The sequence below is a fragment of the Streptomyces sp. SLBN-31 genome (assembly GCF_006715395.1).
Classification (GTDB): domain Bacteria; phylum Actinomycetota; class Actinomycetes; order Streptomycetales; family Streptomycetaceae; genus Streptomyces.
Map to the genome: position 1 here is coordinate 283,591 of NZ_VFNC01000002.1, position 56,096 is coordinate 339,686.

Annotated in this window: 53 protein-coding genes and 2 pseudogenes (2 of these 55 only partly in view); 26 read left to right on the forward strand and 29 right to left on the reverse strand. The window is 70.1% G+C overall.

Annotated elements, in window-relative coordinates:
• Window positions 1-63 carry the 3' end of a dihydrofolate reductase family protein gene (locus FBY22_RS21140; RefSeq protein WP_142148237.1) on the forward strand. Its footprint begins 549 nt before the window's first position, so 63 of the gene's 612 nt are visible here — the last part of the coding sequence; its start codon lies beyond the left edge, outside the window; the stop codon is at window positions 61-63.
• Here the strand turns inward: FBY22_RS21140 and FBY22_RS21145 are convergent.
• Window positions 60-677: a TetR/AcrR family transcriptional regulator gene (locus tag FBY22_RS21145; protein WP_142148239.1), complete on the reverse strand. Its 618-nt coding sequence runs from the start codon at window positions 675-677 to the stop codon at window positions 60-62. The genes FBY22_RS21140 and FBY22_RS21145 overlap by 4 nt on opposite strands.
• A gap of 22 nt (window positions 678-699) precedes the next feature.
• Here FBY22_RS21145 and FBY22_RS21150 point away from each other — a divergent pair, with 22 nt between their 5' ends.
• Window positions 700-1,059: a cytoplasmic protein gene (locus FBY22_RS21150; RefSeq protein ID WP_142148241.1), complete on the forward strand. Its 360-nt coding sequence runs from the start codon at window positions 700-702 to the stop codon at window positions 1,057-1,059.
• 7 nt (window positions 1,060-1,066) lie between these two features.
• Here the strand turns inward: FBY22_RS21150 and FBY22_RS21155 are convergent, their stop codons facing one another.
• From FBY22_RS21155 to FBY22_RS21175, 5 genes are all read right to left on the reverse strand, one after another.
• Window positions 1,067-1,813 carry an SOS response-associated peptidase gene (locus FBY22_RS21155; RefSeq protein WP_142148243.1) on the reverse strand — a complete coding sequence of 249 codons (747 nt, stop codon included), beginning with the start codon at window positions 1,811-1,813 and terminating at the stop codon, window positions 1,067-1,069.
• A 249-nt stretch (window positions 1,814-2,062) separates the two neighbouring features.
• Window positions 2,063-2,788 (reverse strand): inositol monophosphatase family protein, encoded by a 726-nt coding sequence (locus tag FBY22_RS21160; protein WP_142148245.1) that lies wholly within the window; start codon window positions 2,786-2,788, stop codon window positions 2,063-2,065.
• 77 nt (window positions 2,789-2,865) lie between these two features.
• Entirely contained in the window at window positions 2,866-3,579 is a 714-nt protein-coding gene (locus tag FBY22_RS21165) for an LmeA family phospholipid-binding protein (protein ID WP_142148247.1), read from the reverse strand.
• A complete protein-coding gene (locus FBY22_RS21170; RefSeq protein WP_142148249.1) occupies window positions 3,576-5,831 on the reverse strand; it encodes an MMPL family transporter in 2,256 nt (751 codons plus the stop codon). Before FBY22_RS21170 ends, FBY22_RS21165 begins: the two co-directional genes overlap by 4 nt.
• 220 nt (window positions 5,832-6,051) lie before the next feature.
• Window positions 6,052-6,315, reverse strand: coding sequence for a hypothetical protein (locus tag FBY22_RS21175; RefSeq protein WP_142148251.1), 264 nt, complete (start codon window positions 6,313-6,315; stop codon window positions 6,052-6,054).
• A 153-nt stretch (window positions 6,316-6,468) separates the two neighbouring features.
• Between FBY22_RS21175 and FBY22_RS21180 the strand changes: the two genes are divergently transcribed.
• From FBY22_RS21180 to FBY22_RS21190, 3 genes are read left to right on the forward strand one after another with little or no spacing between them, the layout of a single operon-like run.
• Window positions 6,469-7,158: a response regulator transcription factor gene (locus FBY22_RS21180; protein ID WP_142148253.1), complete on the forward strand. Its 690-nt coding sequence runs from the start codon at window positions 6,469-6,471 to the stop codon at window positions 7,156-7,158.
• A complete protein-coding gene (locus tag FBY22_RS21185; protein ID WP_142148255.1) occupies window positions 7,155-8,558 on the forward strand; it encodes a sensor histidine kinase KdpD in 1,404 nt (467 codons plus the stop codon). Before FBY22_RS21180 ends, FBY22_RS21185 begins: the two co-directional genes overlap by 4 nt.
• Window positions 8,559-8,618: 60 nt before the next feature.
• Window positions 8,619-8,879, forward strand: coding sequence for a hypothetical protein (locus tag FBY22_RS21190; protein ID WP_142148257.1), 261 nt, complete (start codon window positions 8,619-8,621; stop codon window positions 8,877-8,879).
• Here the strand turns inward: FBY22_RS21190 and FBY22_RS21195 are convergent.
• Complete coding sequence (locus FBY22_RS21195) at window positions 8,849-9,184, reverse strand: hypothetical protein (RefSeq protein ID WP_142148258.1); 336 nt, start codon at window positions 9,182-9,184, stop codon at window positions 8,849-8,851. The two genes, FBY22_RS21190 and FBY22_RS21195, sit on opposite strands and share 31 nt — an antisense overlap.
• Before the next feature lie 163 nt (window positions 9,185-9,347).
• On the opposite strand from FBY22_RS21195, the gene FBY22_RS21200 reads away from it, so the two are divergent.
• Window positions 9,348-10,280, forward strand: a complete 933-nt coding sequence (locus tag FBY22_RS21200) for a hypothetical protein (protein ID WP_142148260.1) — start codon at window positions 9,348-9,350, stop codon at window positions 10,278-10,280.
• Window positions 10,281-10,306: 26 nt separating this feature from the next.
• Here the strand turns inward: FBY22_RS21200 and FBY22_RS21205 are convergent, their stop codons facing one another.
• From FBY22_RS21205 to FBY22_RS21255, 11 genes are all read right to left on the reverse strand, one after another.
• Window positions 10,307-11,746, reverse strand: coding sequence for a HAMP domain-containing sensor histidine kinase (locus FBY22_RS21205; protein ID WP_142148262.1), 1,440 nt, complete (start codon window positions 11,744-11,746; stop codon window positions 10,307-10,309).
• Complete coding sequence (locus FBY22_RS21210; protein ID WP_142148264.1) at window positions 11,743-12,474, reverse strand: response regulator transcription factor; 732 nt, start codon at window positions 12,472-12,474, stop codon at window positions 11,743-11,745. Before FBY22_RS21210 ends, FBY22_RS21205 begins: the two co-directional genes overlap by 4 nt.
• 89 nt (window positions 12,475-12,563) lie before the next feature.
• Entirely contained in the window at window positions 12,564-12,971 is a 408-nt protein-coding gene (locus FBY22_RS21215) for a PepSY domain-containing protein (RefSeq protein ID WP_142148266.1), read from the reverse strand.
• A gap of 178 nt (window positions 12,972-13,149) precedes the next feature.
• Entirely contained in the window at window positions 13,150-13,695 is a 546-nt protein-coding gene (locus FBY22_RS21220) for an NADPH-dependent F420 reductase (RefSeq protein ID WP_142148268.1), read from the reverse strand.
• 31 nt (window positions 13,696-13,726) lie between these two features.
• Entirely contained in the window at window positions 13,727-14,947 is a 1,221-nt protein-coding gene (locus FBY22_RS21225) for a beta-ketoacyl synthase (RefSeq protein WP_142148270.1), read from the reverse strand.
• A 112-nt stretch (window positions 14,948-15,059) separates the two neighbouring features.
• Window positions 15,060-15,968 carry a formyltetrahydrofolate deformylase gene (purU, locus tag FBY22_RS21230; protein ID WP_142148272.1) on the reverse strand — a complete coding sequence of 303 codons (909 nt, stop codon included), beginning with the start codon at window positions 15,966-15,968 and terminating at the stop codon, window positions 15,060-15,062.
• A 1-nt stretch (window position 15,969) separates the two neighbouring features.
• A complete protein-coding gene (locus tag FBY22_RS21235; protein WP_142148273.1) occupies window positions 15,970-17,265 on the reverse strand; it encodes a beta-ketoacyl synthase in 1,296 nt (431 codons plus the stop codon).
• Window positions 17,262-17,714, reverse strand: a complete 453-nt coding sequence (locus FBY22_RS21240) for an SRPBCC family protein (RefSeq protein WP_142148276.1) — start codon at window positions 17,712-17,714, stop codon at window positions 17,262-17,264. Before FBY22_RS21240 ends, FBY22_RS21235 begins: the two co-directional genes overlap by 4 nt.
• Window positions 17,698-21,711 (reverse strand): amino acid adenylation domain-containing protein, encoded by a 4,014-nt coding sequence (locus FBY22_RS21245; RefSeq protein ID WP_142148280.1) that lies wholly within the window; start codon window positions 21,709-21,711, stop codon window positions 17,698-17,700. Before FBY22_RS21245 ends, FBY22_RS21240 begins: the two co-directional genes overlap by 17 nt.
• Window positions 21,708-22,007, reverse strand: a complete 300-nt coding sequence (locus FBY22_RS21250; RefSeq protein WP_142148281.1) for an acyl carrier protein — start codon at window positions 22,005-22,007, stop codon at window positions 21,708-21,710. The genes FBY22_RS21245 and FBY22_RS21250 overlap by 4 nt, the downstream gene beginning before the upstream one ends.
• Before the next feature lie 43 nt (window positions 22,008-22,050).
• A complete protein-coding gene (locus FBY22_RS21255; protein ID WP_260845042.1) occupies window positions 22,051-23,625 on the reverse strand; it encodes an acyl-CoA dehydrogenase in 1,575 nt (524 codons plus the stop codon).
• A 1,304-nt stretch (window positions 23,626-24,929) separates the two neighbouring features.
• Between FBY22_RS21255 and FBY22_RS21260 the strand changes: the two genes are divergently transcribed.
• The 9 genes from FBY22_RS21260 to FBY22_RS21295 all read left to right on the forward strand — a co-directional run bounded on the left by FBY22_RS21260 (window position 24,930) and on the right by FBY22_RS21295 (window position 32,929).
• A complete protein-coding gene (locus FBY22_RS21260) occupies window positions 24,930-25,427 on the forward strand; it encodes a MarR family winged helix-turn-helix transcriptional regulator (RefSeq protein ID WP_142148284.1) in 498 nt (165 codons plus the stop codon).
• Between the two features lie 184 nt (window positions 25,428-25,611).
• Entirely contained in the window at window positions 25,612-27,225 is a 1,614-nt protein-coding gene (locus FBY22_RS21265) for an MFS transporter (RefSeq protein ID WP_142148286.1), read from the forward strand.
• 222 nt (window positions 27,226-27,447) lie between these two features.
• A complete protein-coding gene (locus FBY22_RS45265) occupies window positions 27,448-27,849 on the forward strand; it encodes an AAA family ATPase (RefSeq protein ID WP_260845043.1) in 402 nt (133 codons plus the stop codon).
• Between the two features lie 87 nt (window positions 27,850-27,936).
• Window positions 27,937-28,497: a hypothetical protein gene (locus FBY22_RS45270; protein WP_260845044.1), complete on the forward strand. Its 561-nt coding sequence runs from the start codon at window positions 27,937-27,939 to the stop codon at window positions 28,495-28,497.
• Between the two features lie 57 nt (window positions 28,498-28,554).
• Window positions 28,555-28,956 carry an SRPBCC domain-containing protein gene (locus tag FBY22_RS21275; protein WP_142148288.1) on the forward strand — a complete coding sequence of 134 codons (402 nt, stop codon included), beginning with the start codon at window positions 28,555-28,557 and terminating at the stop codon, window positions 28,954-28,956.
• Window positions 28,929-29,570 (forward strand): dihydrofolate reductase family protein, encoded by a 642-nt coding sequence (locus tag FBY22_RS21280; RefSeq protein ID WP_142148290.1) that lies wholly within the window; start codon window positions 28,929-28,931, stop codon window positions 29,568-29,570. The genes FBY22_RS21275 and FBY22_RS21280 overlap by 28 nt, the downstream gene beginning before the upstream one ends.
• A gap of 161 nt (window positions 29,571-29,731) precedes the next feature.
• Window positions 29,732-31,117 (forward strand): GNAT family N-acetyltransferase, encoded by a 1,386-nt coding sequence (locus FBY22_RS21285; RefSeq protein ID WP_174267228.1) that lies wholly within the window; start codon window positions 29,732-29,734, stop codon window positions 31,115-31,117.
• A gap of 392 nt (window positions 31,118-31,509) precedes the next feature.
• Window positions 31,510-31,965: a hypothetical protein gene (locus FBY22_RS21290; protein WP_260845045.1), complete on the forward strand. Its 456-nt coding sequence runs from the start codon at window positions 31,510-31,512 to the stop codon at window positions 31,963-31,965.
• A gap of 7 nt (window positions 31,966-31,972) precedes the next feature.
• Window positions 31,973-32,929: a YhjD/YihY/BrkB family envelope integrity protein gene (locus tag FBY22_RS21295; protein WP_142148293.1), complete on the forward strand. Its 957-nt coding sequence runs from the start codon at window positions 31,973-31,975 to the stop codon at window positions 32,927-32,929.
• A gap of 136 nt (window positions 32,930-33,065) precedes the next feature.
• Here the strand turns inward: FBY22_RS21295 and FBY22_RS21300 are convergent, their stop codons facing one another.
• On the reverse strand, window positions 33,066-34,499 hold the full coding sequence (locus tag FBY22_RS21300) for a hypothetical protein (protein WP_142148296.1): 1,434 nt from the start codon (window positions 34,497-34,499) through the stop codon (window positions 33,066-33,068).
• A 127-nt stretch (window positions 34,500-34,626) separates the two neighbouring features.
• Here FBY22_RS21300 and FBY22_RS21305 point away from each other — a divergent pair, with 127 nt between their 5' ends.
• A complete protein-coding gene (locus tag FBY22_RS21305) occupies window positions 34,627-35,100 on the forward strand; it encodes a DUF4913 domain-containing protein (RefSeq protein ID WP_260845046.1) in 474 nt (157 codons plus the stop codon).
• A gap of 26 nt (window positions 35,101-35,126) precedes the next feature.
• Here FBY22_RS21305 and FBY22_RS21310 read toward each other — a convergent pair whose 3' ends face one another.
• Window positions 35,127-36,395 (reverse strand): ROK family transcriptional regulator, encoded by a 1,269-nt coding sequence (locus FBY22_RS21310; RefSeq protein WP_142148299.1) that lies wholly within the window; start codon window positions 36,393-36,395, stop codon window positions 35,127-35,129.
• A gap of 214 nt (window positions 36,396-36,609) precedes the next feature.
• On the opposite strand from FBY22_RS21310, the gene mmsA reads away from it, so the two are divergent.
• From mmsA to FBY22_RS21325, 3 genes are all read left to right on the forward strand, one after another.
• Window positions 36,610-38,160: a multiple monosaccharide ABC transporter ATP-binding protein gene (gene mmsA / locus FBY22_RS21315; protein ID WP_142148302.1), complete on the forward strand. Its 1,551-nt coding sequence runs from the start codon at window positions 36,610-36,612 to the stop codon at window positions 38,158-38,160.
• Entirely contained in the window at window positions 38,157-39,455 is a 1,299-nt protein-coding gene (gene mmsB, locus FBY22_RS21320) for a multiple monosaccharide ABC transporter permease (protein ID WP_142148304.1), read from the forward strand. The genes mmsA and mmsB overlap by 4 nt, the downstream gene beginning before the upstream one ends.
• A gap of 242 nt (window positions 39,456-39,697) precedes the next feature.
• Entirely contained in the window at window positions 39,698-40,807 is a 1,110-nt protein-coding gene (locus tag FBY22_RS21325; RefSeq protein ID WP_142148306.1) for a sugar-binding protein, read from the forward strand.
• Between the two features lie 108 nt (window positions 40,808-40,915).
• On the opposite strand, the gene FBY22_RS21330 is transcribed toward FBY22_RS21325, so the two are convergent.
• Entirely contained in the window at window positions 40,916-42,427 is a 1,512-nt protein-coding gene (locus FBY22_RS21330; RefSeq protein ID WP_142148308.1) for a carotenoid oxygenase family protein, read from the reverse strand.
• A gap of 305 nt (window positions 42,428-42,732) precedes the next feature.
• Between FBY22_RS21330 and FBY22_RS21335 the strand changes: the two genes are divergently transcribed.
• The 3 genes from FBY22_RS21335 to FBY22_RS21345 all read left to right on the forward strand — a co-directional run bounded on the left by FBY22_RS21335 (window position 42,733) and on the right by FBY22_RS21345 (window position 45,955).
• Window positions 42,733-43,407 carry a hypothetical protein gene (locus FBY22_RS21335; protein WP_142148310.1) on the forward strand — a complete coding sequence of 225 codons (675 nt, stop codon included), beginning with the start codon at window positions 42,733-42,735 and terminating at the stop codon, window positions 43,405-43,407.
• Between the two features lie 164 nt (window positions 43,408-43,571).
• Window positions 43,572-45,164: a serine/threonine protein kinase gene (locus tag FBY22_RS21340; RefSeq protein WP_260845047.1), complete on the forward strand. Its 1,593-nt coding sequence runs from the start codon at window positions 43,572-43,574 to the stop codon at window positions 45,162-45,164.
• Window positions 45,161-45,955 carry a hypothetical protein gene (locus FBY22_RS21345; protein WP_260845048.1) on the forward strand — a complete coding sequence of 265 codons (795 nt, stop codon included), beginning with the start codon at window positions 45,161-45,163 and terminating at the stop codon, window positions 45,953-45,955. The genes FBY22_RS21340 and FBY22_RS21345 overlap by 4 nt, the downstream gene beginning before the upstream one ends.
• A 22-nt stretch (window positions 45,956-45,977) precedes the next feature.
• Here the strand turns inward: FBY22_RS21345 and FBY22_RS21350 are convergent.
• The 4 genes and pseudogenes from FBY22_RS21350 to FBY22_RS21365 all read right to left on the reverse strand — a co-directional run bounded on the left by FBY22_RS21350 (window position 45,978) and on the right by FBY22_RS21365 (window position 49,184).
• A pseudogene (locus tag FBY22_RS21350) lies at window positions 45,978-47,213 on the reverse strand (MFS transporter).
• 20 nt (window positions 47,214-47,233) lie between these two features.
• Window positions 47,234-47,764 (reverse strand): DinB family protein, encoded by a 531-nt coding sequence (locus FBY22_RS21355; RefSeq protein WP_142148317.1) that lies wholly within the window; start codon window positions 47,762-47,764, stop codon window positions 47,234-47,236.
• The gene (locus tag FBY22_RS21360; RefSeq protein ID WP_313905475.1) at window positions 47,752-48,531 is read right to left on the reverse strand and encodes an FAD-dependent oxidoreductase; all 780 of its coding nucleotides are present in this window, start codon (window positions 48,529-48,531) and stop codon (window positions 47,752-47,754) included. The genes FBY22_RS21355 and FBY22_RS21360 overlap by 13 nt, the downstream gene beginning before the upstream one ends.
• Window positions 48,516-49,184, reverse strand: a complete 669-nt coding sequence (locus FBY22_RS21365) for an alcohol dehydrogenase catalytic domain-containing protein (RefSeq protein WP_142148318.1) — start codon at window positions 49,182-49,184, stop codon at window positions 48,516-48,518. The genes FBY22_RS21360 and FBY22_RS21365 overlap by 16 nt, the downstream gene beginning before the upstream one ends.
• Window positions 49,185-49,454: 270 nt before the next feature.
• Here FBY22_RS21365 and FBY22_RS21370 point away from each other — a divergent pair, with 270 nt between their 5' ends.
• Complete coding sequence (locus FBY22_RS21370; protein WP_142148319.1) at window positions 49,455-50,345, forward strand: LysR family transcriptional regulator; 891 nt, start codon at window positions 49,455-49,457, stop codon at window positions 50,343-50,345.
• 140 nt (window positions 50,346-50,485) lie between these two features.
• Window positions 50,486-51,184 (forward strand): GNAT family N-acetyltransferase, encoded by a 699-nt coding sequence (locus tag FBY22_RS21375; RefSeq protein WP_142148320.1) that lies wholly within the window; start codon window positions 50,486-50,488, stop codon window positions 51,182-51,184.
• A 140-nt stretch (window positions 51,185-51,324) separates the two neighbouring features.
• Here FBY22_RS21375 and FBY22_RS21380 read toward each other — a convergent pair whose 3' ends face one another.
• The 3 genes from FBY22_RS21380 to FBY22_RS21390 all read right to left on the reverse strand — a co-directional run bounded on the left by FBY22_RS21380 (window position 51,325) and on the right by FBY22_RS21390 (window position 53,816).
• Window positions 51,325-51,996 (reverse strand): DUF4142 domain-containing protein, encoded by a 672-nt coding sequence (locus FBY22_RS21380; protein WP_142152431.1) that lies wholly within the window; start codon window positions 51,994-51,996, stop codon window positions 51,325-51,327.
• Window positions 51,997-52,361: 365 nt separating this feature from the next.
• Window positions 52,362-52,937 (reverse strand): restriction endonuclease, encoded by a 576-nt coding sequence (locus FBY22_RS21385; protein WP_142148321.1) that lies wholly within the window; start codon window positions 52,935-52,937, stop codon window positions 52,362-52,364.
• Window positions 52,938-53,072: 135 nt separating this feature from the next.
• Window positions 53,073-53,816 carry a helix-turn-helix transcriptional regulator gene (locus FBY22_RS21390; protein ID WP_174267364.1) on the reverse strand — a complete coding sequence of 248 codons (744 nt, stop codon included), beginning with the start codon at window positions 53,814-53,816 and terminating at the stop codon, window positions 53,073-53,075.
• A 55-nt stretch (window positions 53,817-53,871) separates the two neighbouring features.
• Between FBY22_RS21390 and FBY22_RS21395 the strand changes: the two genes are divergently transcribed.
• Window positions 53,872-55,053, forward strand: coding sequence for an MFS transporter (locus FBY22_RS21395; RefSeq protein WP_142148323.1), 1,182 nt, complete (start codon window positions 53,872-53,874; stop codon window positions 55,051-55,053).
• A gap of 39 nt (window positions 55,054-55,092) precedes the next feature.
• On the opposite strand, the pseudogene FBY22_RS21400 reads toward FBY22_RS21395, so the two are convergent.
• Window positions 55,093-55,617, reverse strand: a pseudogene (locus FBY22_RS21400) (SDR family NAD(P)-dependent oxidoreductase); the annotation flags it as partial.
• 15 nt (window positions 55,618-55,632) lie between these two features.
• Between FBY22_RS21400 and FBY22_RS21405 the strand changes: the two are divergent.
• Window positions 55,633-56,096, forward strand: partial view of a cytochrome P450 gene (locus FBY22_RS21405; protein WP_313905444.1) — the start only. It continues 469 nt past the right edge of the window; the window shows 464 of its 933 coding nt (coding positions 1-464); it begins with the start codon at window positions 55,633-55,635; its stop codon lies off the right edge, out of view.

Sequence of the window (56,096 nt, forward strand, 5' to 3'; positions counted from 1 at the left end):
GATCCGCACGTGGTCATCCAGGGCGAGCGGGTCCTGCACCTGAAGTTCAAGGTACGCCGCTAGAGATCTTCGCCCGGTTGTGCCAGGGCAGCGGCCAGCAACGCCTGTGCCGACTCTCGCATGATTGTGGCGGCCTCGGTCCGTGACACCGAGGCGATGTCGACCATCCAGACCCAGGCCTCGATTCCGGAGCCTGAGCGGATGGCCACGGCAAGTCGTCTGCGGTCGATGTGCGGGTGGGACTCGGCCAAGGGCGCCAGGGCGTCCTCGATCCATGCGATGGCTCTGCCCTGCCGCAGCACCGGGCGGCCATCGCGCGGCGTCTGCGGTTCCTGGTCCAGGGACAGCCGCAACGCCGCTCGCAGCTGCGGCTCCCACGTGCGCAGGATCTCCGTCTGCTCGGCCATCACCAGGTCGAGGCGGGTGTGGACGTCGTCGGGTGCGTCCTGGCCGAGGAGGGTGGGCCGGTCGACGGCCGGTATCGCGGCCAGGAGAAGCTCTCTCTGGTTGGGGAAGTAGCGGTAGGCCGTGGTGCGGGAAATGCCGGCGGCGTCGGCCGCCTGTTCGACGGTCGGGGTGCTTCCGCCCTCCAGCAGGGAGCGGGCGGCCCCGACAAGGGCGTCGCGGGTGCGCTGCTTCTGCCGGATTCGCCCCGTCGACTCATATGGTACTTCCATGCCGTCATGGTACCGTAGTCCCATGAACGATCCTGTGGTCACTGATCCGCAGCTGTATCGGGTCGTGTGGGAGAACGAACGCGTGCGGGTGCTGGAGTACCGCGATCTACCCGGTGAGGCGACGCATCCGCATGCCCATCCGGACAGCGTCATGGTGACCCTGTCCTCGTTCCAGCGGGTGATCGCGGCCAGAGGCCGGGAGGTCCCGGTCACGCTGGAGTCCGGGCAGGTGCGCTGGCTGGACGCTCAGGAGCATCAAGGCCGCAATGTCGGTCGGACGCCTACCCATTCCCTGTTCATCGAGCTCAAGGAACCCCGGCCCGGCGCCCCGCGCACGGATGCGCCGCTGGGGCCGTCCGCTCCCGGAAACGACCGTCCCTGATGCCGCCTCATGAAGCGGGTTCATCCAGCAACTGGGGGCCGTTGTTGCGGACGTTGTTGACGGCAGTGGAGACGGGCCGGGCGTCGAGGTGGCCGCCGGCAGGCTGACCGAGCAGCTCCCGCAGCCGGTCGGGGTCCTGGTGGTCGGGGTCGAGCCAGGCGTCGTAGTGCTCGGGCGTGAGAGCGAGTGGCATACGGGGGTGGACGCGGCCGGCCGCGTCGGTGGCTTCGGTGGTGATGATGGTGCAGGTCATCAGCCAGGCTGCCGGGTCGTCGTCCCGCTGGACCTCCGGGTTCCGCCAGTACTCGTACAGCCCGGCCAGTGCCATCACCTGACCGTCCTCGGGATGGATGAAGTAGGGCTGCTTGCGCGCCTTTCCGGTATTGGGGTCCTTGGACTGCTGCCACTCGTAGAAACCGTCGGCGGGCATCAGACAGCGACGCCTGGCGAACGCGCTACGGAACGCGGGCTTTTCATGCACGGTCTCCACCCGCGCATTGATCATCCGGGCGCCGATCTTGACGTCCTTCGCCCACGACGGCACCAACCCCCACCGCAGCGGCCGCAACTGCCGCTCCACCGCCGCATCGGCGTCACGCTGGTCACGAGGTGCCCGCTCGAGGACGGCCCACACGTCGTCGGTCGGCGCGACATTCCAGTTCGGCGCGAGCGTCTCCTTGACCGGCACGTCGGGCACATGGAACAGCGGGGCCAGTGCCTGCGGACTGCGAGCGGATACGTATCGACCACACATACCGCCACTCTCGCACCAACCCCGCGACGCGCAACCATGCCGACGCGGTGTCGCGTCATTGTCTGACACTGCGGCGATGCTTGAGAACGAGACGGGAGGGTTGCTCAGCTCTCTCTGAGCGCCCGTCCGTCCTGCCGGCACTGTCCGTTCGTTTGACGGTTGCAGCTGTGTGCGTACCGCCGCTACGCCCTGGACGTCAGCACCACCCCATGACCATCGCCACCATGTGCTGCGGTGCTGTCGGCCGCCTTACTCACCGTCGTCGAGAGCCCGATAGTCACGGCTGTGCGGCAAGCCTTCCACCAACTGCAGGAACCCTTCGTGCAGTCGACCGTTGGTGACGAGCACCGACATGTCACCTTCCAGGACGGGCGCTCCGCGCAGGTCGGTGACCCGGCCGCCTGCCTCCGTGACGATGACCGGCATCGGGGCGACGTCTTCGTAGCCCATCGGCGGACCGGCGATGATGCCGGCATCGGCTCGGCCCGTCACCAGAGCCACGATCATGCCTGTTGAGGGCAGCAGGAGTACCCGACGGTGGAGAGCACAGAGGAGTTCCTCCGGCCAGCCGGCCGGGTTGTGCATCAGGGTCCTTGCACCACCCAGACTGCTTCGTTCGGTGAGCTTGGCTCGGCGGCCCGATCGGAGATCCGGGAACAACGGCACTCGGTGGGTGAAATACGTCGTACCGTTGATCGGGTCGATGATCCACCGTCGTCCTGACGACCCGCTGATTGAACCGCCCTCCTCCCCGAAGATTCCGTCGTCCGGCGCCTGCCGGCTCAACTCGTTCCTGATCAGCTCTTCGACCGCCAGGTCGACCTCGGTGACCTCGGTGCCGTCCTCCTTTAGACGGCTGTGCAAGTCATCACGAAAGAAGGCTTGCGCAGACATCTGCCCTGCACGACCGGCCAGGCGAACGGCGAAGTCCAGTAGTTCCCGGTCTACGGGCGGGGCATCGAAGGCGTAGTCCATCCGTTGAGCCTTTCACGGCTCTGACCTCCGAACGTTTCACGGTCAGGGTCCGCTTCGCCACGCTGAGGAAGTGTCCGTTACGTCTTCGTCTTCGCCGGCAATCGTGTGCGGCCCGCGTCCAGGCCGATGGACAGGCCTGTGGGGGTGACGTCGAGGCTGGTGGCTTTCAGGCCCAAGGGGTAGTCGGCGGCCGTGCGGGTCGTGAGGGTGTTCTGGATGCGGTCGACGAGCCGGGGTGGTGCGGGTCTGCCGAGGACCTCGGCGTTCTCGAGGTGCAGCGTTACGCGCCCGTCTTCGAGGCGGGGTTGCACGGTCGCCTGACCGAGGCCGGCCTGGCCGAGGCCCAGGGTGATGGTGTCGGTCTTCTCGTCGAGGTGTACGTCCGTGACGGGAAGGCGGCTCGCCTTCGTGCCGGTCAGGTCCTGCAGGGACCTCGCGGGGACCTCGACGGCAGCGTGGATGGCGGCGACTGTGCCCGCGCGCTTCCCCGTCAGGCGTACGTCCTGAAGGCGGGCGCGGACGGAGACGTCCGGGATGCGGCCAAGGGTGGCGTGGTCGTTGCTGATGGTCACCGCGTCCAGATGCCGGTCGAGCAGGGCCAGCAGCGCAGGGCCGCCGTCGACGTCCACCGTGCTGTCCTTGCCGAGGGCCCGGCCGGCCGCGGTGGCCAGACGGTCCTGCAACAGCGTGCGGGCGGCGAGTTCGGCCGCGGTGGCGGCGAGCAGGACGACCGTCAGGGCGAGGACGGTGAAGGACACCGCGCGATGTCGGCGGAACGCGGCGCGGATCATCCGGTCTCCTCCTTCGTGAGGGCCGGGAGGGACTCGTCAGAGGTCCCCGCGGGCGCCGGGCCCTCGGGGTCCAGGTGCGGCAGGAGGCGGTCCAGCCACCGCGGCAGCCACCAGTTCGCCTGCCCGAGCAGGTACATGGTGGAGGGCACCAGGACGAGCCGGACCACGGTGGCGTCGAGGATGACGCTCACGCCCAGGCCGAGTGCCAGCATCTTGATCACCACGTTGGTGGAGAGCAGGAAGGCCAGGAAGACGCTGGTCATGATGAGCGCGGCGCAGGTGATGACCCGGGCGGTGCCCGCCAGGCCGGCGGCGACGCTGAGGTGGTTGTCCTTGGTGTGCAGCCAGGACTCGCGGATGCGGGAGAGCAGGAAGACCTCGTAGTCCATGGACAGGCCGAAGACGATCGCGAACATCATCATCGGCACGTACGACTCCACCGGTACGGGCTCCTCCACGCCGAACAGCGAGCCTCCCCAGCCCCATTGGAAGACCGCGACGACGACGCCGTAGGCGGCTCCGATGGACAGCAGGTTGAGCAGGGCGGCCTTGAGGGCGACCAGGAGGCTGCGGAAGACGGTGAGCAGGAGCAGGAAGGCCGCGGCGACTACCACCGCCACGATGACCGGCAGACGGTCCACCACCACGTCGCGGAAGGTGAGTTGGGCGGCGGTGACGCCGGTGACGTAGCCGCGGGCGCCGGTTCCGGCGAGGGCGTCGGGGAGGGTGTCGTCCTCCAGGCGGTGCAGCAGGTCGGAGGTGCCTTCCTCCTGCGGGCCGGTGTCGGGGGTGACCGTGGCGATGAGCAGCGTCGGCTCGTCACCGGCGGCCACGGGCGTGGTCACGCGGGCCACGCCGGGGTCCGCGGCCAGGGCGTCGTGCAGTGTCCGGGACAGCGTGGCGCTGTCGGTGTGGGCGTCGCGCAGGTCGGCGACGATGGTGAACTGGCCGTTGGTACCCGGTCCGAAGCCGTCGGCGATCAGGTCGTAGGCGCGGCGGTCGGTGTAGTCGGCAGGGTCGGCGCCGTTGTCGACGTGTCCCAGCCGCATGGAGGCGGCGGGGACCGCCAGGACGGCCAGCGCGAGTGCGCCGACGGCGAGGAAGAGCCAGGGGCGGCGGCCCACGGTGGCGGCCCAGCGGTGCCAGGTGTCGGCCGTGCCGGTCGGCTCGTCGACGGGAGTGCGCACCCGCCAGCGGTCGATGCGGCGGCCGGCCACACCGAGGAAGGCGGGCGCCAGGGTGAGCGCGGCGACGGCGGCGACCAGGACGGTCAGGCCGGCGGCGACACCGAGGGTGCCGATGAAGGTCACGCCGGATACGTACAGGCCGCCGAGGGCGAGGGCGACGGTGGCCGCCGCGACGATGACGGCACGGCCGCTGGTGGCGACGGCACGGCCGGCGGCCTCCGCCGGATCGTCGACGTCGCGCAGCAGCCGGCGGTGCCGGGTGATCAGGAACAGGGCGTAGTCGATGCCGACGCCAAGACCCATCATGGTGGCCAGCGTGGGTGCGGCGTTGCCGAAGGTGAAGGCCGCGGCCAGCAGCCCGAGCAGCGAGATCCCGGTCAGCAGCCCGGCGACCGCCGTCAGCAGCGGCAGGCCGGCGGCGGCCACGCTGCCGAACCCGGCCAGCAGCACGACGATGGCGGTGACGAGGCCGATCACCTCCGACAGCCGGTCGGCGGCCTTCGGTCGGGCCAACTGGCCCAGTGGGCCCCCGTATTCGACCTGGACGTGCTCGGCGCGCAGACCGTGCACGGCGTCGTCGACGCCGTCCAGGTAGGCGGGCGCGAAGCGGGCGGGGTTCTCGGTGAAGCGGACGGTCATGATGCCGGTGGCGCCGTCGGCGGAGAGCGCGCCGGTTGTGTTCAACGGATCGGCCACCGCTATCACTTCGGGCAGCTTCTTCAGTTCGGTGGCCGCGGTGTCGACGGCGTCCCGGTGAGCGGCCAGGGAGCCGCTGCCGGTGTGCAGCACGATCTGCGCGGCGGTGCCCCGGACGCCGGCGGAGCCGTGCGCGTCCAGCAGGTCGGATCCGGTCTGCACGGAGGTGCCCGGGAGGGCGAAGTCGTCGTCGTAACCGCCTCCCCAGGCCCGGTCGGCGGCGAGTGCGGTGAGCAGCACCAGCAGCCAGACACAGATCACCCACCAAGGTCGCCGTGCGCACCAGCGGCCGAGCCGGTGCAGCCGGTCGACGCGTTCGGGCGCTTCGGGACGGGCGGGTTGCTGGGGAGTGACAGGAGCGTTGGTCATGCCGTCGTTTCTTCTCGGCCCACGTCGTACGGGGCGGGGTCGGTGATGGTGTCGGGGTGTGGCTGCGTGCGGGTACGGGGGCGGGCGGCATCGGCGGCCCTGCCCCGGGGCGCGGGTCGTCGGTGGGTACACCATGCCGGTGGTCGGCTGCCGCCCGATGGCCGGGTCGGTACCTCTACGGGCGCGGCGTACGGCGCCGACATCGCCGTACCGCCCGCGCTCATTCCTGTTGCCGGGCTGCGGCGAGGCGCTCGGCGAGGTGCCGCGCCTGCTCGCCGTATCGCACAGGACGGAACCTGGCACCGGTGACGCCGGTCGTTTCGGCGTCGGCGAGCGCGACCGCCCTGGTGCCGGCGCCGGCCGATGCCGTGCTGTCCGGTCGCGCCGCCGACGCCGTCCAGGCCAGGACGGCCACGGCCACGGCGCCGGCGATGGCGACGGGCAGGGCGGCGCGGCGGGACGCGGCAGCGGACAGGCGGTTCATGAGGTCCTCCCTTGATCGACGGTCTCAGCGTGGCCGGGGCGTACGAGCGGAAGGTTCGACGAATGTTCGGGGCGTGTAAGGGCTGGTCGCGCGGACGCCCAGGCCCGGCGGAGGTGGTTAGCATCGAGGGCCGGACCGGGGAAAGAGAGGCACATGCCGGACAGCAAGGGGCTCGTCCTGGTTGTCGAGGACGAGCGCAACATCGCCGACCTGCAGCGGCGCTACCTGAGCCGGGAGGGCTTCGGCGTGCACGTCGAGAGCAGCGGCGACGCCGCGCTGGCCGCCGTACGCCGTATGCGCCCGGTCGCCGTCGTCCTGGACATCGCGCTGCCCGGCATGGACGGCATGGAGGTCTGCCGGCGGCTGCGCGAGGAGGGCGACTGGACGCCCGTGCTGTTCGTGACGGCCCGGGACGACGTGACCGACCGCATCCTCGGACTGGAGCTCGGCGGCGACGACTACCTCACCAAGCCCTTCTCGCCGCAGGAGCTCGTGGCCCGCGTCAAGAGCCTGCTGCGCCGCGCCGCCGGACCGCAGCACCACGCGGTGCGCCGGGTCGGCCGCCTCGCCCTGGACACCGGCCGCCGCACCCTGCACGTCGACGACCGGCCGGTGGAGCTGACGACCACCGAGTTCAACCTGCTCGCCTTCCTGATGCAGCATCCCGGCCAGGTCTTCACCCGCGAGCAGCTGCTCGCCCAGGTCTGGGGGTACGCCGGCTACCGGGACACGCGCGTGATGGACGTCTACGTCTCCCAACTGCGTGCCAAACTCGGCGACGCCAGCCCCCTGCGCACCGTCCGCGGCGTCGGCTACGCCGTCACGGAGGCCGACGGCCGATGAACGCCCCGCGCCGAACGGGCCGTCGCAGTTCCCTGACCGGGAACATCGTGCTGCTCACCACCGCCGTCGCCGCCGTGGCCGTCGTACTGACCGGACTGTTCGCCTGGCGGGTCATCCGCACCAACGCCGAGCACCAGGAACGCGAGCAGCTCTCCCGCCAGGCCGAGGTCCTCGCCCGCACCCCGCCGCTGGCGTCCTGGATGCTGGACCGGCAGGAGCGCATCGCCGGCGCCGACGACATCCGGCTCGCCCTCGTCCGCCCCTCCGGCGCGGTGGACGGGCCCGCGGCGGCCACGGTGGACGACAAGGAACGCGAGACGCTCCTGTCGGGGAAGACACTGTCCACAACCGCAAGGCTCGACGGCCGCGAGGTGCTGGTGGAGGGAGCGCCGACGCCCACCGGCGGCGGGCTGGTGCTCACCCAGCCGATGAGCGCCGTCGACCAGGCAACCGACCGTATGCGCGGCAGCCTCGTCCTGCCGCTCGTCCTCGGCCTGACCGGCGCGGCCCTCGCCGGTGCGCTGCTGGCCCGCCGTCTGGGCCGCCCGCTCGTCTCCGCCGCGCGGACCGCGCACCGCCTGTCCGAGGGCGAACGGGGCCTGACCGTCCCCGCCGAAGGCCCGGCGGAAGTGGCGGAGTTGGCCGGTGCGCTCAATACGCTGGATGCGGCGCTGACCCACAGCGAGGACCGGCAGCGGGAGTTCCTGCTCTCCGTGTCGCACGAGATCCGCACCCCGCTCACCACGGCACGCGGCTACGCCGAGGCCCTCGCCGACGAGGTCGTCACCGGCGACGAAGTACCCGAGGCCGGCAGCATCCTGCGCGGCGAGATCGAACGCCTCGAACGCTTCGTCGGCGACCTGCTCGCCCTGGCCCGCCTGGAGGCCGACGACTTCCGCCTCGACACCGACGAGGTGGACCTCGACGCGCTGGTGGCGGAGGCCGCACAGGCCTGGTCGGTGCGATGCTCCCGGCTCGACGTGGACTTCCGCGTCGAGCGCCCGGCGCGTCCGCTGCCTCTGATCACCGACGGCTTCCGGGTACGGCAGCTCGTGGACGGTCTCGCCGAGAACGCGCTGCGCGTCACCCCGGCCGGAAAACCCCTCGTCCTGGCCGTGCGGGCGGACAGTTGCGGCGTGCTGCTGGAGGTGCGCGACGGCGGCCCCGGCCTCACCGAGGACGATGTCGCGGTCGCGTTCGAACGCGGCGCCCTCGCCGAGCGCTACCGAGGGGTGCGGCCCGTCGGCAGCGGTCTGGGCCTGGCCATCGCCCACCGCCTGACCACCCGCCTCGGCGGCACCATCACCGCCTCCGGGCGGGCGCCCGAGGGCGGTGCCCGCTTCACCGTCCGGCTGCCGTCGCATCCTGACACCCCTTACACGCCCCGAACACTCCCCTGACACCCGCTTAGGACCACGCGCTCATGCTCGTGCGCACGGCCCGGGTGGAGGAGGAGCAGCATGAGACGTGCGTGGAGGAAGCCGATGCGCCGCCGGAGCGTGTCCGGCCTGGAACGGGACGCGCCGCGCCGTCTGCGACATGACCTCGACGTGGCCCTGTCCCTGACCGACGAAGCCGCCCGGCGGGCGGCCGTCGACCGGGTGGTCCAGGGGATCGCCGAAGGCAGGTACGGCCGGACCTTCCAACGGCAGGCGCAACGGCAGGCGCAACGGCGGCCGGACCTCGGCCCTCAGGCCCGGCCGCAGGCCAGCAGCGCGTGATAGCGCAACACCAGTCGTCCGTCCGGCCCTGCGTACTGCGAGGCCAGCTCGTCGTACGCCGCCTTGATCCGAACGATCGTCTCCGGTGCCTGCCGGCTGACGATCTGACCGATCATGCCGACACCGGCCGCCGCACCGCTCCACCACTCGTCGGGCGAGGCGATGTGGTCCCAGGTCACCGACCGACAGGAGACGTCGGCGAGCCCGGCCGCGGTGAACAGGGCCGCGAACCCCTCGACGGTGCGCGGGAAGTCCTCGGCCGGGTCGAGCCGCGGCGCGTCCTCCCGGCTGCGCCCACCGCTCAACGTCAACGGAATCGACCAGGGCAAAAACCGGGAACACGCCAAGCGAGCACGGGCCACCTATTTACGCCAGCGCCGGCCCCCGCCCTGGGCGATAGCCCCGCTACGACCGTTAAGGGTCCGGGTTGTGGGTGAGCACCCACTGACGGCCGTCTACGCTCTCGGCATGCAGCGCAGCGACGTCACGCGCGACGACGGCACCTGGGTAGGGCTGTCTCTTGATGTACAGGAACGCCACCAGCCGGGACTCTGCGTGTTCAGCGCCGGGCAGCGACTGCTGCTCAGTCGCCTGTCGCGGACTGTGCTGCTCGCCGTCGTCGACGAGCAGCTGCAGGGCGTGGACTTCTGGCGCACCGACGAGTACCGCTCCTTCGTTCCCCCGTTGCGTGCCGATCTGGCGCGTGCCCTGGCGGGCAGCCCGCCACGGTGGGCGCACCGCTTCGCGCAGTGCCTCATAGCGTCGCCGGACAGCCCGTTGCACGAGGGCCGGTGGCTGCTGTCGTGCGAGAGTCCGCTCCTTCGCTGGCGGCACGCCGAGACCTCACATGCCGAGTACTGGAGCTCGATGCTCGTCCAGGGCCATCCGGACGGGTACCTCGACTGGTTCTTCCATTCCTGTTCCTGGGAGATCCTTCCGCTGCGGCCTATGCCCGATGTCGACGACAGCCGGGTCAAGGCCTATCGCAAGCAAGCTCGGGAAGGAACGCTCCCACCCGTCCTGTTGTGGTGGGTCAGTGGCCTGGATTGCCATCTGATCCTGGACGGTCACGCACGCCTCGCCGCGGCGATCGCCGAATCCGTCGAGCCTCCGCTGCTGCAGTTGCACCGCACGGTGCCGCGCGACGACCTGAGCGCGCGGACCGATGAAGCCGTGCGCTTCTACGAGCGCGAGCTGGCGCGCTTCGCCGCTCTCCGAGCCGTCCACGGCCCCACCGTTCCGGACGGCGCCGCGACCGCCGGCCCACAACTCGTCCGCCTGCTGCACGACCTGAACACCGCAGAGCAGCCGACTTGGGCCTGGCCTCTGCCCGGCGGTGAGGAACAGTGGCATCGCATCGCACGCGAGGTGACGGACGGCCGGGACTGGCCCCAGATGTGAGTGCCGGCGGCGTATTCGCGGTCCGACTACCAGTGATGAGCTGTCCGAGTTCGGCTGCCGTCACGGGGCGGGCGGATGTCGGTGGCCGGCGTGCGGCGGCGTTGAGGTGCGGGGGCGGGCCGCAGTCGGATGCGGGCGTCGAGGCCGGTGCCGGGGGCGGAGTGCAGGGTGATGGTGCCGCCGGAGGCGTCGACGAGGTGGCGGACAATGGGCAGGCCCAGTCCGGTCCCGTCGTGGTGGGCGTCGGAGGAGCGCCAGAACCGGTCGAAGGCGCGCTGCCGGTCGGCTTCGTTCAGGCCGGGGCCCTGGTCGATGATGTCGAGCTGGGTGCCGGGGGTGCGGTGGACGCTGATGGTCGTGCTCGGTGGGGAGACGCGCAGAGCGTTGGCGAGCAGGTTGTCGATGATCTGCTCCAGCGCACCAGGGATGGCCCACACATGGCCGACGGGCGCGCCGGTGAGGTCGACGGTCACGAACTGTTCCGCGGCGAGGGATTTCCACATGGCGGCCCGGTCGGCGAGGACGGCGTCGAGGTCGACGGGTTCGGGCGTGGTGGCGGCGTTCTCCAGCCGGGCGAGGGCAAGAAGGCCCTGAACCATGCGGCCGAGGCGTTCGACCTCGCCGACGGCCTCGTCGAGGCCGGCGTGGGCGCGCTCGTCGAGGTAGGGCTCGAAGTTCTCCAGCCGCAGTCGCAGTGCGGTCAGCGGGGTCTTCAGCTGGTGGGAGGCTTCGGAGGCGAACGCCTGCTGTGCTTTGAGGAGGTGCTGCAGGCGGGTGGCGGTGTGGGTGAATGAGGCGGTGAGGGCGCGCAGTTCGGGTGGTCCGGTGGTGGCGTCGGGCGGGTTGTCCAGATGTCCGTCGGCGAGCTGGGCGGTGGCGGCTTCCAGGGTGCGCAGGGGGCGGGTGATCCACCGGGCCAGGCTGAAGGCGACCAGGGCGACAGCGGCGAGGATGCACGCTCCGGCCAGCGCGAGGGCACTCCAGACGCGGTGGACTCGGGTGGTGACCTGGTCCAGGGGGTAGGTCAGGCGCAGGGTGCCGCGGATGGTGGTGCCGGAGGCGCCGGGCATGGTGGCCGACAAGACGTCCGTGTCCTTGCCGTCGACGGTGGTGGTGACGGTCGGCCTATTGTTCAGGGCACGGGCGATGTCCGGCTGACCGGTCAGGCTGATACCGGTCCTGCCGAGAGGGTCGGAGTCGGCCAGGACGATCCCGTGCTTGTCGGTGACGATGACGCGGCCGCCGTTGCGCTCGGCGTAGTCGCCGGCCACGTCGGGCAGCATGTCGAACTGGCCCTTCTCGATGTGCTCTTCGGTGATTTCGGCGAGCATGGCAGCGTCACGTTCGACCCTCTGGGAGGCGCGGGAGGTCTCACCGCGGGCGTAGATGACGGCGAGCGGGATCTCCAGGACGGCCAGCACGAGCAGGGCCAGGAAGAGGTAGCTGAGCAGCAGGCGGCGGGTCATCCGGCCGCCTCGACGGTGTCGTTGTCCGGGCAGGTGAGGCGGAAACCGACCCCGCGGGCGGTGGTGATCCAGCCGGGGTCGCCGAGCTTGCGACGCAGTGCGGCGACGTGGGCGTCCAGGGTCTTGGTGGGACCGAAGAAGTGCGGGTCCCACACCGCGTCCATGATCTGCTGGCGCGAGTACACCGTGCCGGGGTCCTCGGCGAGGTAGGCCAGCAAGTCGAACTCCCTGGGTGTCAGGGCCACTTGCTGCCCGCCGAGGTGGACCTCGCGGGTGCGGCGGCTGATGGCCAGCGGCCCCAACGCCTGTGCGTCGGAGGCCGCCTGCCGGATCTCGGGCGCCTGTGCCGCTCCGTGCGGAGCGTACGCCGGAGCCGCGGCGCGGCGCGTGACGGCGCGGATACGAGCGATCAGCTCCCTTACGCCGAAGGGCTTGGCGAGGTAGTCGTCCGCTCCCAGTTCGAGGCCGACGATCCGGTCGGCTTCCTCACCCCGTGCGGTGATCATGATGATGGGCACGGCGGACCGGGCGCGCAGGCTACGGCAGACGTCCAGACCGTCCATGTCCGGCAGACCGAGATCCAGCAGCACCAGGTCCGGTGCGGCGGTGGTGTCGGCGAGACCGGCGGCGCCGGTGCGGACGTGGTCCACGGTGAAGCCGTAGCGCCCGAGTCCTTCGGTGAGGGGTGCGGCGATTCGTTCGTCGTCTTCGATGAGGAGCAGGCGCATGGTGCCAGGCTCGCACAGCTGTACAAGGGGAGTTGGTGGGTTCAAGGAAAGCCGCCCGGCACCGTCGGGAGCGGTTCGGTCCGCCGCCGTCAGCCGGCGTCCTCGGTCTCCTCGGTGCCCTCCTTCTTGGTGTCGGTGACCGTGAAGGACTTGTCGAGGTAGACCTCGATCGAGGTGCCGTCCGACTGCTTGACCTCGACCGCGTACATGCCGGGCTTCTCCGCGTCCTCCTCGGACTTCACCACCGTGCCCGGGTACTTGGCGAGCGCGGCGGCTTCGGCCTTCTGCTTGGTGTCCCCGGTCAGCGGCGGCTCCTTCTTGTCGTCGGCGTCGCCGCCTGCCGCGCCCTCCTCGGCGCCGCCTGCGCTCTGGGCCGACTGCTGGGTGTCCGCGGCCTTTGAGCTGTCCGAGCCCTCGGACCCTCCACAGGCGACCAGCGAGAACATCAGCACGGCGGCGGGAGCGGCGAGCAGGGCACGGCGGGGCAGAACACGCATCGGAAGGTCTCCAAACGCTGGGCGTCACTTGCGAGTTCGGAGGCCTCGTCACCGGGCCTCCGGGGGATGTCGACGACCCTAGGAACCCCCTGTCGAGAGGCAGCCCAGCAGACGGAGAGGGAGAGACCAGCAGATTGCCAATGTTCCGCCACGCTGCACAGTGGCGGCGCCGACGCCGTCACGCCCCCACTGTGTCCGTCGCGAAGACGCCCCCCTCCCCCGACAGCGCCATCCGCTCCACCCGGTGCCCCTGGGCGAGGCCACCCGCGTCGACGAAGGTGAACGGGGTGGACCCGCACAGTCGTAGGAACGTCTCCTTCGCGGCGTCGTCGTCCGAGACCACACGGATGACCGGGGCCATGGAGTCGGGTCCCCCGTCGAACGTCTCCCACCACACGTTCTTGAACGCGCCCACCACGCGGGCCTCGGGGAACGCCCTCGCGAGGTCCTGCGCGCCGCCCGCCGCCCAGGGCCCCACGAAGTCGAGGTGGCCGCCGGTGAACGGGTTGGTGATGTCCACCAGGATCTTCCCGCGCAGCCCGGGCCGCCAGGGCCTGAGCCGCTGTACCGCGCCCTGCACCCCGAGCACGGCGGGGATCACCACGGCCGACTCCGCGACGACCTCCCTGTCCTGCCCGATCCGCACCTCGTGGCCGGCCCGGCCGAACATCGTCGCGAGCGCGTCGGCGATGCCGCCCGTGCCCAGTACACCGATCGTCGTCATGCTGTTGCTCTCCCCCGTTGTCACCGCTGTGTCATGCCGTGCGTGTCAGCACCAGGCTGACGTTGTGCCCCCCGAATCCGAAGGAGTTGGCGAGGGCCGCGTCCAGGTCGACCGTGCGGTTGTGCCCGGCGACCACGTCCAGCCCGACGCGCGGATCGGGCTCGTCCAGGTTGAGGGTGGCCGGAACCACTCCGTGGTGCACTGCCAGGAGCGCGGACATCGCCCCGAACGCCCCCGAGGCGCCGAGCATGTGACCGGTCATCGACTTCGTCGCCGTCACCGCCGGGTGCACGCCGATCGCCTTCGCCACCGCCTCGGCCTCGGCGAGGTCACCGCCGGGGGTGGAGGTGGCGTGCGCGTGCACATGACCGATGTCGTCCGGTTCCAGGTCCGCGTCCCGCAGTGCCGCCCGCATCGCCAGCACCTGGCCCTCGCTGTCGGACGCGGATATGTGCCGGGCGCTGGAGTTGACGGCCGCGCCCGCCAGCGCGCCGTAGACGCGGGCCCCTCGGGCCCGGGCGAACCCGGCCCGTTCCAGGACCACGACCGCGGCACCCTCGGCCATGACGAAGCCCGAACGGTTGGCGTCGAAGGGCCGGGAGACCGTCGCCGGATCGCCGCCCTGCTGGGACAGCGCCTTCATCTGCGTGAACGCCGCCACCAGGAACGGGTGCAGGCACGCCTCGGTGCCGCCGGCCACCACCACGTCGGCTCGGCCCAGCCTGATCAGGTCCAGCCCCAGGGCGAGCGACTCGGCGCCCGCGGCGCAGGCGCTGACCGGCGCGCGCGCCCCGGCCCGCGCACCCAGGTCCATGCTGACCCAGGCGGCCGGTCCGTTCGGCATCAGCATCGGCACCGCGTACGAGGACAGCTTCCGCGTCCCCGACCGCTCGTACAGGTCGTCCTGCCCGAGGGCGCTCAACACGCCGCCGATGCCGGTGCCGACGACCACCGCCAACCGTTCGGGTTCCACGGAGGGCTCCCCCGCGTCCCGGAACGCCTCGCGGGCGGCCGCCACCGCCAGTTGCTCGCCCCGGTCGAGTTTGCGGGCGTGCACCCGGCCGAGCACCTCCACCGGGTCGGCGGTCACCGTCCCCGCGATCCGCACGGGAGGGTCCTCCGGCCAGTCCGCCGGCAGGTGTCGTATGCCCGAGCGCTGGTCGAGCAGGCCCTGCCACGACTCGGCCGCGCTCCCGCCCAGTGGTGTCAGGGCGCCCAGCCCGGTCACGAGCACCCCCTCGTCCCGGCTCATCCGCTGTTCCTTCCCGTGTCTGCCTGTTTCCGGCGGGCGGCAGGTCCGCCCGCACCACCTGCGCGCGCCTGTCCTGCCCGCCCGTGCCCGGCCGCGTCCGTCGCCGTGTCGTTCACGCGAAGACGATCGTGTGGTTGCCGTGCCGGATCACTCGGTCCTCGCTGTGCCACTGCACCGCGCGGGTGAGCACCGCCCTTTCCACGTCCGCGCCGCGCCGCTGGAGGTCGGCAGCGGTGTCGGCATGGCTCACCCGGACCACGTCCTGCTCGATGATCGGGCCCTCGTCCAGGCGTTCCGTCACGTAGTGGGCGGTGGCGCCGACCAGTTTCACACCGCGTTCCTTGGCCCTGGTGTAGGGGCCCGCGCCGATGAACGCGGGCAGGAACGAGTGGTGGATGTTGATGATCGGCACTCCGACCCGCTCGATGAACTCCGCCGACAGGATCTGCATGTAGCGGGCCAGCACCACGAAGTCGACGTTGCCCTCGAGCAGTCGCAGGTGCTCGGCCTCCGCGGCGGACTTGTCCGGTCCCGCGGAGGGGACGTGGAAGAACGGTATTCCGAAGGAGCGGACCTCCTCCGCGGTGTCCGGATGGTTCGAGATCACCATGGCGACGGTCACCGGCAGCTGTCCGCGCCGGTGCCGCCACAGCAGGTCCAGCAGACAGTGGTCGGACTTCGAGGCGAAGACGGCCACCCGCTTCGGTACCGACAGATCCCGCAGCGTGAAGTCCAGCTCGAAGCCTCCGGCGAGCCGTCTGCGCAGGTCCTCCTCCACCGCGGGCAGCGCGGCCCGCAGGTGGTCGAGACCGAACACCGTGCGCTGGAAGAACGCCCCGCCCTGCGGATTGTCCGAGTACTGGTCGAGGGAGACGATGTTCGCCCCGTGCTCGCCCAGCACCGATCCGACGGCCGCGACGATGCCCGGACGGTCCTTGCCCCGGACCACGAGGGACGCGTGCCCGTGGCCGGTGCGGGACACCCGGGCGGGCGCGGCGGCCGTCTCGACAGCGAGCGACATGTCAGATTCCCGTCCCGGAGAGGGATTCGGGGGTGGTGACGCCGCGGAACGTCAGCGCCACGTTGTGACCGCCGAATCCGGCGGAGTTCTTCACCGCGACGATCTGGTCGTCCCCCAGCTTCAGCGAGGCCCCGTGCACCACGTCGACGGAGAGATCGTCGTCGAGGCGGGTGAAGTTGCGGGTGGGCGGCACCAGTCCGTGGTGCAGGGCGAGGATCGTGGTGATGGACTCGATGGCGCCCGCGGCCCCGAGGCTGTGCCCGGTCATCGACTTGTTCGCGGTGAGGGCGGGGCCCTGCCCGGCGTCGCCGAACACGGTCCGCACCGCGCGTGCCTCGGCGGCGTCACCGGGCAGGGTCGCCGTGCCGTTGGCGTTGAAGTGCGTGACGTCGGCGGGGGTGACGCCCGCGTCCTTCAGAGAGGCCCGGATCGCCGCCACCGAACCGGTCCCGTTCGGTTCCGGCTGCACCATGTGGTACGCGTCCGAGGAGATTCCCACCCCGGCGAGCTCCGCGTAGATCCGGGCGCCGCGCTCACGGGCATGCCGCTCGGACTCCAGTACGAGGATGCCGGCGCCCTCGCCGAGAACCATGCCGTCGCGCTGCGCGTCGTAGGGCCGGCACGCCGAGGCGGGGTCGTCGATGCGCTGGGACAGCGCGCGCATCGCCGCGAACGAGGACAGCACCATGGGATGCAGGGGAGCCTCGGCGCCGCCCGCGACGACGACGTCCGCTTCCCCGCTGCGGATCAGCTCGGCCGCCGTCACCAGTGCCTGGGTGCCCGACGAGCAGGCGTTGACCGTGGCGTGCACGCCGAAACGGGCGTTGACCAGCAGGGCGACGGCCGCGGCGGAGCCGTTGCCCATGGCCATCGGCACGGTCATCGGCGGCACCCGCCGCCAGCCGCGGGTCTTCAGGGCCTCCCAGCCGTCGATGATGGCGGTCATGTCGCCGAGCGCGGCCGAGACGGCCACGGCCACCCGGTGCGGGACGACGGCCGCCCCGTCGAGTCCGGCGTCGGCCCAGGCCTCGGTGGCGGCCGTCACGGCGAGTTGGGCGGAACGGCTCAGCCGCCGGCGCTGCTGGTGTTCCAGGCGCAGCCCGGGTTCCACCTTGACGCGGCCGCCCAGCACGGGCGGCATGTCCTGCGCCCAGGGCTCTCCTTCCAGCAGCGCTATGCCGCTGTCGCCGCGCAGCATCGCGTCCCAGGTGTCGGCGACGTCACCGCCGAGCGGTGTGGTCTCCCCCAGGCCGGTGACGACGACCTTGGGTGTGTTGTCCTGCTGACGGGTGTTCATCGGTTTCGTGCCTCCTGGCCGAGCGATGCTGCGAGCTTCGCGGAATCCTTCTTGACCGAGTTGACGAGGACCTTCCTGAGCAGGGACTTCGGCATGATTCCGAAGTAGTCCCCGGGCTCCACCTCGAACGTCCAGTGCACGGTGGTGGTGCCGTCGGTGTTCTCGGCGTAGTCGTAGGTGCCGACGTAGCCGAACGGCCCGTCGAGGGTGTGGAACGTCGAGCGTCGGCCCGGCACGAACTCGTCGATCTCGACGGTGAACTCCATGCGCTTGCCGATCAGCTGGAAGGTGATCTCGTAACGGCCGCCGGGCCGCGGCTCACCGTTGAGCAGCTTCACGTCGACGCACGCCGCCTGCCACACGGGGTCCTGCGCCGGGTCGGAGATCAGCTCGAAAGCCTCTTTGGGGGTGACGGGCAGGTGGAACGCGTACTCAGCGGTGACCGTCACGACGGTCTCCTTCCAGATCGGTGGCGGTAGGCGAAACTGGCGCCGTGTCAGGACCGGCCGGTGCCAGGTGCGGGGCGATCGCCTGGGCGGCGACCTCCGCGTGCGGCGGGTACATCACCGAGTTGTGGTCGCCGGACACGTCGACGACGTGCAGCGAGCCCTCGATCAGGGCCTCCCAGCCGAGCTTCGCTCCGTAGTCGGCCGGCTCGTCGGCCGCGCGCAGCAGCACCAGGTCCAGCGCGTTCGGCTCGGGCAGGTAGGTCTGCAGGGCGATGCCGTTGGCGAGGTAGGCCTCGAAGTAGCGCAGGATCTGCGCGCGGTCGGCGTCCTGGGCCAACACGCCGATGGCGGCCGCCCGTTCCAGGATGTGGTCGAAGGCGGCGTCACCGCCTAGCGCCCGCAGGTCCTCCGCCGGGATGTCGAGCGTCTTCCCGGCGGGCACCGCGAGGTCCCGGGCGAACCAGGACAGCAGGGTCGCGTCGTCCGCCGACTCGGGGATGTTCTCCTCGATCGGGGCCCGGCTGTCGATACCGAAGAGCATCTCGATCTCCTCGCCCGCCGCGCGCAGTTGCCCGGCGACCTCGTAGGCGATCACTCCGCCGAAGCACCAACCGCCGATGGCGTAGGGCCCGTTGGGCTGAATTTCGCGGAGGTGCTCGATGTAGCGGGTGGCCATCGCCTCCACGCTGATCTCGGCCTCGCCCTCGTTCTGGATGCCGGGTGCCTCGATCGCCAGGACCGGCCGGCCCTCCGGCAGGTGCCGGGTCAGCTCGACGTAGCAGAAGACGGTCCCGCCGAAGGGGTGGAACAGGAAGACCGGCCTGGTCCCGGGCTCTCCCTCGCGCAGTGTGACGACCGGGGTGCGCGAAGACTCCTGTCCGCCGCGTCGCACGATGGTGGCCAGCTCGGCGATGGTGCCCTGGCGCAGCATCACGGAGATCGGGACGTCCACGTCCCACTCGGCGCGGATGGCCGCGCTGAGCCGGACGGCGAGCAGGGAGTGGCCGCCCACGTCGAAGAAGTCGTCGTGGATGCCGACCTGGGGGATGCCCAGGATCTCCGTCCACATCCGCACCAGCGTGATCTCGGTGGCGTCCCGCGGTTTCTCGAAGCCGGCGTCCGAGGTGACCACGGGTTCCGGCAGCCGGTTGCGGTCGATCTTCTTGTTCGCCGTCAGCGGCAGCTCGTCCAGGACCACCACGATCCCGGGCACCATGTACGGCGGCAGCGCCACCGCGGCCGCCGACCTGACGTCCGCCGTCCGCAGCTCCACGCCCGGTTCCGCCACCAGATAGGCGACGAGCCGGTCACCGCGCACCACCACGACCGCCGTGGACACTCCGTCGATCGCTTCGAGGACGGACTCGACCTCACCGAGTTCGATGCGGTAGCCGCGCAACTTGACCTGGTTGTCCAGCCGGCCGTGGTGCAGCAGCCGCCCCTCGCTGGTCCAGCGGGCGCGGTCACCGGTGCGGTACAGGCGCCGCTCGGGAGCGGCCGGCAGTCCGCTCACGAACCGCTCCGCCGTCAGCTCCGGCCGGTCCCAGTAGCAGGCGGCGAGACCGTCACCACCGATCCACAGCTCACCGGGAAAGCTCGGCTCGACGGCACGCCCCTGTGGATCGAGGACGTACAGCTGCGTGTTGGCCAGCGGTGCGCCGATGTCGATGCCGGCCGCGGGTTCGACCACGCCCGAGGTGGACCAGATCGTCGTCTCGGTCGGCCCGTACACGTTGCGCAGGCTCGCCACCCGGCCGTGCAGGAACTCGGCGAGTTCCAGGGGGAGTTCCTCACCGCCGCACAGTACGTTCAGCCGTTCCGCCCCGGTCCAGCCGGCGTCGCGCAGCATCCGCCAGGAGGTCGGGGTCGCCTGCATCCAGGTGGCCCCGGACGTCTCGATACGGGCCGCGAGCGCTGCGCCGTCGGAAGCCGTCTCGCTGTCGCACACGATGACCTGTCCGCCGGCCACGAGGGGCAGGAACAGCTCCAGACCGGCGATGTCGAAGGAGATCGTGGTGACGGCGAGAATACGGTCGGCCGCGGAGAACCCGGTGTCCTCGCCCATGGCGAGAAGCAGGTTCACCAGCGCGTGGTGCGGGATCGCCACCCCCTTGGGGCGGCCCGTGGAGCCGGAGGTGTAGAGGATGTAGGCCAGGTCGGCGGGGCCCGCGGCGGGCTCCGCCACGGACGCGCCGCCGCCCAGGTCCTCCAGGTTCAGCACCGGCAGGCCCGGCATGTGGTTCTCGCTCAGGCTCCGCTGGCTGAGCAGGAGCCGGGCGCGGGAGTCCTCGGCCATGTACGCCAGCCGCTCGGCGGGCAGCTTGGGGTCCAGCGGCACGTACGCCGCGCCGGACTCCAGGACGCCCAGCAGGGCCGTCACCAGCGGTGCGCCGCGCTCCACCATCACCGCGACGCGGTCACCGACGGCGATCCCGGCGGCCCGCACCGCCGCCGCGGTCTCCTCGACGGCCCTCAGCAGCCGGGCGTAGCTCCACTCCACGCCGTCGGCCACCAGCGCGGTCGCGTCGGGCGTTCGCTCGGCCTGCCGGCGGAAGAGACCCGCCAACGTGGCCTCGGGCACCGGGCGTTCGGGACCGCGGCCCCACTCGGCGAGCCGCGCACGCTGCCGGTCGTCACCGCGGCCGAGGGTGCGCAGAGCTTCGTCGGGGCGGGCGACCAGAGTCTGCACCGTGGTGACGAAGGCGTCGGCGAGCTCACGGGCGGTGCCCGCCTCGAAGATGTCGGTGTTGTAGCGCAGAACGCCTGCGTAGGCGCCCGCCCGTTCCGCGCCCATCTCGATCCACAGATCGGTCTGGCCCTCCTGCTGCGGCAGCGGGAACGGCCGCAAGGTGGCGCCGGCGATGCCGAGTTCGGCGCCGGGCTCCGGATCCAGCAGGAAGAACGCGTCCATGTCGTGCAGGAACGGCAGCCGGTCCCAGGCGAAGCCCGCCTGGTACAGCGGCGTCCGGCTCGGGTCCCGCGGCGGCGCGAGTTCCCGCACCAGCCAGGGGAAGGGCAGTTCCTGCGCCCGGGTGGCCTGCAGCACCCGCTCGCGGGTCGACGCCAGCAGCTGACGGTACGTCGACTCCTCGTCGACCTCCCCGCGTACGACGACCGTGTTGACGAAGTTGCCGAGGGCGTCGCGGAACTGGCGCTGCAGCCGTCCCGAGGTCGGCGTACCGACCAGGATGTCGTCCTGCCCGCTGAGCCGGCTCAGCAGCACGAAGTAGGCGGACAGCAGGACGGTGTAGGGCGTCGACGACGTCTCCCTGGCGAGGCGCCGTACCGCTTCGGTCGCCTCGGCAGAGAGGGCGAAGGGCGCGGAGCCGCCGTCGTAGGAGGGCGCGGGCGGCCGCGGCCGGTCACCGTACAGGTCCAGGCCCGGCGGTACGTCCGCCAGCCGCTTGGCCTCGGCGTCGAGCAGGGCGCGGGCCTTGTCGGTGGTGAGGAATGCCTGCTGCTGCTCGGCGTAGGAGGCGAAGGCGCTGCCGTCGAGCGTGAACCTGTTCGGCGTGCCTTCGAGGCGGCTGCGCACCTCGGACAGCAGCAGCGCGAGCGACCAGAAGTCGGCCACGATGTGGTGCACGACGGCCGTGAACACCCAGGTGCGTTCGGCGGTGCGGTACAGGTGAACGCGCCACAGCGGCGGCCGCGACAGGTCGAAGGGCTCCCGGCTGTCGGTGCGGACGCGCTCGCGCAGGGCATCCGGGGCCAGGCCCCGGACGTCGGTGTGCCGGACGTCGAGGGGCACCGTCTCCGGGGTGAACTGCAGGGGCCCGTCCGGGCCGCCCCGCAGACCGACCCGCAGAGCCTCGTGCTCACGGATCAGGTCGTCGAGGATGCCCAGGACCTTCGGCCCCAGTTCCGGGTCGGCGGTGACCTCGGCGCCGAACACGATGTGGTACGCCGAGCACTGCGGATCGGTCTCGTGGATGAACCAGAGGCCGGCCTGCTGCGCGTTGACGGCGTGGGTGGGTGTCGTGGTCTGCTCGGTCATCGCCGTCCGTCCGTCGCTTCTGCGCGCGGCTCACCGTTCATCAGCTGCCACAGGGCCTCGGCCAGGCTGTCCACGGTGGGGTGGTCCCAGAGCAGGTCGACCGGCGGGTCGGTGAGGCCCAGCGCGTCCTCGATCTCCATGCCGACGGAGAGCGCCGCCATCGAGTCGAGGCCGTAGGCGGTGAAGGGCTGGTCGGTCTCCAGTTCGACGGGAGCGACACCGGCTTCGGCGGCCACCGCCTTGATGAGGATGTTCCGGACGTCGTCCAGCGTCAGATCGGTGTGTGTGGTGCTCATTGCAGGTCGTCACCCTTTCCGAGGGGTTCGAAAGTCGTTGGTTTCAGGCGGTGGTGGCTTCGCGGGCGCCCGGGGCCGCCAGGCGCACGGTGCGCAGGGAGAAGAGCTCGTGGCCGGTGCGCTGGGCGTTCATCCGGTCGACGAGGGCCCGGGCGGTCGCCGGGTCGAGGTCGCCGGTCCCGTACTCGCGGACCTTGTGGCGCGTCAGTGCGGCCTCCAGCCAGGCGCCGTCCGCGAAGAACGCGTCGAGTTGGTCGCGGTTGAACAGCCAGATCCCGAGCGCGGCGATCTTGGCGTGCAGATCGCTGAGTTCCTCGGCGACGCGCAGCAGGGCGGGCGGAGTGGTCTTGCCGGTCTCGGGGGCCGGGGTGGCCGGGTTCTGGACGGCCGAGCGCCGGATGTCATGGGCCCGGGCGAGCAGGGTGTCGAGCTCCTGCCGGAGGTGCTCGGCCTGGGCGCGCAGGACCGCGAGACGGTCCTCGTCGCAGCCGGCCGACGCCTCCAGTGCGGCGAGGCGGTCGATCAGGGCGGGGAGGCTGGCGAAGGTGGCGTCGCGGCCGCGGCCGAACACGCTCACCCGGTGCGGCTCGAAGGCCGGCAGTTCGGCCCCGAGGTCGTACAGCGCACGCCAGTCCTCGTCCCGGTCGTGGCCGTGAGCCTTGACCAGGGCGGGCAGTTGAAGCGCGATGCTGTCCAGACAGACCGGTTCGCTGCCGTCGAAGACCGAGACGACGGCGCCGTCGCGGAGCATCTTCTGGAACGTCCCCACGTGTTCGGGGGCGCGCATGAAGTACCGGGCGCCCAGCGTGCGGGCGAGCACCTTGGTGTTGAAGTCCACCATGCGGGCCACCTGCACCTTGGTGAGGTTGCCCCAGATGCTGAACTGCTCGGTGTACAGGTGCAGTCCGCGCATCGCGACGAGGCTCTCGCACTCGGCCACCAGCAGGCTGAGGTAGGCATTGGCGAGGGACTCCGAGACGTAGGGGATCTCGCTCGCCGCGCCGTCGTAGAGGATTCGGTCGGAGAGGAAGCCGGCCACCGTGCGGAGCATGGTGTCGCCGGTGCCGAGCGAGAGTCCGGTGCAGAAGGTGCGGGTGATCAGCAGCCCCCGCAGGGCGAGTTCGAGCCCCTCGCCCTCGGCGCCGAGCCGGGCGGAGGCGTCCACCCGGGCGTCGTCGAAGGCGACCCCGCTGATGTCGCAGCCGCGCAGACCGTGGGTGGGGACGCGGGGGACGCCGGTCACCGTGCCGGAGAGCACCTGCGACCGGTCCACGAGGAACATGGACTGCAGGCGCTTGGCGGGTGTGGTGTCGTCACCGGTGGTGCCGAGGACGACGACGTGGGTGGAGGTCCGTCCCCGGTTGATCGGCCACTTCTCGCCGGACAGGACGTAGTGTCCGCCGTCGGGGACGGCCACGAAGCGGTTGGCCGCGAGGTCTGCGCCGTGTTCCGGTTCCGAGTAGGCGAGGCACGGGACGACGCCGCCGTGCAGGACGCTGGCGGCGTGCTTGGCCTGCTGTTCGGCGGTGCCGCCGATCCAGGCGAGCATCATCCATACCTGGGTGCTCTCGCTCACGGCGACATTCATGTCCCTGCGGGCTATCACGCGGGTGAGCATGAGGATGTCCTCGGCGGCCCGGAGATCCCCACCGAGCCACTCCGGAACGAAGTATCGGTTGAATCCGAAACCACGTACGCGGGTGATTCCGGCGGTAGGCAGTTCATCCCGCTCGTCCAGTTCGAGAGCTCCGGCAAAGGAGATCGAATTCGATTCCACTTGCGGGTCTCCGAGCCAGTCCTCGAAGGCCTCGGCGAGAGCAGCGGAAGTGACAGGCGGTTTCTCGGTGCCTAACTGAGTCATAGAACGCTTTCCATTCCAGGCGTGACAAAGGAATCCATGCCGGAGCTGGCGTGCACGCGAATACGCGCTCGCCTCATCACGGCAAAATGGAAACAGGTGTGGGCGTATGATGACGCGTCTCGTTTACGCGCGTAGCCACGCGACGCGGCGCATCAAAAAAGGACGTGCCAGGGCCAGGCGTGCCGCAGCACACCAGATGGATCAAGGCATGTCAGAGCTGTGATCGGGCATGGCAGAGCAGAGGCCGACAGCATCGACCCGCCTTGCGTGAGCAGCACGCAGGGGCGTGCGTCCCCGATCGTCAGTGTTGTCTGCGACAGCAGCCGAGCTGCAGATGAACCGTCATGTGAATCTCCCCGTTGTGACGCGAATCAGGAGACGCAGCCGCACCCGGGCGAACTCCTCATCGGCGTGTCTTGCTGAAGCTGGTCTGATCGTATTCCGCAACCGCCGTCTGCTTCTTGGTTCCCCCATGCGACGCAGTCTCGAATATCGATTCCTCGCGATGCACTCTCGACCACACTAAGTGATGTTTTGGCCAGGCACAGTGAAAGCGTAGCAGGTGCGTCACTTCGTGCCACGTGACCCGGATCACGCGCCAATCCTCGACGCACGGATGGGGTGAACGATTCTGCAGCTGCGGGTTCACGCATGACCTGGCATATCACTAGTGAATACCTAGTTCCGCATCCTCTATGCGGACCGCAAAGTTCCGCCAGAAATCTCGCCAGTTTGTCGGCGAGTCGTAGCGGAATATTACGGACTAATGAATTCCAGCGCACGCGAACGGACGGCTGCGGCCCGGATCCAGCGCGCCCGGTCGGCCGCGACGACGAGACGCAAGAGGACAGGACGGCGAACCGGCAGCACCCGGCCCGGGGATGTTCGATCTCTGCCGCCGCCGCGTCACGTTCAGCGAGCCTTGCGGCGGCCTGCGCATCCCTTCCCAGCTCGGGCCGGACCGAGGGACCGCCCGGCGACGGAACCCGCCTGGTTACTCACTCGAAAAACATTGTTATCTTCGATGGTGGAGATTCTGGACGATCGAAGGGAACCGGGTCATGGTGCGCAGCGGTAACGCCGAGCGGTCCGAGGTGCAGCTGTCGCCCCGGAAGGACTTCCCCATCGCCGAACGCCCGGGATACCTGCTCCACAAGGCCGGCCTGGTTCTGGTCGAGGACGTCGAGAAGGCGCTCGGCGCGGTCGGCATGCGCATTCGCTACTTCTTCGTGCTGGCCGCCCTCTCCGGAGGCCCCGAACTGTCCCAGCAGGACCTCAGTCGCCTGCTGAACCTCGACCCGACCACGGTGGTCACCGTGATCGACGAGATGGAGCGCAACCAGCACGTCGAGCGCCGACGCAACCCCGCCGACCGCCGCCGCTACAACCTGATCCTCACCGACTCCGGACGTCAGGCCCTCGCGACGGCCGACCGGATCGCCACGGAGGTCGAGTCCTCGTTCTTCGGCACCCTGGAGGAGGGTGAGCGCGAGGCGCTGCGCGGGATGCTCGGCAGGCTGCTGGCCGGCCGCTGGCCCGCATCCGTCTGCTCCGACTGAGACGCTTCCTCCCGCCTCCGGGCGTCGGACATCACGTCCGGCGCCCTTTTCTACGTCCACGTCCGGTTACGAAGAGTAGTCGACCGAACGCGCTGGCCCACCATCACATGGATCATTGACGACGGAGACTCCAATCATCTAGATTTCCATCATCTACAGATCCGCTTGATTGGAAGGTTGTCGCATGCCTGCAGAACGCGCGCCATCGCCCACGAGGTGGTGGACACTCGGGATCGTCGCGTTGGGCTCGTTCATGCTGATGCTCGACCTGAGCGTGGTCGCCATCGCTCTTCCCCAGATCCACGAGTCCCTGGGCAGCAGCTTCTCCGACCTGCAGTGGGTCTTCGATGCCTACGCCCTCACGCTCGCGATCTTCCTGGTCGCGGCAGGCTCCCTTGCCGACCGCATCGGCCGCAAGAAGCTCTTCCAGGTCGGCTTCGCGATCTTCACCGCCGCTTCCCTGGCCTGCGGCCTCGCTGACGGCGCCGGTGCGCTGAGCTGGTTCAGGGCCATCCAGGGCGTCGGTGCGGCGATCATGTTCGCGGTCGGCCCGGCCATGCTCAGCCACGAGTTCCACGGCCGGGAACGCGCGACCGCCTTCACCGCCTTCGGTGCAGCGGTGGGCCTCGCCGTCGCCACCGGCCCGCTGATCGGCGGCTCGCTGATCAACGCGCTGTCCTGGCGCTGGATCTTCTACATCAACGTCCCGGTCGGCGTGATCGCCCTGCTGATCGGCGCCCTGCGGGTGCGCGAGTCGCTCAACCCGAAGGCCCACCCCACCGACTGGAGCGGCCTGGCCACCTTCAGCATCGCGCTCGGCGCGCTCGTCTACGCCACGATCCGCGGCCCGGTGGAGGGTTGGACCAGCGGCGTCACGCTCGGTCTGTACGCGCTGAGCGCCGTCTTCCTGCTCTTCTTCGTCCTGATCGAACGCCGCCTGGGCGAACGCGCCCTCATCGACCCGGCCTTCTTCCGCAGTCCAACCTTCGTCGGCATCAGCCTCGTCGCCATGATCGGCAACGCGGGCGCCCTGCCTTCGGTGTTCTTCGAGACCAGCTACCTCGAGAACATGCTGCACGTGGACGCCTGGGGCACCGGTCTACGGTTCCTGCCGCTGACGGGCGCGATGTTCGTGGCCGGTGCGCTCGGCGGCGGCCTCATCGGCAAGGTCCCCTTCCGCGTCCTGCTCGGCGGCTCCACGCTCGTCATGGCCATCGGCATCCTCTTCCTGAACCTGACCGAGGCCGACTCCTCGTGGACCGTCCTGCTCCCGGCTCTGATCATCGCCGGTCTCGGTATGGGCGCGTTCAACCCGGCCCGGGCCGCGCTGGCCATCGGTGTCACCGAGCCGGCCAAGTCCGGCGTGGCGTCCGGCATCAACGAGACGTTCCAGCAAGTCGGCATCGCGGTCGGCATCGCCGGTGTCGGCGCGTACTTCCAGCACAGCGTGGCCAACGACTTCAAGGACTCCGCGGTCGGCAAGCAGATGGGCACCGACGCCGCCGACAGTGCCGCGCACGGCATCAGCGCCGGTGGCCTCGACACGGTCGCCCAGGCAGCCGGCCCCCTGCGAGACAAGGTACTGGCCACCGGCCAGGACGCGTTCATGAACGCCTTCCACGGCGCGATGACGCTGAGCGCGATCCTCGGGTTTGTCGCCGCCATCATCGGATTCACCATGCTGCGGACGAAGGACCTGCACTCCAGCGCCCTGTCGACGATCCCGCCGGACGTCGACGAGGACGGCGAGGTGCGGCCGGACGGCTCGCCCGACGTCACGGTGGGAGCATCCGCCTGACCTCGCGTCACCGCTCCCCCTGAGCACCGTCCCGACGGCCCGTCCCCCGTGCCGTCGGGGCGGTTCAGCACGTCACAGGCCTTGCCCGACGAGGTCGCCCAGACCTTGCGCCCGTACGAGACCTCCGGCAAGGGCCGTTCCATGCTACGAGCTCCGGACATGGTCCACGTACTAATGCCTGATCTGCTAATAACACGTCAGATCGGCTGGGAAAGTGGCGACATGGTGTGGATGCTCTGGGACGACGAGACCTCCTTCATCGGCAGGTCGGAGGAACTCGATCTCATTGGCACGACGATGAGCCGCAGCCGACTGGTGACGCTGACGGGTACGGGCGGGGTCGGCAAGACCCGGCTCGCCGCACGCGTCGCCTCCCTCCAAAAGCCCCACACCGAGCGGGACGTCACCTGGGCGGACCTGTCCACCTTGCTGAATCCCGAGCTCCTGGCGGCCACCGTCGCGGATGCGTTGGGACTGTCCGACCACACATCGCGGCTGCCGACGGAGGCGATCTGCGCCTGGATCGGCGAGCATCGGATACTGCTGGTCCTCGACTCCTGCGAACACCTGCCGGCCGAGTGCCGCGATCTGGCCGGCGATCTCCTGACGGCGGCCCGAACGTGAGGATTCTGGCCACCAGCAGAGAGACTGGACGGCCTGCTGCACCTTCTGCAAGGCCGCCCGCTCGCGGCGGCGCAGGTCGTCGAGCCGGTGACCGCGGACTTTCGCCCCGGGCGGCCGACCGGCGCGACGGCGATGTGCCGCCTGGTGCACGTCTTCGCCCTCACCGGGTCCGGGCACCTGGCGGACGCCCGGCACGAGGCCGGCGAACTGCGCGACATCTGCCGCGCGTCGGACGAGTACTGGACGCGCTCCTACGCCGAACACCAGCTGGCGCTCATCTCCTTCCTGGAAGGGCGCGCACAGGACGCCGTCGCTCACGCCCGCGCCGCCCTGGACGCCAAGCAGCACATCGGCGACGCCTTTGGAATCGCCATGATCATGGACCTCCTCGCCATCTCCCTGACCGACACGGGAGACCGCCACGCCGCGGCCTACGCCTTCGGCGCGGCGGCCCACCTGTGGGAGACAGTCGGCCATCCCCAACGCGGCACACCGGAACTGGCATCCTTGCGAGACCGATGCGAGGACACCCTCGTAGACGCCATGGGCGAACGGGCCTACGACGACATCTGCCGGCAGGCCGCCACCTGCGACAGGCAGACACTCCTGTCCTGGGCCGCCCGCGGAGGACACCTGCCCGGGGCATGACGGCTCGAGGAGGTTCGACGCAGTCGGCACCGCACGCCCGCGAGAAGGCTTCCGCCGGTGAGGGTTTTGCACGGACCGGACGGCACCGACTACCAGGAGTGGATCACCTGGCGGGAGATCCTCCCGCCCCAGCGGATCGCCCTGCTGCACGGCGAGTCCCGCGACGACCCCAACGCCTTCGAGTCGGTCCTGACTTTCGAGGGTGCCGGTGAAAAGACCCGGATCGTGATGCGCACGGTGTTCCCCACCAAGGAACTCCGCGACGAGGCGGTGGAGAAGCACCACGCGATCGAAGGCGGCGAGCAGACGCTGAACAACCTGGCTGCCCACGTCGCACAGGTCGCCCGGGAGCGGTCCGCCGGTCGCGGGGCCGCGGCCGCCGACGAGACCATGACCGAGCAGGAAACCGGGCAGGAAGGGACAGTGCGCTCATGGCCGGGAAGGTGTTCTTCAGCGTAACGATGTCGCTCGACGGCTTCATGGCACCCGAGCCCGTGCCCGTCGAGGACGTCTTCTCTCCCCAGGGCCGGGACGACCCGAGGGTCCAGCGCTGGTTGACGAAGTGGTCGGAACTGCAGGCATGGCTGTTCCCGCAGCGGTGGTTCAGGGAGAACCTCAAGCTCGGCGAGGGCGGCGAGGAAGGCCTCGACAACGACATCGCCCGGGCGACCTTCGAGCGGACCGGTGCGAGCGTGATGGGCAAGCGGACGTTCGACGCCGGCGAGCTGGCGTGGCCGGAGGAGGCGCCGTTCCACACCCCGGTGTTCGTGGTCACCCACACCATGCGTGAGCCCTGGGAGCGGAAGGGCGGCACCACCTTCCACTTCGTCAACGACGGCGTCTCCAGCGCCCTCGACCATGCACGCGAGGCCGCCGGAGAGCGCGACGTCCGCATCGCCGGCGGCGCCGAGATCATCCAGCAGTGCCTGGACGGTGGCCTCATCGACGAGTTCTCGATCACCCTCGCGCCCATACTCTTCGGCACAGGTATCCGCCTGTTCGACCACGTGGACCCCGACCGCCTCGCGCTGGTCCAGACCCGCGCGGACACGTCATCCCGGGTGACCCACTGACCTACACCGTCAAGAAGAGGTAGCCCACTCCCCCGCGGACGACGGCACCGGCCTGCTGCCTCCACCGGACCGCTCGCAAACCGTAAGAAATCTCGATCGCTTCGGCAGCGTGAGCGCCGTTAGCCTCGGACCATGAGCGTGGACATGCGATGCGGTCGGCCATGAATCGGTTGCCGCTCTTCTGTGCGATCGACCTGGCCGAGCGCATCGAGCGGGCAGAGGCCCAGCTGATGAGCGCCGCGGCGGAGGCCGCCCGCCTGCGCCGAGGAGACGACACCGGGTTCGCCCTGCGAGTGGCAGGCGGAGTGGCCACGTACGCCGAGGACGGCTCCCCCTTCAACAAGCTCGCCGGCCTCGGGTTCGACGGCGTACCCGACACAGCCGCGCTCGACCACATCGAGCGGGCCTTCGCCGATCGTGGTGCCGCCGTGCAGGCCGAGGTGGCCCATCTGGGCGACCCCGCGATCGGCGCCCTGCTCACGGACCGCGGATACCGGCCGGCATCGTTCGAGAACGTCCTCGGGCTCGCGCTCGACGGCGCGTACGAGCGGGTGACTCCCCCTGGAATCGACGTCCGGGCGTGCCGCGACGACGAGTTCGAGGCATGGCTCGACGTCGTGGCCGAGGGTTTCGCTCACCCCGACGACCAGGGAGTTCCCTCGTACGAGGAGTTCCCGCGTCAGGCGCTTGCGAACGCCGAACGGGACTTCGCCGCGGCCGGCGTGGTGTACTACATCGCCCTGCGCGACGGCACCGTCGCCGGGGGCGGCAGCCTCCGCATCACGGACGGCGTCGCGCAGCTCACGGGTGCGGCCACCGCGCCGGCACATCGCCGACGAGGCGTGCAGACCGCCCTGCTCTCGGCCCGGCTGGCCGACGCGGCCGCCACCGGTTGCGACATCGCCGTCGTGACCACCCAACCGGCCTCCAAGTCCCAGCAGAACGTACAGCGCAGGGGATTCCACCTGCTGTACACCCGCGCCATTCTGGTGAAGCAGGTGGAATCGAGTGAAGCCTCGACGCCCCCTGGCGCGCCGATTGCCGACCATGCGACCGGCGCGGCCCATGCCTCGGACGAGGTGCGGGTGCTGCAATACGCCGGATCTCGGCAGCAGCTCCGCCCGCTGTTCGAACTCGCCGAGGACTCACCGACGCAACTCGACTCCTACATCGACGACGGGCGCGTACTCGTCGCGGTCCGCGGAAGGACCGTCATCGGTCACTTGCAGCTGGTGGCGACCGACCGCGCCGACACCTTCGAGATCAAGAACATGGCCGTACGCGAAGACGCGCAACGCACCGGTGTGGGCAGGCGTCTGGTGCGCGGTGCGCTCGACCTGGTCTCGCGCGAGGGGGTGAACCGCCTGCAGGTCGCCACCGCCGCCGCCGACATCGGCAACCTGCGCTTCTACCAGCGCGAGGGGTTTCGCATGCGAACCATCGAGCGGGACGCCTTCACCCCTCGCACGGGTTACGAGCCCGGCACCCTCGTCGACGGCATCGAACTGCGCGACCGGGTCTGGCTCGACTGCCTACTCGGGCCGTAGACCGAGGGGCCTCAGTTGCCGGTCCTCGTCAGCCCGCCGCCGCAGTACTCCGACTGTGCCGCTGAGGGCAACGAACACATGTGCCCGGCGTCCCATCGGTCACCAGGCAGTCGGCACCACTGGTGCGGGCGGACGACGGAGTATCACCCGCGAAGGGTGATACACGCTCGGTCCGCCCGCCGGGAGACTCGGTGTCCGCCGGTGCACGCCGTGCCATACGGGTGAACCGTCCTGGCCCACCCCCGTGCGGCATGCGGCCACCGGCCGCGTGTCCTTGACTGGAAGTCGGTAACCGCTGGTCCAGCACGGGAGAAGACATGGCAGGACGCCTGAGCAAGAGCAAGCACCGGTGCACTGCGGCTGTGCTGCTCATGGCTTGTGCCGTGGCCGGCGTGACCAGTTGCTCCGACAACTCGACATCGACGTCGCCCGCCCGCAGCAAGGCGGCCTCGGCCGCCTCCTCGGCGGCGTCCGCGGCCTCCTCCGCCGTCGCCTCCCTGGCCTCCCAGGGGGCTTCCGCGCTCGCTTCGGCCTCGGCGGAGGCAAGGCGCCGCCTGGACGAGGTCAAGGACGGCATCGACGCGAAGAACGAGGTGAGCCTCGGCTCCCCGGCCTCGGCCGGTGACGGTCGGATCACCGTTCCCGTGACCGTGCACAACACCGCGGACTCGGCGAAGTCGTTCGTGGTTCAGGTGAGTCTCCACGACAAGGCGGGCAACCTGCTGGACACCATTGTGGTGACGGTCGACGATGTCGCCGCCGGGAAGGACGGCAGCGGCACCGCGCGCAGCAACCGCAAGCTCTCCGAGCCCGTCCGCGCCGAAGTCGCCAGGGCCCTGCGTTACTAGGCACGGCATGCCGGCCGTCGCCGGGCGCGACCTCACGCGCGAGCGCCTTGTCAGGACACTGACGTTCTGGCTGCGTCCGGCTTTCGCCTTGCGGGTGCTCAACCGCTTCCAGCGCATCGTGGGATTCGACCGTTCGATGGCTCTCGCGTCGAGCGCCCTGACCGCCCTCATCCCGCTGGGGATCCTCACGGGCGCCGTCCTGAGCAACTTCGTGCACTACGACGCGGCCGAGCGGATCATCAGCCGCTACGGCCTCACGGGCAAAGGGGCAGAAGCCGTCGAAGCGCTCCTTGGCGCGGCCGAGGGCGGCAACGCGAGCGTCGGCGTCCTCGGAGTGGTGTTCCTGACGATCTCGGCGCTGAGCTTCGCCCGCGCGGCGCAACGTCTGTTCGAACAGTGCTGGGAGCTCAAGCCACTCAGTATGCGCAACACACGCAATGACCTGGTGTGGATGGTGAGCCTCGGCGCCTACACGGCGGTCTCGGGCTGGATCCAGGCGGTACTCGGCACGGGCCGACTCGGCCTGACGGCCGTACTGGCCGAGGCACCGGTGACCGCTGCCTTCCTCCTTTGGAGTGGCCGCCTCCTGTCCGCCAAACGGATCAGTCCGCTGCGACTGCTCCCGTTCGGGATCATCGCGGCGACACTGACGGCGCTCTACTCCGTGGGGGCGAAGGTCTATCTGCCGAGACTGTTCAACTCCTACGCCGCCCGGTACGGAGCGGTCGGCGCCGTCTTCGCGATGATCTCGGCCCTGTTCGCGGGGATGCTCGTGGTCGTGGCGTCGGCAGCGATGGGACGGGAGGTGCACGAGGAACTCACCCGGATCCGTGCCGGACACCGCCCATCGGACCACGAGGTACGCCAGCAGTGGGACAGCGTCCTGGAACAGGCACGTCTGCGCTGGCGCACTGCGCGAGAGCAGGTCTCGCATCGCCGGACCGAAGACTCCGATCACTCATAGATCCAGGCAGCGCTACGGCGGTCCCCCGGAGCCGGTCTCCCGGCGCCGAGGCCTCGGTCCGGCGGTGCATGCCGTCATCGGGTCCCGTTCCCACGCCCCTGCACGAGCCGATGGGGCCCTGACGAACTCCGAGCCGTCAGCGTGCCGGCCCGGTGGTCGACCGCTTCATCGCGGGCTTGGCCACCGCGGCGGCCTGTACGGAGGTGTCGCGCTGCTCCGGCGACGAAGTCCTGGGAATGGACATCGAGGCCACCTCTCTTCGCAGTTGCTCCATGTCAAGGGCGTTCTGCGGGCTGGGGGTGCGCCGGGGCGAGTTGCCGGCCGACGACGAGCGCTGGACGTCGTAGGGGATCCGCGACGGTCTGTCGAGCCCGCTGATGCCCGCACTGGCCGCCTGGGCGACACCGATGTTGGACGCCTGGACCAGGGTGATCCTGTCGCCCTCGAGGCTGGGTCCCAGGTCCAGGGCGTCGCCCCTGTCATCCCTGCGCCAGCTGCCCCGGAAGGTCTTGGTCAGGCCCAGCTGCGGGAGCACCTTGACGCCGTCCACGTCGAAGGCCTGCATGGTGATGGCGTCCCAGGTCGCCTGGTCCACGCGCGGCACCGGCATGGAGTCCTTGCCCTGGCCGTCCGGCGTGCGGGGCTGCCCGTAGACGAGGTGGATCGCGTCGGTGGCGGCGGCGATGTTCATCATGCCGATCATGTCGTTGCGGCGCGGGTCACCGGGGTTGTACTTGGCGCCCAGCAGGTTGTCCTCCACGAGTTTGACGGTCTCGGGTCGGAACCGGGTGTGGTCGTCCCCCTGCCGGAAGGTGACGTTGCCCTTGCGCTCCTCGTTCTGGGCGATCTGCGCGAGGTAGCCGATGTACTGGCCGGCGGCCGCCTTGGCGAACTCCTGCCCGCGCGTGCCTTCGCGCGCGTACATGGCGAAGACGTCGAGGTGACGCGTCAACTCCGGCTGGATGTCGGCCTCGTCGAAGTGCTCCGTCATGGGGAGGAAGTCGGTGCTCAGGACGTGCCGCATGTTGGTGTCCTGGCCGTGGGAGAGGTCGACGATCTTCAGTTCGGCGGTGGAGAAGTCGACCGGCGCGACGACCTGCGGGGAGAAGTGGGAACTCTGCTGGACCGCCTGCCACTCCGAGTCGCGCATGTGGTGGTGCGACAGGTCCACGTTCAGGCTGGTCTTGGTGCCGGACGCCAGGTAGTACGCCAGGTCCTTGGTGGTGATGTAGCCGTCGTTGGCCGACTCCATGCGGAAGATGTCGTCGAGGGTGTCGCCGGTGTACTTCGGTTCCAGGCCTCGGGCGAGGGTCCTGGTCTCGTCGCGTACGTGCTTCACCGTGTAGCCGTACTTCTGTGCCTCCTCCGCGTAGCCGGCGAGGAGGCGCTCCTGCTCCTGCTGTCCGGTCTCCCCCGGGCGCCTCGGGGGCAGGACCCACAACTCCTTGTTGGAGTTGGGGAATCGGGCGGCCATCTCCCGCATCCCCGCCTTGGCGTTGTCGCTCAGTTCACGGCCGTACCAGTGGACCAGGAGGTTCTCCGGTTCGTTCACCGGATCTCGGTCGGGCATGTGCGCTCCTCACGCAGGGCGACCGGACGCCGCCGACTGCCGGGCACAACGGGCCTCGTACACCTGCCGGTTCAGTATCCGGCTGAACCGACGGCCGTGCCGGGCCGTCGTGTTGTCGACCACGCCCATGACCGAGCGGACGGAGGAGCGCATGACCATCGCGCCGGAAGCAACAAAAGCGCCTGAACGAGCGACTGCCGAAGCGACGGGACAGCAGCCGGCGGAGACCCATGATCAGCAGGGCCCCGCTTTCATCCTCTACCTGGAGGGCTCGGAGTACGACGACGCCCTGCACCGCCTGGCCCTGTGGGTGCGCCATCTGCTGCTGCCCGTGTACGGCAGGGAGGTCACGTCAGCCGCCCCGTGGTGCACGTCGTGGTGGAAGCACCCCGAGGCGGTGGCCCAGTTGTACGGGCTGTGGATGGCCTGGCACGACCTGACCGGACCGGACGCCCCGGCGACCGGTCCCGCGACGTGGCACCGCGACCATCTCGGTCACGTCATGAGCTCCCTGCGGGATCCCTCGGGCCCCTTCGCGGGCTGCAAGGCGGGCGCGCACCGGGCCAAGGAGACGCCGGGAATGGATCCCTACCCCGGCTGAGCCCGCCCGGTGCGGCGGCCCGTGCGCTACGCCCGTCCGCCCGGGACCACGCCCGTGCCCAGCAGGGCCGACAGTTGGGGTGAGTACGTGGCGTGCAGGACGAGTGCCGCACTGCCCACGACCGCCGCGTCGGTGCCGAGCCAGGACGCCTCCACGTCGACGACCCGCACGTGACGGGAGAGCGGACGGCTCGCCAGCGCGGCGGCGACGACCTCGACGTACCGCGACTCGACGTGCTGGATGCCGTGCCCTCCCAGGACGATCAGGTCGACGTCGATGAAGTTGACGATGTCGACCGCGACCGAGGCGACGTGCTCCGCGGTCTCGTCGATGACCGCCGCGGCCACCGGGTCGCCGGCTGCCGCGGCCGCTGCGATGGCAGCGTGATCCACGCTCTCGGCGTCCTGGGCGAAGGCGCGCGCCAGGTCGGTGTCCGGGCTGGGGCCGGCGGCGAGCCTGCGGTGCACCTCCGCGACGATGGCCGTCGGGTTGACGAGGCCTTCCAGGCAGCCGCGGTTGCCGCAGTAGCACTCCGGGCCGTCGGGCAGCACGGAGGAGTGCCCGAACTCCCCCGCGTTCATCGAACCGCCCCGGTACACCTGGTGGTTGAGGATGAGGCCGCCGCCCACGCCGGTACCGAAGAAGAAGTAGGCGAAGTCCGCCACGCCCCTGCCCGCGCCGGACCAGCGCTCGCCGATCGCGGCGGCGGTGGCGTCGTTGTCGAGGGTCACGGGCAGGCCGGTCGCCTCGCTGAGCATGTGCTGCACGGGCACCCGCGTCCAGCGGGCGAGCTGGGGCGCTCCGACGATCGCGCCCTGTCCGGGGTCGATGGGGCCGGGGGTGGCCAGTCCCAGTCCCAGGACCTTGCTGCGGTCGACACCAGTCTCGGTCAGGACGTCGGTGACGAGTTCCGCCATGGCCTTGACGACCTGGGCGGGATCGTTACCGGGGTGGGTGGGGCGCTTCTTGACGACCAGCGGTCGGCCCAGCAGGTCGACCACGGTGCAGCTGAGTTCCACGGGGTCGAAGTGCAGGCCCACCGCGCTGCCGGCGTCGGCGTTGATCCGCAGCGTGGTGCGGGGCTTGCCGCCGCTGGACACCCTGCTGGCGCCGTCCTCCCGCACGATGCCCTCGTCGAGCAGCCGGCGCACGATGCCCGACACCGTCTGCGGAGTGAGTCCCGTGTGCTGGGCGATCTCGACGCGGCTGATGCCGTCGGCGAGCTGGATCTGGTCCAGGACGACGGCCCGGTTGTATCGCCCGACCTTCGGAAGGTTCGTTCCTGCCTGCCGCACGCGCGGTCCTCTCTCGTTTCCCCGCTCCAACCTATCTCCCGCAGCCCATTGACTTAGTAAAACAAATGGATTTAGTGTCCGGAGCCGCAGACGAAATCTCGGACACGAGGGCACGGGGCAGTGCCATCGGAGGCAAGTTGATGTCCATGCAAGGCCGCAGGCCCGCACCCTCGGCGAGGCCTGAACGCCTTCCCGGCGGTCAGGAGCGCCGATCATGACTCCCCGCGCAGCGAACCTGCTGGAGATGCGGTCGATCACCAAGACCTTCCCCGGTGTCACCGCGCTCGCCGACGTCAACCTCGTCGTGCGGGAAGGCGAGATCCACGCGATCTGCGGCGAGAACGGCGCCGGCAAGTCCACGCTCATGAAGGTGCTCAGCGGCGTTCACCCGCACGGCAGTTACACCGGCGACATCGTCTACCGGGGGGAGAAGGTCCGCTTCGACGACATCCGCGCCAGTGAGCAGGCCGGCATCGTGATCATCCACCAGGAGCTGGCCCTGGTGCCCGGCATGTCGATCACCGAGAACCTCTTCCTCGGCAACGAGCCGCGCCGCCGCGGCGCGATCGACTGGAAGCGCGCCCGGCGCCGGGCCCTGGAGCTGATGGAGCAGGTCGGACTCCGGGAGGACCCGGACACCCTGATCAAGGACATCGGCGTCGGCAAGCAGCAACTCGTCGAGATAGCCAAGGCGTTCGCGAAAGACGTCAAGCTGCTGATCCTCGACGAGCCCACCGCGGCCCTCAACGAGGCCGACTCCCAGCACCTGCTGGACCTGCTGCGCGGCTTCCGCGACCGGGGCATCACCTCGATCATGATCTCGCACAAACTGAACGAGATCGAGGCGGTCGCCGACACCATCACGATCCTGCGTGACGGCCGCACCATCGAGAGCCTCGACGTCAAGGCGGACGGCGTCAACGAGGACCGCATCGTGCGGGGCATGGTCGGCCGCGAACTCGACAGCCGCTTCCCCGACCGCACACCCGACATCGGCGAGGTCTTCTTCGAGGTCCGCGACTGGACGGTGCGGCACCCCACCTCGGACGAACGGATGGTGTGCAAGGGCTCGACGTTCCATGTCCGCCGAGGGGAGATCGTCGGCTTCGCCGGCCTCATGGGCGCGGGCCGCACCGAACTCGCCATGAGCCTGTTCGGCCGCTCCTACGGCACCTGGCTGTCCGGTCAGGTCTTCAAGGACGGCAAGGAGATCCGGCTCAAGACCGTGTCGGACGCCATCGGACACGGTCTTGCCTACGTCAGCGAGGACCGCAAGTCGATCGGCCTGAACCTGCTGGACGACATCAAGGCCTCGATGGTGGCCGCCAAGCTGTCGAAGATCGCCCGCCGCCGTGTCATCGACCCGGTGCGCGAGCACCGCGTCGCCGAGGAGTACCGCGAGAGCCTGCGGATCAAGACGCCCAGCGTCGACGAGGGCGTCGTGAAGCTCTCCGGCGGCAACCAGCAGAAGGTCGTCCTGGCCAAGTGGATGTTCACCGACCCCGACCTGCTGATCCTCGACGAGCCGACCCGCGGCATCGACGTGGGCGCCAAGTTCGAGATCTACGGGATCATCCAGCGGCTCGTCGCCCAGGGCAAGGGGGTCATCGTCATCTCCTCCGAACTGCCCGAACTGATCGGCCTGTGCGACCGCATCTACACGGTGTTCGAAGGCGCCATCACCGGTGAGGTGGCGCGCGCGGACGCGGATCCGGAAGTCCTGATGAAGCAGATGACCGCTACCAAGAAGAGCCCCACTCCATGAGCCGTATAACTGACCTGCAGAAGAACCTGTTCGGGGGCACGACCTCCAACGCCCGCCAGTTCGGCATGATCTCCACCCTGGTGGCCATCGTCGTACTGTTCCAGATCTGGACCGACGGCCTGACGCTGACCTCCGGCAACCTCATCGCCGTCGTCAGCCAGTACTCCTACATCCTCATCCTCGCCGTCGGGATGCTGATGGTGATCGTCGCCGGGCACATCGACCTGTCGGTCGGCTCCGTCGCGGCGTTCACCGGCATCGTCGTCGCCAAGGCCATGCAGGAGCACTCGCTGCCCTGGCCCCTGGCCATCCTCCTGGGCCTGCTCGTCGGCGCCGCGATCGGCGCCTGGCAGGGCTTCTGGGTCGCCTACATCGGGGTGCCGGCGTTCATCGTGACCCTCGCCGGGATGATGCTGTTCCGCGGCGCCAACCAGTACATCGGCAACGCCGACACCGTCCCGGTGCCCGAGGGCTTCCGCAAGATCGGCGCGGGCTTCCTGCCCGAGGTCGGCCCGGACACCGGGTACAACAACCTGACCTTGCTGCTCGGCGTGGCCGCCTGCGCGGGCGTCGTCTGGCGGGAGTGGACGGCACGGCAGACCCGACGCGAGATGAAGGCGGACCTCGCTCCCATATGGGTCACGGGCGTCCGGCTGGCCGTCATGATCGGCATCATCGTCTTCGCGACGCTGCGCTTCGCCGGCGGCCGGGTCGGCACCAGCCTGCCGATCTCCGGCATCATCCTGATCGTCCTGGTCCTGGCGTACTCGCACTACACCCGCAACACCATCGGCGGCCGGCACATCTACGCGGTCGGCGGCAACGCCCGCGCCGCGGAACTGTCCGGAGTGAAGCTCAAGCGGGTCAACTTCGCCGTCATGATGAACATGTCGGTCCTGGCCGCTCTCGCCGGCATGATCTTCGTGGCCCGTTCCTCGGCCTCCGGCCCGCAGGACGGACTGAGCTGGGAACTGGACGCCATCGCCGCCGTGTTCATCGGCGGGGCGGCAGTCTCCGGCGGCCTGGGCACCGTCAGCGGCTCCATCGTCGGCGGCCTGGTCATGGCGCTGCTCAACAACGGTCTGCAACTGCAGGGCGTCGGCTCGGACATGGTCCAGATCATCAAGGGCCTGGTCCTCCTGCTCGCCGTCGCCTTCGACGTCTACAACAAGAGCCAGGGCCGTTTCTCCATCATCGCGACACTGACCCGCCCCTTCAGACGCGAGGACCCGGCGGGCACGGCCGCGCCGTCGGCCCCGGCCTCCGACGCGGACAAGGCCAAGATCGCAGGCTGACCGCACAGAGCGCTCGCCGGGCCGCGACCGGACGCTCATCTCATCGAGCTCCTCGAACGCTCTGCGCACGCCCCCGAAACGGCCGGACACCCGGCCCCCTGACAGCCGGGTGTCCGGTCCACCCCCACACGCCAGGCAGCACCAGGCACCGGCACACGGCCCGACGGCCGAACCGCACCACCACAGCCGCGCGACGGCACACCACTCCGGCACCACACACGCACGAAGGGTTCCACTCCACCATGCGCAGAATCGTCATCAGAAGCATCGCCGCCGTCGGCACCGCCGCCCTGCTCGCCCTGGGCACGGCCTGCTCCAACGAACGCGAGGGCTCCTCCAGCAGCGGCAGCGGCGACAGCAAGGGCTTCTCCAAGGACTCCCTGATCGGCGTCGCCCTGCCGGCCAAGACCTCGGAGAACTGGGTGCTGGCGGGCGACCTGTTCACCAACAACCTCAAGAAGGCAGGCTTCAAGGCCGACGTCCAGTACGCGGGCGCCTCGACCACGGTCGCCGACCAGCAGGCGCAGATCTCCTCCATGGTCACCAAGGGCGCGAAGGTCATCGTCATCGGCGCGACCGACGCCTCGCAGCTCGCCACACAGGTGAAGCAGGCCAAGGAGGAGGGCGCCACGGTCATCGCCTACGACCGGCTCATCACCAACACCCCGGACATCGACTACTACATCGCCTTCGACAACTTCAAGGTCGGCCAGCTCCAGGGCCAGGCCCTGATCGACGGCATGAAGGCGAAGAAGCCCAAGGGTCCCTGGACGATCGAGCTGTTCTCCGGCTCCCCGGACGACAACAACTCCAAGGTGTTCTTCGACGGTGCGATGCAGGTCCTCAAGCCCCTCATCGACAAGGGCGACATCGTTGTCGGCTCGGGGCAGAAGGCCATCAAGCAGACGGCGACGCAGGGCTGGAAGGCCGAGAACGCCCAGCAGCGCATGGACTCCCTGCTGACCTCGACCTACAGCGGCAAGAAGACCCTCGACGGGGTCCTCTCCCCCAACGACACCCTGGCCCGCGCGATCCTCACCTCGGTCAAGGGCGCCGGCAAGCCGGTCCCGGTCGTCACCGGCCAGGACTCCGAGGTCGAGTCGGTCAAGTCCATCATGGCCGGTGAGCAGTACTCGACGATCAACAAGGACACCCGCAAGCTCGTCGCGGAGACCGTCAACATGATCAAGTCCCTGCAGAAGGGCGACAAGCCGGCCGTCAACGACACCAAGCAGTACAACAACGGTGTCAAGGTCGTCCCGGCCTTCCTCCTGCCGCCCGTGATCGTGACGAAGAAGAACGCGGCGGAGGCCTACGCCAACGACCCCAAGCTGGCCCCCCTCACCAAGTAGCACCACCCTCGCCTTCGCCCGCGCCGTCGCACTCGCCGGCGCGGGCAAGGGCACGCACGGCCCCGCGGCGATCAGGATCGCCGCGGGGCCGAAGCGTCTCCCGAACCGCTAGGCGTCCGGGATCCAACTGCCGTGGAACCCCAGGGGTACCCGGCCGGGCAGGTGAACGCGGGCCAGTGGGTGGCCGCCGAAGTCCTTGGCGGAGAGGATCACCAGGTCGGTCGCACCGCGGTCGGGGGCGTTCACGTACGACAGGACGTAACCGTCGTCCTCGTCCCGCGCCCCAAGCCGCGGCACGAACACCGGCTCACTGGCCGCGGCGTCCGCGGGGAATCGGTGCACCTGCCCGCTGCCCCGCAACACGTCCTGTTTGATGAGGCAGTTGGTGAACTTCTCGTCCGGCGGTACGCCGTCGACGGTCTCGTAGGCGCGCCACATCTCGGCCGCGCTGGCCGTGTAGGCATAGCGGTGCCGACGCGATACCAGTGACTCGTTGATGCGGGGGAATTCCTGCGGACGGTCGTCCAGCCGACTGCTTCGGACCCGGCCCGCGCGCAGGTCGATCGTCCACCGGTCGAGCGTCGGGGCGCCGGTCGCGGACGGTCCGCCCATACCGCGGCCGGCGGCGTAGAACGGCGCGGGGAATCCGGTGTACTCCACCACGACCGTGCCCCCCTGGTCGTAGGCGTTGAGCGTGTGCGAGTAGTACACCGGGGCGATCTCGAACCAGCGCGTGGCGCCGCCCTTGCGCGGCAACAGCCCGATTCGCATGGGGTGTTCGTCGTTCCACACATACGGCACCTTCGCGCCCGCCTCCGCGGCGGCGGCGTCGAAGGTGATCGGCACGTCCACGATCACCACGTACTTCTCGGTGAGCGCGAAGTCGTGCATCATCGGCGCGTCCGCGACCGGAATCCGCGTGGTCCGCGCCACCCGGCCAGTGCGGTCGATCATGAGGTGCCGCACATGGTCCCAGGTGGGGTAGTACGTGATCGCGTGCAGCTCGTCGGCCGCCGCGTCGTACTTGGTGTGCGCGGTGAAGGCGCCCGGGAGGGTGGAGCGGAAGTCATAGGGGCGTACGGTGCCCAGCTCGCCGTCCAGCTCGTACGGCAGCGGCCCGCCCTCCTGCAGCGCCAGGATGCGGCCCTTGTACGGAATCACGTGCGTGTTACACGCGAAGTCGTCCGGCGGCACCCGGCCCGGGTACGTCTCCCCCAGTTTCGCCGTCACCTGCGAGGACCGCACCCAGCGGTTGCGGTACCACTCCGCGCGCCCGCCACGCAGCCGGACCCCGTGCACCATCCCGTCGCCGAGCATCCAGTGGTGGGCGCGGACGTCCTCCAGGCCCAGCACATTCGGGCCGTTGCGCAGGTACCGGCCGTCCAGGTCACGCGGAATGCGGCCGGTGACCTCCAGGTCGAAGGCGGTCAGCTCCTCGTTGACCGGCGCGAAGGCCCCTTCCAGGAAGGGGGTGGCGCCCACCGCGTCGCTACCGCCGCCCGAAGAACTCGCCTGCGCCACGGTCGAGAAGAAGCCGGGCCCCAGCCCGCTGCCGACCACGCTGCCCGCTGCCGCGACCGCGGCGCCCTTGAGAAGTCGCCGCCGTGTGTGACTCGCCATCGTGTTCCCCGTTCGTCATCCGTGCCGACTGCGCCGGCTCAACTCGCCGTGACGGGAGCAACACTCCTCCTGGGCTGTCCCCACGGGAGTCGGCCCAAGCCCCGAATCAGGGGTGGTGCTGGCGCCACCCCGGCCATCGGGGTCGACGGCGCGCTGGGCAAAGGGCTCAGTCACTGCGGTTGAGCGGGGTGTAGCTGTGTCACGACCCGGCAACGGCTCGGTGACCACAGCAACCGGCGATTGGCCGGAAATCGTTTGTGCCTGAGACAGTCACCCTCGACTGCCACTCACCAGACAGGATCGCCATGACAACCTCCACGAAGTCCGACCGGCACAGACCCGGCATCGTTCTCCGTACGGCCGTGATCAGCGCCTCCGCCGCGGTACTCGCGGTGGTCCTCACGGCCTGCAACGGAGACGGGACTTCGACGGCCTCCCCCGCCGACGGCAAGACCGCCACGGCAACGGCGGGCGGTGGCACGGGGGGCGGCTCCCCGACGACCGGGGCCAAGCCCGCGGCCAAGCCGAAGGGCACGGGCAGCGGCGCCACGTCCTCCGGGGCCCCCAAGCCCGCCTCCTCGGCGCCCGCGCCGGCCAAGCCGATCGCCTCCGGCACGGCCGCCGACGACGGCTGCGACCACAAGATGCCCATCTCGCCCGACGAGGTGGCCGTCTACCGCTACACCCCCGAGGGAGGTTCCCTGAGCCTCATCGTCAAGTACGGCAACTGGGGCTGCGCGCCCGCCGACTCCGACGGCGCGCCCTTCGAGACCGTGGGCAAGGAGACGTACATGCCCATGGACCAGGCGGCGTACATCACCGTCACCAACCCCATCGTGGAAAGCACCGAGAACCAGCACGTCGGCGTCCAGGAGTTCCTCGACTGGCTGGAGGCCCACCCCAACAGCGGTCTGGTGTTCAAGTACCACCTGGGCGCAGACGGGGCGATCGACCGGCTCGACGAGGAATTCACTCCCTGAGCGACCACATCGCGGCCGCACAGCACCCGGAAGGGAGACCGGCAGGGTGCTGTACCGCAACCGATGTGGCTGAAAAGGTGTCTCTCGCCGCATGACGCGGCGGCTATGGAGTTGGCCATGCACGACGGCAGGACGACCGGGGGGATGATGTGAATACATGGGTGGTGCCCGGATACACCGAGTCGCACGAACTCGGGTCGGGGGCGAGCGGACGCGTCGTGTCCGCCGTGCACGGGGACACCGGCGTTCCGGTCGCGGTGAAATACCTCAGCGAGTCCCTGCGCACGCGCCCGGGCTTCGTCCACGACTTCCGGGCTGAGGCACGCCTGCTCGGCGGCCTGGAGAGCCTCCACGTGACCGGCTTCTACGAGTACGTGGAAAGCCCGCACGGCGCCGCCATCGTGATGGAACTGGTGGACGGGGTCTCGCTGCGGACCCTCCTGAAACGGCAGGGCCCCCTCGAACCCGAGGCCGCGCTCGTCATCCTCAAGGGCTCGCTCCTCGGCCTGGCCGACGCGCACGGCATCGGCGTCGTCCACCGCGACTACAAGCCCGAGAACGTCCTGGTCGAGTCGGACGGATCGTCCAAGCTCGTCGACTTCGGGATCGCCGTGGACGCCGGGACCACCGCAGGCGTGGCCGGAACCCCGTCGTACATGGCCCCCGAGCAGTGGACCGGCGAACCGGCCTCCTGTGCCACGGACGTGTACGCGGCCACGGCCACCTTCTTCGAGTGCCTGACGGGGCACAAGCCGTACTCCGGCGACAACCTCGCCGAACTCGCCCTGCAGCACGTCGATGCACCCGTCCCCGTCGACGAGGTCCCCGCACCGGTACGCGAGCTGGTCCGCCGCGGTCTGGCCAAGGAACCACAGGAGCGGCCGGCACAGGCCGAGGCCTTCGTCAGGGAACTGGAGACGGCCGCCTGCGCCGCCTACGGCCCCGACTGGGAGGAACACGGCCGCGCCCGGCTCGCCGCCCTGGTGGCACTGCTGGCCATGCTGTTGCCGTCGGCCCGCGCCCCCCGGACCACCACGGACACCGCACGCACGGTCCTGAGCCAGGCACCGCACCGCGGGGTCCGGTCGTGGCTGCCCGGCCGGCCCGGAATGCTCGTGTCCGGCACCGCCGTTCTCCTGGGCATCCTCCTCACCTACGGCATCCATGTCGCCCCGGGAGCCGCCGCGCAGCGGTCCGCCCAGGCCCTGGCCACCACCAGTGCCCACACCGAATCCCCAGGCGACACCGCGCCACCCTCCCCGTCAGCCGACGCGTCACCCTCCCCCACCCTCTCCCCCTCGACCTCCGCGACCACCGACGCCACCGACCCCACGGCCTCCGCCACCTCCCCCTCCACCTCGGAATCGACGCCCGGCGAGACGACCCCGCCGGCGACACCGACGTCTTCCTCACCCACCTCGCCGGCCCCTGTCGCCGTCAAGAACGTCGCGGTGTCGGCCCTCCAGCAGACGGGCCCCTCGACCGCCACGGCGACCATCGACGTCACCACGGACGGGAGCGGGCCACTGACCATCTCCGTCTCCTGGTTCACCAGCAACCTCGGCGGCCCGCTCGGCTCCCCCGACGGCGCTTCGCAGGCCTTCGAGCGAAGCGGAGCCACCCACTACACGCTCACCGTCCAGCACACCTTCCAGAACGCCGGCTGCTACTGGGCGGTTCAGGCCACGACCGCCCCGGCAGCCGCATCCGGCAGCGCCTCCCAGCAGATCCTGACCAGACAGTGCGAATTGCGATGACTACTCACGACGACGTCACTCCCCCGCCCGCCGAGGAAGAAGAGGCGACCCGGAGGCTCGAACCCGCCGACGCGCAGGACGCCACTCTCCACCTCGACCCCACCGACACCCGGCCCTCGAGCGATGGTCCCGTCGGCAGCGGGACCTCAGGCGGTGGTCCCGTCGACGCGGACGACGACTACAGCGCGACCGTGCTGGCCAGTCACTGGATCCAGCGGCCCGAACTCGACAGCACGCTCGTCGAGGAGCCCTCGGTGCCGGCGCCCCCGTCGCCGCGCCCTGACCGCGTCGACGGCACGGTGCTGCGGTTCGGCCCGGGCGTGACCGCCGCCATCGAGCTCCGCCATCATCGGACACTCGCCACCGCGTCCCCGGCGCCGCCCTCGCCTCAGCCTCGTCGTCGGAGGCTGCGCAGGCACGCGCTGCCGACGCTGGTGGTGCTCGCCGTCCTCGCCTTGCTGCTCTGGCAGCGCTCGGCACCGTCCGTGCAGGTCAGCGAAGTTGCCGTCACCACACGGCCGACGGTTCTGGGATGCGACGGCACAGCGGACATCGTCGGCCTCGTGACCACCAACGGCCGTGCGGGCACGCTCTCCTATCGCTGGGTCCGCAGCGACGGCACCGCGTCCGGCGTGCTCCATGAGGTGATGGTCCGGGGCCAGAAGCACGCGCGCCTCCACCTGCGGTGGACCTACCGGGGCAAGGGCCACCGCACCGCACAGGCCGAACTGCGCATCCTCACCCCCACCCACCGGGAGAGCACCGCACGCTTCACCTACCACTGTGCCTGAACGGACAGCCGCGCGGGCCGGGTCACCGGTTGCTCGCGTCGGCGGCGATGGCGGGAAGGATGGCGAGGGCGAGGACGCCACCGGTGAGGGCGAGAACGGGATATCCGGCGGCGGCCACGACGACGCCGGAGCTCAGACCGCCGGTGGCGCCGGCGATGGCTATGGCGACGTCGACCGTGCCCTGGGTCTTTGCCCGGGTGGCCAGCGGTACGGCGTCGGTGATCATCGAGGTGCCGGAGACGAGGCCGAGGTTCCAGCCCAGCCCCAGCAGGGCGAGGGCCAGAGCGAGCACCGCGACGGAGTCCTCGGGCGCCGCGGCGGCCGTGATGCCGGCGGCAAGGAGGGTGAGACCGGACGCTACGGCGACCGTCTTGGAGCCGTGGCGGTCGACGAGCCGGCCGGTCAGCGGTGAGGGAAGGTACATCGCGCCGACGTGGATGGCGATGACGAGGCCGGACGCCGCGGTGCCGTGGCCGTGGTCGTGCATGTGCACGGGGGTCATCGTCATGATCGCGACCATGACGAGCTGGGTGAGGATCATCGTCAGCGAGCCCGGTATCAGCCCTGGTCCGCCAGTCCCCGCCGGGGAGGCTTCCGTCGGCTGACGCAGGTCGAGGCTGCGGGCGAGCAGCAGCGGGTCCGGGCGCAGTCACACGGTGAGGACGAGGGCGGCCAGCGCGTAGGCGACACCCGCGAGCAGGAACGGCCCGGCCAGGGCGGGGATGCCGAGATGGCGGGCCAGGCTGCCGGTGGGTGCGGCGAGGTTGGGGCCGACGACACCGCCGAGGGTGGTGGCGACCAGGACGGTGGAGACGGCGCGGGCGCGGTGGGCAGGGGCGGCGAGATCGGCTCCGGCATAGCGTGCCTGGAGGTTCGTGGCGGTTCCGGCGCCGTAGAGGAACAGGGCGATGAACAGCAGTACGGGGCTGTCGGCGACGGCGGCCGCGATGACGCCCGCGCTGCCGACGGCGCCGGTCAGGTATCCCGCGGCCAGTCCCGGTCTGCGGCCGCGGGCTTGCGAGATGCGGCCCACCGCGACGGCGGCGAGTGCCGATCCGGCGGTGAACAGGGCGCTGGGCAGGCCCGCGAGGTCGGTGGAGCCGAGCATGTCCTGCGCGAGCAAGGCTCCTACGGTGACGCCGGCCGCGAGCCCCGCTCCGCTGAGGATCTGGCTGCTGACCAGGACGGCGAGGACGCGGCGCTGAGCCTCGGGCCGAGGGGCTGTACCGGCGGCGGCGTCCGCGGCGATGCTTGTCACGGGTGGCTGTCTCCCTACGGCTACAGGACGTCGACGACGAGGTAGCCGTCGATACGGCGCAGGTGCTCGCTGTCGGGGTCGGGCGGGAGGGCGTGGCCGAGGCTGTCCGCGCGGACCTCGCTGATCCACTGGTCGTGCTGGTACTCGTGGTTGATCAGTACGGTCAGCAAGTGGGCGCCGACGATGGAGAGTTGGTCGGGGGCGCCGACTCGGCCGGCGGCGATGTCGCCGATGCGGGCGTGGACGCGTTCGGCGACGGTCTCGCGGAACTCGGTGAGCCGCTTGACGGTGGGCAGCGTGCCGCGGAACTTCTCCGGGTTCGCCGAGTCCATCAGGGCGTCCAGTTCCGGGTCGGGGCTGGGTTCGGCCGCGGTGAGGTTGCGGATCATGAAGTGGGCGACGTGGGCCTGGTGGCCCAGGTGCCAGCCGATGGCGCTGGAGTTCTCGTGCGGCCGCCAGGTCACCTCGTCAGGGGTGAGGTCCTTCCACAGGTCGTCGGTGTAGGCGCGGGCACGGTCATATTCGCGCAGCAAGGCGTCTATCTGGAGCATGGGTTCGTCTCTTTCGTGGTCAGGGCGGCGGTCACCGCTCGCTCGGCGGCGGCGAGGGCGCCTTCGATGTGCCCGGCGTACTGGGTGGCCGTCTCGGTGGCGGCCCAGTGCAGCCCGCCCTCCAGTGCGGGTTGCCGGTAGAGGGGGTGTCCGAACAGGAAGTAGTCGGTCAGGTGGTGGACGGTGGGCGGCGCGGTCCATGGCTCGCCGCTCCAATTCTGTATGTGCAGTGTCTCGGGTTGCGCTGCGGCAGGGCCGAACAGCCGGGTCAGCTGAGCGGTCACCGCCTGCTCGAAGTCGGGGCCGACGGCCTGGGCCGGAGCGAACCCGAACAGGGCGGCGGGTCGGCCGCCGGGCCCGGACATGTCGTGCAGTTCCCTCAGTGGGCCGGTTCTGCTGACCGCCGCCCCCGCGAGCCCCGCGTCCCGCCAGAAGGGTGCCGGGTAGCGGGCGACGACCTTGGCGACCGTCCCCATCCACACCGGCGTCGTCCGGGCGAGGCGGGCCAGTCCGGGTGACATCTGTGAGCCGAAGTCGATGCGGGCGAGGGCCAGTGCGGGCGGTACGGCCACGACGACGTCCTCGGCGCACAGCACCGAGGACGGCGTACGGACCTCGAGTCCGCCGGCGGTGCGGCGGCTGATCGCGGTGACGGGAGCGTCCGGTCGTACGACGTCGGCGGGGAGATCGGCGGCGAGCGCGCGGGCGAGGGCGTCGGCTCCGGGTGCGAAGCGGTGGGCGGGGGTGTCGATCAGGTTGCCGGGCAGCCGTCCGCCAGAGGCTTGCTGCTGGAGGCTGTCGACAGGATCAGCCGTGCCCCACCCAGCCCTGCCAGCGCGGCTCCCGGGCTCTCACGCTCGGTGTCGAGGTAGTGCCGCGCGCCCAGCCCGTCGGCGAGCTTCCGCTTCTGCTCGCCCCGGCCGATCGCCACCGTCTCGAAGCCCATGGCCGCGGCGAACTGCACCGCGAGGTGCCCCAGACCGCCGATCCCGAGGACGGCGACCAGGTCACCCGGCCCGGCACCGGAATGCCGTAGGGCGTTGAAGGTGGTGACGCCCGCGCAGCCGAAGGGCGCGGCCTGCGCCGCGGACAGGCCCTCCGGGATCCGGGCGAGCGCGGCGGCGGGCACCGTCATGGTGCTGGACCAGCCGCCGGGACAGGACATGCCCGGGATCTTCCGCTGCGGGCAATGGACGACATCGCCGGTACGGCAGGCAGGGCAGTGTCCGCAGCTGCCGCCGAACCATCCGACGGCCACTCGCTCCCCGACCTCCCATCCCTGCACCTGAGGGCCCAGCTCGGCGATCACCCCGGCGACCTCGTGGCCCGGCGTGACCGGAAAACCGGTCGCCGGTGCGGGATTGCGGACGGTACCGATGTCGGCGCCGCAGATGCCGGTCGCCTCGACATCGATACGCACCTCCCCGGTCCCCGGTGCCCGCTCCCGCACAGGAACGACCCGCAAGACAGCCCCAGGCCCCGTGACTTGTGCGGCCCTGTGAACCTGATGAGCGTCTGGGGACACGAATTCCCTCCACTGAATTGGCCGGCGCACCGGAAAAAGGAAGCGGATATCCACGGAAATACCAGCGCGTGGTTCGTCTGAACGGTAGAGCCTCCCGGGCGGACCCGGTAGAGGATCTTGGTGAATGAGGGTATAAAGAGCGGCTATAGCCAGGAGGTGAGCGTCATGAACGTCGAGGGTCTGCGCTACGCCCGTGCCGTGTCCACCACGAAGTCGTTCAGCGCGGCCGCCCGAGCGTACGGCGTCACGCAGCCCGCCCTGTCCAACGGCATCGCGCGGCTGGAGAAGGAGCTCGGGGTGACACTGTTCGAGCGCTCACCACGCGGGGTCCGGCCGACCGCGGACGGCACCAGGATCCTGCCCATGATCGTCCAGGCCCTCGACGCCCTGGACGCGATCGTCGCCGAGGCCAGACGGCTGACCCATCCGGCACCGGACACGATCCGCATGGGTGTCTCCCCGTTGATCGGGGCCGATCTCGTCGCCCGGGCCTTCGACGCCGCCCGCCACCTGGACCGCCCCCGCGACCTGGTCCTGCGGGAGGCCGATCTCACACACCTTCGCAAGGACCTGCGGGCCGGACTCCTGGACATCCTCCTCGTGCCGGCCGTGCAGGCCATGCCCACCTTCCGCCGCCGCGTCATCGCCCGCGAACCGGTCGTCGTGATCGACCCGGCCGACTCCCGGACCCGGAGCGCGGTCGAGCTGCGGGCCGCGGCCGACGCCGCCTACATCCTCGTACCGGACAGCTGCGGACTGACCACCTTCACCACCGAACTCTTCCGCAGCCACGACCTGGCGCTGCGCACCTACCCCGGCGAGGCCTCCAACTACCGTGTGCTGGACGAGTGGGCGCGCATGGGCGTCGGCGCCGCGCTGCTGCCCCAGTCCAAGATCACACACGACCACGGCAGCTACCGTTCCCTCATCCAGGCCGGCACTCCCGTGGAGATCGCCTATGAAGCCGTCTGGGACAATGACACACCGCTCGCGGCCGACCTGGAGGACTTCGTCGCGGCACTCACGCGGCAAGCCGACGGGGACGTCAGTGATTGACAGAGATTATGGCTCCCCGGCCCCTGCTCCGTCATGGGACCGGTCCACCGGAATTCGCGCGGGCGATATGGTGTCTCTCCAAATCATTCCGGTAACCGCCCCGAGCGGTTGACAGTGCGGTCCGAGAGAGGCACAGCGAGATGAGGAGCGAGGACGTCGCCGTACTCGACGATCCGGTGGGCGAGTCCTTGCGGGGCCACCACGCTGCCCTCGGCCGTCGAATCGGCCGGGCCGACACCTACGTGCCAGGAGTCGCGACCTTCTCCGCGGTGCCCACTGTCCCGGATGCGACGGACTGGGCCGACCTCGCCCGGCTCCTCGGCCGAAACGGGTTCGCCGACATGTTCAGCTCCCAGGCCACCCCGCCACCGGACTGGGAGCCGGCCTTCGCCCTGGACGGCCGACAGATGATCTGGTCCGGTGACCACCCGGCCCAGCCCCGAGCCGCGAGCGCCGACGTGATCGAGCTGACCGCGACCGACGTGCCCGAGATGCTCGACCTCGCCGGGCGAACGCAGCCCGGCCCGTTCTGGCCGCGCACCCGCGAACTCGGCACCTACCTCGGCATCCGCACGGGCGGCAGGCTGGTGGCCATGGCGGGCGAACGGCTCCGCCCTCCGGGATGGACCGAGATCAGTGCCGTGTGCACGGCACCCGAGGCGCGAGGGCGCGGCCACGCCGCCCGCCTGGTGAGCGCACTCATGGCGGGCATCCTCGCCCGCGGGGAACGTCCCTTCCTCCACGTCGCCGAGACGAACACTGCCGCGATCGCACTCTACGAACTCCTCGGCCTCGAAAGCCGCACGCGCGTGACCTTTCGGGGATTCCGGACGCCTTGAGCCGTGAAGGCACGAAGCACCTCTCCGGGACGGCGATGGGTTGCGGCCCGGAGAGGTGCCGTTCAGCGAGGCGGCCCTGCTGGGCACCGGCACGACGGCCTGGCGGGCATGGGTGTCCCGACCCGCGACCTCACCTCACCTCACCTCACCGAGGGACTCCGAGAGGCCGTGCTGTGAGCGGGCGGGGTGAGGACGACCTGCGGCTGACCCGCAACCGGGGGCGGCGGGGTCTGGGGTGCGGTGGTCTCCAGGGACAGGACCTGGTCGAAGTCGACCACGCCGGTCTTCTCCGCGACCGAGATGTGATCCATAACCGTCTGGTTCGCCAGGTCGGCCAGGGCACGGACCAGCGAATTCCTCGTGGTGGTGCGAACGCTCGCGATCGTGGCGAGCATCTGGCCGTTGGTCGCGCGCAGGATCGTGGCCATGTCGGTGTCGAACTGCTTGCCGCTGTCCCCGTTCAGCCGGGTCACGAAGCTCTGCTGCTGCGGCGACGGCTGGTTGGGCAGGGTGATGTTCAACTGAACGGCGGCCTTGCGGTCGGCCGCGTCCAACGTGGCGTCCCCGTCGATCACATGCGCACCGGCCGTCCTGACCGTCTTCGTCGTGCCCTTCTTCAGCGCCAGCTGACCGACGGGGTACTCCCACAGGCCGGCCGCGCGTACCTTGATGACGAAATCCCGGTCGGCTTGGGTCAGCGGCCCGGTCGACGGGTGCGCGATGACCAGTTCCGGTTCGCCGCTGACCCTCTGGACTCCGAGCATGCTGGGGTAGAGCAGCGACCCCAGGGTGGTGACGAGCGCACCACCCACGAACAGGGTTCCCGCCGCTTTCCGTGAAACGAGCACCGTCTCTCCTGCTTCCGATTCGGAACCCGCACGCCCAGGGATACGGATGCCGAGACCCAGAAAACCTTTTGGGCTCGTAATGAGTTCGTCAAGCCGATGAGTCTGTCCGCCCCATGGGCTCGGCCCGGCTCTGCGCGGGCGCCGTGAGCGACCCAACTACCGACGAAAAAAGGGCCGTTGGTCCCTCTCGGCAGAGCCCCGCAGGGACTGTTCGGCCCTATCGGGACCGGGGGTCCCAGCCTCGATCATGGTGGCGACGGCCGGGAAGGGCCGGGACCAGACCCGCACTTCTGGCGCTTCCCGGCTCGTCGGCGTACATGTCGATCGCTTCAGCGGTCCGGCCGTAGCTTGTGATGGGTTCCCGCCCGACTGATGTCCAGTTCGAGCAGCTTGCTCAGTGGTGTTCCGCTGTGCCAGAAGCCGAGCAGGTCGACGTCGATCAACGTCAGCCGGTGGCGTGCCGCGAACGCACGAGCGTGCCGGGTGAACACGCAGGAGGCGACGAAGAGCGCGACATCCGCGCCGTGCTCACTGCGGGCGGTGCCGTTGAACTTCTGCAGGTCCGGGCTGCCGACCGTGCGGTGCTTGGCGTAGCGCTTGCACTGCACGACGAGTTTGCGGCCATCCGGCAGGAAACCGATCGCATCGGCGCCCAAGTCCGCGCGGCCGCCAACGCGTTGCACCCCAGTGCAGCCGTCCCGGCGGCACAGCTCCGCCACGTACTCCTCGAACTCGCGGTCCCCCATCGCCCACACCACATCCAAGGACCGGCGAGCCTGCGACCGCGCCTCCTGCGCCAGCCGCATCCGCTCCGCCCGCGACTCGCGCCGCCCCGCTCGCACCAGCCCCACCACGACCGTGACCAGCACAACGAGTCCTAATGCCAGCAGCGCAGTCGTTCCCATGACCAGTCCTCCCCCAGCCGATGACCTCGCATCAGTTCTTGCTCCCCGTCCGGCGGTCGCTTTACCCACGCGGTCGGCGCACCGAGCGGCAGACCAGTGGTCCTGGCGGCTCGTATGCCGCGGCCCGGTCCCGCGTCAGAGGGTGGGGCGGGCGCCCGGGGTGTGGCCGAAGGTGCGGCGGAAGACGTCGATGAAGGTGCTGGCGGAGGACCAGCCGCATCGGTGGGCGACGGTGGTGACGGGGGTGCCGTCGGCCAGGAGGACAAGGGCGTGGTGGAGCCTGATCTGGGTGCGCCATCGGGGGTAGGTGAGGCCGAGGTCGTCACGTAGGCGGCGGGAGAGGGTGCGGGCGCCGGCCCCGAGTTGGCGGCCGAGGTCGTCGAGGGATCGGTTGTCGGCCGGGGCGGCGCGCAGGACGTCGTGCAGTTTCCGGAGCAGAGGGTCCGTGGGGGTCGGCAGGTGCAGTGGCTGCTCGGCGGAGAGTGCGAGCTGGTCGAGCATGACGGCGCGCAGGCGGTGGCGGGGCGGGCTGTCGTCGTCGGGGTCGCGGGTGTAGGTGACGAGGAGTTCGCGCAGGAGGGGGCTGACGGCGAGGACTGCCGGTCTGTCGAGCCCGAGGGGGTTGTCGGCGGTGGGCAGACCGACGAGGTGGAGGTCCAGTTCGCCGTGGGCCTGGTATCGGTGGACGGTACCGGCCGGGATCCAGAGCGCGCGGGTGGCGGGGGCGACCCAGGAGCCGGCGTCGGTGGTCACCGCGATGGTGCCCCGGCTGGCATAGGCGATCTGATGGTCGTCGTGACGATGCGCGTCGATCTCGCCGCCGGAGGCAAGGCGTTGGGTCCGGGTCGGCGCAACAGGTTCGTGGCGGTTTTCCTGCATCATCTGTCAATTTATCGAAAGCGTGACAGCGGGTGCTCCTTCCAGCATGGGAGAGGTGAGAGCTAATACATCGATTTCCCTGCTGGCGGCGGGTCACGCCTGCGTCGACATCTACCAGGGCGCCGTCGCGGCGCTGATCCCGTTCTTCGTGGCCGAACGGGACTACGACTACGCGGTGGCCTCCGGCATCGTGCTGACCGCGTCCCTGTTGTCCTCGGTTGTCCAGCCGGTGTTCGGTGCGTTGACCGACCGATGGGCGATGCCGTGGCTGCTGCCGGTCAGCACTCTGCTGGGCGGCGTGGGCATCGCGCTGAGCGGTTTGAGCGGCTCCTACGGGCTCACCCTGTTCTTCGTCGCGATCTCCGGGATCGGCGTGGCCGCCTATCACCCCGAGTCCGCGCGCGTGGCCCGGCTGGCCAGTCGGGGCAGCCACAGTGCGATGGGTCGGTTCTCCCTCGGCGGCAACGTGGGCTTCGCCCTCGCCCCGCTCATGGTGTCGGCAGCGATCGGACACGGCTCTCTGCACTGGACACCCGTCCTGGTTCTGCCGGCGCTCGTCGGCGCCGCTCTGTACGTGCCCGTACTGCGGATACTCGCCCGGCCCCGGGCCGGCATCTCCAAGACGCTTGCGCCCAGGGGCGCCGATGACGTGGCCTCGTTCATGAAGCTGTCCCTGGCGGTCGTCTTCCGCTCCATCGTCTTCACCGGTCTGAGCACCTTCATCTCCCTCTACGCCCAGCAGCGCACGCAGGGCAGCACCACCGCGGGAACCATCGCCCTGTTCCTGCTGTTCGTGGGCGGCGCCGTCGGCTCGGTATCGGGCGGTTCCCTGGCCAACCGCTACGACCGAGTCCGCGTCTGCCGCTGGTCCTACCTGCTCTCCATCGCCGCCGTCGCCGGGGTGATCTACATACCGGGCCCGGCCATGTTTCTCTTCGTGGCCCTCACTTCCGCCGGCCTGTATGTGCCCTTCTCTCTCCAGGTCACCCTCGGCCAGGACTACTTGCCCTCCCGCACCGGCACCGCAAGCGGCGTCACCCTTGGTCTCACCGTCAGTATCGGCGGGCTCATCAGTCCCGTACTGGGCCACCTGGCCGACTCCACCACACTGAAGACGGCCCTCACCCCCCTGATCGCCATGCCCGCCGTGAGCTGGTTCCTCTTCCGCGCCCTGCCCGAACCCACCGCCCCCGAGCCCCCGGCCGACGCGCCCGCATCGGCACGGCAGGAGGCATGAACTACCGGGAATCCCAGGGGAGTAACCCGGCCGCCGACGTCAACTCCGCTCGTCTGCGCTCTTGTCGGGTGCCGTGCCGGGTTCCGCCTGCCGGCGATGGAGCGCGGCCTTGGCGCTGTCCGGCAGGACCCGGTCGGCCCAGCCCTGCGCCTTTGTCTTCAGCGATCCGGTGACGACCTTCTTGCGCCCCTTCATCGGTGCCTCGAAGGCCTGGCGTGCCACATCGGCGGGGTCATCCTTGTCCGTGGCACCGATCCTGGTGTCCTCCTCCATATCGGCCCGGCGGAAGAAGTCGGTCTCGGTGGCGCCGGGCATGAAGGAGGTGACCGCCGCGCCGGTGTCCTTCAACTCGTTATGCAGCGCCTGCGCGAAGGACTGGATGAAGGACTTGGTGGCGTTGTAAACGGGCTGGAAGGGGCCCGGCATGGTGGCGGCGATGGAGGAGGTGAACAGCAGCCGTCCCTCGTCGCGGGCGACCATCGTTCGCACCAGCGGTTTCGCCGGCCGCACCGTCGCCGTGACGTTGAGGTCGATGACGGACAGGTCGTCGGCCAGGTCCGTGTCGGCCTGGTCGAGCACGTGACCGCCGGGTGGGACGACGCGGTACGGGGGTGGAGCGGGGCGGAACAGACCGTGCTGTTCGACGCGTCCAGCGTGGTGCTCACCCGCGGTGTGTGCCGCTGGGCGGGCGTTCCCCTCGACGAGGGCACCGGGGAGGCGGAGCATCTCGCCCGTGATCTGGTCGCCATGGTCGACGGCTTCGCCACCGCCGGGCCGCGGCACTGGCGGGCGCGGCGGGCCCGGAGCCGGCAGGAGGCGCGCTTCGCCCAGCTGGTGGAGGACGTGCGCTCCGGCAGCGTTGCCGCCCCTGACGCATCGATGCTCGCCGCAGTCTGCGAGCACCGCGAGGCCGACGGCGCGCCGCTCGACCCGCACACGGCCGCCGTCGAACTGCTGAACGTCATCCGCCCCACCGTCGCCGTCTGCTGGTTCATCGTCCACGCGGCCCACGCGCTGCACCTGCAGCCGAACCAGCGCGAACG

Coding starts and splice junctions, on each gene's coding strand:
- FBY22_RS21145 (WP_142148239.1), bottom strand. CDS start 677: ATGGAAGTACCATATGAGTCGACGGGGCGAATCCGGCAGAAGCAGCGC.
- FBY22_RS21150 (WP_142148241.1), top strand. CDS start 700: ATGAACGATCCTGTGGTCACTGATCCGCAGCTGTATCGGGTCGTGTGG.
- FBY22_RS21155 (WP_142148243.1), bottom strand. CDS start 1,813: ATGTGTGGTCGATACGTATCCGCTCGCAGTCCGCAGGCACTGGCCCCG.
- FBY22_RS21160 (WP_142148245.1), bottom strand. CDS start 2,788: ATGGACTACGCCTTCGATGCCCCGCCCGTAGACCGGGAACTACTGGAC.
- FBY22_RS21165 (WP_142148247.1), bottom strand. CDS start 3,579: ATGATCCGCGCCGCGTTCCGCCGACATCGCGCGGTGTCCTTCACCGTC.
- FBY22_RS21170 (WP_142148249.1), bottom strand. CDS start 5,831: ATGACCAACGCTCCTGTCACTCCCCAGCAACCCGCCCGTCCCGAAGCG.
- FBY22_RS21175 (WP_142148251.1), bottom strand. CDS start 6,315: ATGAACCGCCTGTCCGCTGCCGCGTCCCGCCGCGCCGCCCTGCCCGTC.
- FBY22_RS21180 (WP_142148253.1), top strand. CDS start 6,469: ATGCCGGACAGCAAGGGGCTCGTCCTGGTTGTCGAGGACGAGCGCAAC.
- FBY22_RS21185 (WP_142148255.1), top strand. CDS start 7,155: ATGAACGCCCCGCGCCGAACGGGCCGTCGCAGTTCCCTGACCGGGAAC.
- FBY22_RS21190 (WP_142148257.1), top strand. CDS start 8,619: ATGAGACGTGCGTGGAGGAAGCCGATGCGCCGCCGGAGCGTGTCCGGC.
- FBY22_RS21200 (WP_142148260.1), top strand. CDS start 9,348: ATGCAGCGCAGCGACGTCACGCGCGACGACGGCACCTGGGTAGGGCTG.
- FBY22_RS21205 (WP_142148262.1), bottom strand. CDS start 11,746: ATGACCCGCCGCCTGCTGCTCAGCTACCTCTTCCTGGCCCTGCTCGTG.
- FBY22_RS21210 (WP_142148264.1), bottom strand. CDS start 12,474: ATGCGCCTGCTCCTCATCGAAGACGACGAACGAATCGCCGCACCCCTC.
- FBY22_RS21215 (WP_142148266.1), bottom strand. CDS start 12,971: ATGCGTGTTCTGCCCCGCCGTGCCCTGCTCGCCGCTCCCGCCGCCGTG.
- FBY22_RS21220 (WP_142148268.1), bottom strand. CDS start 13,695: ATGACGACGATCGGTGTACTGGGCACGGGCGGCATCGCCGACGCGCTC.
- FBY22_RS21225 (WP_142148270.1), bottom strand. CDS start 14,947: ATGAGCCGGGACGAGGGGGTGCTCGTGACCGGGCTGGGCGCCCTGACA.
- purU (WP_142148272.1), bottom strand. CDS start 15,968: ATGTCGCTCGCTGTCGAGACGGCCGCCGCGCCCGCCCGGGTGTCCCGC.
- FBY22_RS21235 (WP_142148273.1), bottom strand. CDS start 17,265: ATGAACACCCGTCAGCAGGACAACACACCCAAGGTCGTCGTCACCGGC.
- FBY22_RS21245 (WP_142148280.1), bottom strand. CDS start 21,711: ATGACCGAGCAGACCACGACACCCACCCACGCCGTCAACGCGCAGCAG.
- FBY22_RS21250 (WP_142148281.1), bottom strand. CDS start 22,007: ATGAGCACCACACACACCGATCTGACGCTGGACGACGTCCGGAACATC.
- FBY22_RS21255 (WP_260845042.1), bottom strand. CDS start 23,625: ATGCTCACCCGCGTGATAGCCCGCAGGGACATGAATGTCGCCGTGAGC.
- FBY22_RS21260 (WP_142148284.1), top strand. CDS start 24,930: ATGGTGCGCAGCGGTAACGCCGAGCGGTCCGAGGTGCAGCTGTCGCCC.
- FBY22_RS21265 (WP_142148286.1), top strand. CDS start 25,612: ATGCCTGCAGAACGCGCGCCATCGCCCACGAGGTGGTGGACACTCGGG.
- FBY22_RS45265 (WP_260845043.1), top strand. CDS start 27,448: ATGGTGTGGATGCTCTGGGACGACGAGACCTCCTTCATCGGCAGGTCG.
- FBY22_RS21280 (WP_142148290.1), top strand. CDS start 28,929: ATGGCCGGGAAGGTGTTCTTCAGCGTAACGATGTCGCTCGACGGCTTC.
- FBY22_RS21285 (WP_174267228.1), top strand. CDS start 29,732: ATGAATCGGTTGCCGCTCTTCTGTGCGATCGACCTGGCCGAGCGCATC.
- FBY22_RS21295 (WP_142148293.1), top strand. CDS start 31,973: ATGCCGGCCGTCGCCGGGCGCGACCTCACGCGCGAGCGCCTTGTCAGG.
- FBY22_RS21300 (WP_142148296.1), bottom strand. CDS start 34,499: ATGCCCGACCGAGATCCGGTGAACGAACCGGAGAACCTCCTGGTCCAC.
- FBY22_RS21305 (WP_260845046.1), top strand. CDS start 34,627: ATGACCGAGCGGACGGAGGAGCGCATGACCATCGCGCCGGAAGCAACA.
- mmsA (WP_142148302.1), top strand. CDS start 36,610: ATGACTCCCCGCGCAGCGAACCTGCTGGAGATGCGGTCGATCACCAAG.
- mmsB (WP_142148304.1), top strand. CDS start 38,157: ATGAGCCGTATAACTGACCTGCAGAAGAACCTGTTCGGGGGCACGACC.
- FBY22_RS21325 (WP_142148306.1), top strand. CDS start 39,698: ATGCGCAGAATCGTCATCAGAAGCATCGCCGCCGTCGGCACCGCCGCC.
- FBY22_RS21330 (WP_142148308.1), bottom strand. CDS start 42,427: ATGGCGAGTCACACACGGCGGCGACTTCTCAAGGGCGCCGCGGTCGCG.
- FBY22_RS21335 (WP_142148310.1), top strand. CDS start 42,733: ATGACAACCTCCACGAAGTCCGACCGGCACAGACCCGGCATCGTTCTC.
- FBY22_RS21345 (WP_260845048.1), top strand. CDS start 45,161: ATGACTACTCACGACGACGTCACTCCCCCGCCCGCCGAGGAAGAAGAG.
- FBY22_RS21355 (WP_142148317.1), bottom strand. CDS start 47,764: ATGCTCCAGATAGACGCCTTGCTGCGCGAATATGACCGTGCCCGCGCC.
- FBY22_RS21370 (WP_142148319.1), top strand. CDS start 49,455: ATGAACGTCGAGGGTCTGCGCTACGCCCGTGCCGTGTCCACCACGAAG.
- FBY22_RS21375 (WP_142148320.1), top strand. CDS start 50,486: ATGAGGAGCGAGGACGTCGCCGTACTCGACGATCCGGTGGGCGAGTCC.
- FBY22_RS21385 (WP_142148321.1), bottom strand. CDS start 52,937: ATGGGAACGACTGCGCTGCTGGCATTAGGACTCGTTGTGCTGGTCACG.
- FBY22_RS21390 (WP_174267364.1), bottom strand. CDS start 53,816: ATGCAGGAAAACCGCCACGAACCTGTTGCGCCGACCCGGACCCAACGC.